This window comes from Vibrio injensis, assembly GCF_001895205.1.
GTDB lineage: Bacteria > Pseudomonadota > Gammaproteobacteria > Enterobacterales > Vibrionaceae > Vibrio > Vibrio injensis.
In genome coordinates this window covers 1-57,671 of sequence record NZ_BDJF01000032.1, presented here as the reverse complement: position 1 = coordinate 57,671, position 57,671 = coordinate 1, and the positions used below count along the sequence as shown (strand labels likewise).

General features: G+C 43.7%; 49 protein-coding genes and 1 other annotated feature (1 of these 50 running past the window's edge). Of the genes, 31 read left to right on the top strand and 18 right to left on the bottom strand.

All coding sequences use genetic code 11. The features are described from left to right. Positions 1-646 carry the 5' portion of a bifunctional diguanylate cyclase/phosphodiesterase gene (locus BSR11_RS16135; RefSeq protein ID WP_072671359.1) on the bottom strand. The gene continues 1,406 nt to the left of window position 1, outside the view, so 646 of the gene's 2,052 nt are visible here — the first part of the coding sequence; its start codon is at positions 644-646; its stop codon lies off the left edge, out of view. Positions 647-850: 204 nt separating this feature from the next. Here BSR11_RS16135 and ubiT point away from each other — a divergent pair, with 204 nt between their 5' ends. The 4 genes from ubiT (at position 851) to rimI (ending at position 2,820) form a co-directional block, all read left to right on the top strand. Next, positions 851-1,378 carry a ubiquinone anaerobic biosynthesis accessory factor UbiT gene (ubiT, locus tag BSR11_RS16130; RefSeq protein WP_072671358.1) on the top strand — a complete coding sequence of 176 codons (528 nt, stop codon included), beginning with the start codon at positions 851-853 and terminating at the stop codon, positions 1,376-1,378. Next, complete coding sequence (locus BSR11_RS16125; protein ID WP_072671357.1) at positions 1,362-1,883, top strand: GNAT family N-acetyltransferase; 522 nt, start codon at positions 1,362-1,364, stop codon at positions 1,881-1,883. The genes ubiT and BSR11_RS16125 overlap by 17 nt, the downstream gene beginning before the upstream one ends. Positions 1,884-1,968: 85 nt before the next feature. Further along, positions 1,969-2,370: a DNA polymerase III subunit psi gene (locus BSR11_RS16120; protein ID WP_072671356.1), complete on the top strand. Its 402-nt coding sequence runs from the start codon at positions 1,969-1,971 to the stop codon at positions 2,368-2,370. Between the two features lie 3 nt (positions 2,371-2,373). After that, positions 2,374-2,820 (top strand): ribosomal protein S18-alanine N-acetyltransferase, encoded by a 447-nt coding sequence (rimI, locus tag BSR11_RS16115; protein WP_072671355.1) that lies wholly within the window; start codon positions 2,374-2,376, stop codon positions 2,818-2,820. A 57-nt stretch (positions 2,821-2,877) separates the two neighbouring features. Here rimI and BSR11_RS16110 read toward each other — a convergent pair whose 3' ends face one another. Further along, on the bottom strand, positions 2,878-4,902 hold the full coding sequence (locus BSR11_RS16110; RefSeq protein WP_167363671.1) for a putative bifunctional diguanylate cyclase/phosphodiesterase: 2,025 nt from the start codon (positions 4,900-4,902) through the stop codon (positions 2,878-2,880). A gap of 193 nt (positions 4,903-5,095) precedes the next feature. Here BSR11_RS16110 and prfC point away from each other — a divergent pair, with 193 nt between their 5' ends. After that, entirely contained in the window at positions 5,096-6,685 is a 1,590-nt protein-coding gene (prfC, locus tag BSR11_RS16105) for a peptide chain release factor 3 (RefSeq protein WP_072671353.1), read from the top strand. A gap of 63 nt (positions 6,686-6,748) precedes the next feature. Here the strand turns inward: prfC and srmB are convergent, their stop codons facing one another. Together srmB and BSR11_RS16095 are read right to left on the bottom strand one after the other, a co-directional pair. Next, positions 6,749-7,984, bottom strand: a complete 1,236-nt coding sequence (srmB, locus tag BSR11_RS16100) for an ATP-dependent RNA helicase SrmB (RefSeq protein ID WP_072671352.1) — start codon at positions 7,982-7,984, stop codon at positions 6,749-6,751. Positions 7,985-8,073: 89 nt separating this feature from the next. Continuing rightward, positions 8,074-8,796: a tRNA1(Val) (adenine(37)-N6)-methyltransferase gene (locus BSR11_RS16095; RefSeq protein ID WP_072671351.1), complete on the bottom strand. Its 723-nt coding sequence runs from the start codon at positions 8,794-8,796 to the stop codon at positions 8,074-8,076. A gap of 307 nt (positions 8,797-9,103) precedes the next feature. On the opposite strand from BSR11_RS16095, the gene brnQ reads away from it, so the two are divergent. The 4 genes from brnQ to BSR11_RS16075 all read left to right on the top strand — a co-directional run bounded on the left by brnQ (position 9,104) and on the right by BSR11_RS16075 (position 15,045). After that, positions 9,104-10,417, top strand: a complete 1,314-nt coding sequence (gene brnQ / locus BSR11_RS16090; protein WP_072671350.1) for a branched-chain amino acid transport system II carrier protein — start codon at positions 9,104-9,106, stop codon at positions 10,415-10,417. A gap of 239 nt (positions 10,418-10,656) precedes the next feature. Beyond that, positions 10,657-11,755 (top strand): peptide chain release factor 2 gene (prfB, locus tag BSR11_RS16085; RefSeq protein WP_110167867.1). Its coding sequence is split into 2 segments (ribosomal slippage): positions 10,657-10,731 and positions 10,733-11,755, totalling 1,098 coding nucleotides; the frame shifts between segments, so codons are not numbered across the junction. Between the two features lie 32 nt (positions 11,756-11,787). Continuing rightward, a complete protein-coding gene (lysS, locus tag BSR11_RS16080; RefSeq protein WP_072671349.1) occupies positions 11,788-13,320 on the top strand; it encodes a lysine--tRNA ligase in 1,533 nt (510 codons plus the stop codon). Positions 13,321-13,716: 396 nt separating this feature from the next. After that, positions 13,717-15,045: a sigma-54-dependent transcriptional regulator gene (locus BSR11_RS16075; protein WP_072671348.1), complete on the top strand. Its 1,329-nt coding sequence runs from the start codon at positions 13,717-13,719 to the stop codon at positions 15,043-15,045. A gap of 57 nt (positions 15,046-15,102) precedes the next feature. On the opposite strand, the gene BSR11_RS16070 is transcribed toward BSR11_RS16075, so the two are convergent. Together BSR11_RS16070 and mutH are read right to left on the bottom strand one after the other, a co-directional pair. Then, positions 15,103-16,137 (bottom strand): NADP(H)-dependent aldo-keto reductase, encoded by a 1,035-nt coding sequence (locus BSR11_RS16070; RefSeq protein WP_072671347.1) that lies wholly within the window; start codon positions 16,135-16,137, stop codon positions 15,103-15,105. Between the two features lie 203 nt (positions 16,138-16,340). Then, on the bottom strand, positions 16,341-17,009 hold the full coding sequence (gene mutH, locus BSR11_RS16065; protein ID WP_072671346.1) for a DNA mismatch repair endonuclease MutH: 669 nt from the start codon (positions 17,007-17,009) through the stop codon (positions 16,341-16,343). Between the two features lie 622 nt (positions 17,010-17,631). On the opposite strand from mutH, the gene rppH reads away from it, so the two are divergent. The 5 genes from rppH to BSR11_RS16040 are packed head-to-tail and all read left to right on the top strand — an operon-like array spanning position 17,632 to position 22,919. Further along, positions 17,632-18,150, top strand: a complete 519-nt coding sequence (gene rppH / locus BSR11_RS16060; RefSeq protein WP_040903856.1) for an RNA pyrophosphohydrolase — start codon at positions 17,632-17,634, stop codon at positions 18,148-18,150. A 1-nt stretch (position 18,151) separates the two neighbouring features. After that, positions 18,152-20,398, top strand: coding sequence for a phosphoenolpyruvate--protein phosphotransferase (gene ptsP / locus BSR11_RS16055; RefSeq protein WP_072671345.1), 2,247 nt, complete (start codon positions 18,152-18,154; stop codon positions 20,396-20,398). A 17-nt stretch (positions 20,399-20,415) separates the two neighbouring features. Beyond that, positions 20,416-21,213: a sulfite exporter TauE/SafE family protein gene (locus tag BSR11_RS16050; RefSeq protein WP_072671344.1), complete on the top strand. Its 798-nt coding sequence runs from the start codon at positions 20,416-20,418 to the stop codon at positions 21,211-21,213. A 30-nt stretch (positions 21,214-21,243) separates the two neighbouring features. Next, the gene (gene lgt / locus BSR11_RS16045; RefSeq protein ID WP_072671343.1) at positions 21,244-22,071 is read left to right on the top strand and encodes a prolipoprotein diacylglyceryl transferase; all 828 of its coding nucleotides are present in this window, start codon (positions 21,244-21,246) and stop codon (positions 22,069-22,071) included. Continuing rightward, the gene (locus BSR11_RS16040) at positions 22,068-22,919 is read left to right on the top strand and encodes a thymidylate synthase (protein ID WP_072671342.1); all 852 of its coding nucleotides are present in this window, start codon (positions 22,068-22,070) and stop codon (positions 22,917-22,919) included. Before lgt ends, BSR11_RS16040 begins: the two co-directional genes overlap by 4 nt. Positions 22,920-23,107: 188 nt before the next feature. Here BSR11_RS16040 and BSR11_RS16035 read toward each other — a convergent pair whose 3' ends face one another. Continuing rightward, positions 23,108-24,256: a Na/Pi symporter gene (locus BSR11_RS16035; RefSeq protein ID WP_072671341.1), complete on the bottom strand. Its 1,149-nt coding sequence runs from the start codon at positions 24,254-24,256 to the stop codon at positions 23,108-23,110. Between the two features lie 360 nt (positions 24,257-24,616). On the opposite strand from BSR11_RS16035, the gene nhaR reads away from it, so the two are divergent. Then, positions 24,617-25,507, top strand: coding sequence for a transcriptional activator NhaR (nhaR, locus tag BSR11_RS16030; protein WP_072671340.1), 891 nt, complete (start codon positions 24,617-24,619; stop codon positions 25,505-25,507). 306 nt (positions 25,508-25,813) lie between these two features. Continuing rightward, positions 25,814-26,110 carry an ArsR/SmtB family transcription factor gene (locus BSR11_RS16025; protein WP_072671339.1) on the top strand — a complete coding sequence of 99 codons (297 nt, stop codon included), beginning with the start codon at positions 25,814-25,816 and terminating at the stop codon, positions 26,108-26,110. Positions 26,111-26,268: 158 nt separating this feature from the next. On the opposite strand, the gene rpsT is transcribed toward BSR11_RS16025, so the two are convergent. Further along, positions 26,269-26,529: a 30S ribosomal protein S20 gene (gene rpsT / locus BSR11_RS16020; RefSeq protein ID WP_004394128.1), complete on the bottom strand. Its 261-nt coding sequence runs from the start codon at positions 26,527-26,529 to the stop codon at positions 26,269-26,271. A gap of 356 nt (positions 26,530-26,885) precedes the next feature. Here rpsT and murJ point away from each other — a divergent pair, with 356 nt between their 5' ends. The 6 genes from murJ to ispH all read left to right on the top strand — a co-directional run bounded on the left by murJ (position 26,886) and on the right by ispH (position 34,652). Beyond that, entirely contained in the window at positions 26,886-28,448 is a 1,563-nt protein-coding gene (murJ, locus tag BSR11_RS16015; protein WP_072671338.1) for a murein biosynthesis integral membrane protein MurJ, read from the top strand. Between the two features lie 184 nt (positions 28,449-28,632). Next, positions 28,633-29,601, top strand: a complete 969-nt coding sequence (ribF, locus tag BSR11_RS16010) for a bifunctional riboflavin kinase/FAD synthetase (RefSeq protein ID WP_072671337.1) — start codon at positions 28,633-28,635, stop codon at positions 29,599-29,601. Between the two features lie 30 nt (positions 29,602-29,631). Beyond that, positions 29,632-32,478, top strand: coding sequence for an isoleucine--tRNA ligase (gene ileS, locus BSR11_RS16005; RefSeq protein ID WP_072671336.1), 2,847 nt, complete (start codon positions 29,632-29,634; stop codon positions 32,476-32,478). Positions 32,479-32,511: 33 nt separating this feature from the next. Continuing rightward, a complete protein-coding gene (gene lspA / locus BSR11_RS16000; RefSeq protein ID WP_072671335.1) occupies positions 32,512-33,009 on the top strand; it encodes a signal peptidase II in 498 nt (165 codons plus the stop codon). Positions 33,010-33,228: 219 nt separating this feature from the next. Continuing rightward, positions 33,229-33,660, top strand: coding sequence for an FKBP-type peptidyl-prolyl cis-trans isomerase (gene fkpB / locus BSR11_RS15995; protein WP_072671334.1), 432 nt, complete (start codon positions 33,229-33,231; stop codon positions 33,658-33,660). A gap of 29 nt (positions 33,661-33,689) precedes the next feature. Further along, positions 33,690-34,652 (top strand): 4-hydroxy-3-methylbut-2-enyl diphosphate reductase, encoded by a 963-nt coding sequence (gene ispH / locus BSR11_RS15990; RefSeq protein ID WP_072671333.1) that lies wholly within the window; start codon positions 33,690-33,692, stop codon positions 34,650-34,652. Between the two features lie 108 nt (positions 34,653-34,760). On the opposite strand, the gene BSR11_RS15985 is transcribed toward ispH, so the two are convergent. Then, positions 34,761-36,248, bottom strand: a complete 1,488-nt coding sequence (locus BSR11_RS15985; RefSeq protein ID WP_072671332.1) for a carbon starvation CstA family protein — start codon at positions 36,246-36,248, stop codon at positions 34,761-34,763. A gap of 225 nt (positions 36,249-36,473) precedes the next feature. Here BSR11_RS15985 and BSR11_RS15980 point away from each other — a divergent pair, with 225 nt between their 5' ends. After that, positions 36,474-36,815: a DUF2799 domain-containing protein gene (locus tag BSR11_RS15980; protein ID WP_072671331.1), complete on the top strand. Its 342-nt coding sequence runs from the start codon at positions 36,474-36,476 to the stop codon at positions 36,813-36,815. A gap of 21 nt (positions 36,816-36,836) precedes the next feature. Here the strand turns inward: BSR11_RS15980 and BSR11_RS15975 are convergent, their stop codons facing one another. Further along, entirely contained in the window at positions 36,837-37,946 is a 1,110-nt protein-coding gene (locus tag BSR11_RS15975; protein WP_072671330.1) for an anhydro-N-acetylmuramic acid kinase, read from the bottom strand. Positions 37,947-38,130: 184 nt separating this feature from the next. Here BSR11_RS15975 and nagZ point away from each other — a divergent pair, with 184 nt between their 5' ends. Beyond that, entirely contained in the window at positions 38,131-39,120 is a 990-nt protein-coding gene (nagZ, locus tag BSR11_RS15970; RefSeq protein WP_072671329.1) for a beta-N-acetylhexosaminidase, read from the top strand. Between the two features lie 41 nt (positions 39,121-39,161). On the opposite strand, the gene btsR is transcribed toward nagZ, so the two are convergent. Together btsR and BSR11_RS15960 are read right to left on the bottom strand one after the other, a co-directional pair. Beyond that, complete coding sequence (btsR, locus tag BSR11_RS15965) at positions 39,162-39,884, bottom strand: two-component system response regulator BtsR (protein ID WP_004394117.1); 723 nt, start codon at positions 39,882-39,884, stop codon at positions 39,162-39,164. Positions 39,885-39,887: 3 nt separating this feature from the next. Continuing rightward, complete coding sequence (locus BSR11_RS15960) at positions 39,888-41,567, bottom strand: sensor histidine kinase (protein ID WP_072671328.1); 1,680 nt, start codon at positions 41,565-41,567, stop codon at positions 39,888-39,890. Between the two features lie 246 nt (positions 41,568-41,813). On the opposite strand from BSR11_RS15960, the gene BSR11_RS15955 reads away from it, so the two are divergent. Together BSR11_RS15955 and tyrA are read left to right on the top strand one after the other, a co-directional pair. Then, positions 41,814-42,887: a 3-deoxy-7-phosphoheptulonate synthase gene (locus BSR11_RS15955; RefSeq protein WP_072671327.1), complete on the top strand. Its 1,074-nt coding sequence runs from the start codon at positions 41,814-41,816 to the stop codon at positions 42,885-42,887. A 14-nt stretch (positions 42,888-42,901) separates the two neighbouring features. Beyond that, positions 42,902-44,026: a bifunctional chorismate mutase/prephenate dehydrogenase gene (gene tyrA, locus BSR11_RS15950; protein WP_072671326.1), complete on the top strand. Its 1,125-nt coding sequence runs from the start codon at positions 42,902-42,904 to the stop codon at positions 44,024-44,026. 6 nt (positions 44,027-44,032) lie between these two features. On the opposite strand, the gene BSR11_RS15945 is transcribed toward tyrA, so the two are convergent. Both BSR11_RS15945 and ettA read right to left on the bottom strand, forming a co-directional pair. Continuing rightward, positions 44,033-44,398 carry a PilZ domain-containing protein gene (locus BSR11_RS15945; protein ID WP_072671325.1) on the bottom strand — a complete coding sequence of 122 codons (366 nt, stop codon included), beginning with the start codon at positions 44,396-44,398 and terminating at the stop codon, positions 44,033-44,035. A gap of 136 nt (positions 44,399-44,534) precedes the next feature. Next, entirely contained in the window at positions 44,535-46,202 is a 1,668-nt protein-coding gene (gene ettA, locus BSR11_RS15940; RefSeq protein WP_072671324.1) for an energy-dependent translational throttle protein EttA, read from the bottom strand. Between the two features lie 272 nt (positions 46,203-46,474). On the opposite strand from ettA, the gene BSR11_RS15935 reads away from it, so the two are divergent. Together BSR11_RS15935 and trpR are read left to right on the top strand one after the other, a co-directional pair. After that, a complete protein-coding gene (locus BSR11_RS15935) occupies positions 46,475-48,436 on the top strand; it encodes a transglycosylase SLT domain-containing protein (RefSeq protein ID WP_072671323.1) in 1,962 nt (653 codons plus the stop codon). Between the two features lie 55 nt (positions 48,437-48,491). Beyond that, on the top strand, positions 48,492-48,785 hold the full coding sequence (gene trpR / locus BSR11_RS15930) for a trp operon repressor (RefSeq protein WP_208604794.1): 294 nt from the start codon (positions 48,492-48,494) through the stop codon (positions 48,783-48,785). 126 nt (positions 48,786-48,911) lie between these two features. Here the strand turns inward: trpR and yjjX are convergent, their stop codons facing one another. The 4 genes from yjjX to BSR11_RS15910 form a co-directional block, all read right to left on the bottom strand. After that, positions 48,912-49,472, bottom strand: a complete 561-nt coding sequence (yjjX, locus tag BSR11_RS15925; RefSeq protein ID WP_072671321.1) for an inosine/xanthosine triphosphatase — start codon at positions 49,470-49,472, stop codon at positions 48,912-48,914. 156 nt (positions 49,473-49,628) lie between these two features. Continuing rightward, on the bottom strand, positions 49,629-50,810 hold the full coding sequence (pheA, locus tag BSR11_RS15920; protein ID WP_072671320.1) for a prephenate dehydratase: 1,182 nt from the start codon (positions 50,808-50,810) through the stop codon (positions 49,629-49,631). A gap of 11 nt (positions 50,811-50,821) precedes the next feature. Next, positions 50,822-50,946 (bottom strand) — a sequence feature (Phe leader region). Between the two features lie 111 nt (positions 50,947-51,057). Then, complete coding sequence (gene hpf, locus BSR11_RS15915; protein ID WP_072671319.1) at positions 51,058-51,384, bottom strand: ribosome hibernation-promoting factor, HPF/YfiA family; 327 nt, start codon at positions 51,382-51,384, stop codon at positions 51,058-51,060. 386 nt (positions 51,385-51,770) lie between these two features. Next, on the bottom strand, positions 51,771-52,499 hold the full coding sequence (locus tag BSR11_RS15910; RefSeq protein WP_072671318.1) for an outer membrane protein assembly factor BamD: 729 nt from the start codon (positions 52,497-52,499) through the stop codon (positions 51,771-51,773). 154 nt (positions 52,500-52,653) lie between these two features. Between BSR11_RS15910 and rluD the strand changes: the two genes are divergently transcribed. The 3 genes from rluD (at position 52,654) to clpB (ending at position 57,161) form a co-directional block, all read left to right on the top strand. Further along, on the top strand, positions 52,654-53,628 hold the full coding sequence (gene rluD / locus BSR11_RS15905) for a 23S rRNA pseudouridine(1911/1915/1917) synthase RluD (RefSeq protein ID WP_004394104.1): 975 nt from the start codon (positions 52,654-52,656) through the stop codon (positions 53,626-53,628). 3 nt (positions 53,629-53,631) lie between these two features. Then, on the top strand, positions 53,632-54,357 hold the full coding sequence (pgeF, locus tag BSR11_RS15900) for a peptidoglycan editing factor PgeF (protein ID WP_072671317.1): 726 nt from the start codon (positions 53,632-53,634) through the stop codon (positions 54,355-54,357). 230 nt (positions 54,358-54,587) lie between these two features. Then, positions 54,588-57,161, top strand: coding sequence for an ATP-dependent chaperone ClpB (gene clpB, locus BSR11_RS15895; RefSeq protein WP_072671316.1), 2,574 nt, complete (start codon positions 54,588-54,590; stop codon positions 57,159-57,161). Positions 57,162-57,671 lie beyond the last annotated feature (510 nt).

The following is a 57,671-nucleotide window of genomic DNA, read 5'->3' as shown; positions in this document are numbered from 1 at the left end:
TCGGCGGACCGTAATCAGCATGCGTCAAACAATGAATAGGGTTAATCAGCAACTGTTGCACCAAAGTATGATTAAAACTGCTTTGGTTGGTGCCATCGCTAAATAATGCGGAAAGCGACTCGCCTAATAAATCATGGCTTTCATCGAACCCAAATAAGCGAGCTGCAGAAGGATTAGCCGCCAGTATGCAATCCTCCTCAACTAATAAAACCCCTTCATTGAGTAGCGTGCTGAGTGCGTTGAACTTAAGTTCGGATTCTTGCAGTGACCGCAGGAGCCTTTGTTGCTCAGAGGTTTCTAAGGCATGAACAATAATATAATCAGGATGATCAGCCCGATGAATGAGAGGCGTTATGCTGATGTGCCATTGACTGGCAATATCAGACGGGGAATTGAGTGTTAGCGTCAGCTCTTGTGCTTGTCCTGCAAAGGCATTGATATAATAAGGTTTGATTTGCTGATAGAAAGCGTCTCCGAACGTATCATTATCATTCATGCCGATTAGCTCAAAGCAGGTTAAACCACTCAGTTCGGCATAACGTTCATTGATCAAAACATAGTGATGCTGGCGATCTAAAATAGCCACAAACGCTGGATTAGAAGCGGTAATATGGCCAAACCAATAAGATAAATCTTGAACGGCCATCAAAATATGACCAATGTTATACAGTATGTACTATTCACGGTAAGAATTACTCATCAAAGATCCATCAACTATAACCTTGATTCCATTGGCTGAAAAGCGTCATTGCCATCTTAATCGATAACCATTTTTTGATGCATAACAGGTATTGTGAGCTTAACATCCATTATGATAGTGCTCAGTCTCTTAAGGTAACGGATAATACGCGTGATAAACAAGATTCGTCGTCAACTCGTACAAAATGCCCCATCAATTTTGCGATCTCCAGTCCATTTATTGCCTCATCGAGTACAAAAAATAGCCTTGTTAGAGGGGCTGAAGTTGGTTTTTCAAGAAGCGCTCGCTGATGGCGATTTTGAGTTTCTGGAGGGAAAATGGCTTAAAATCGAAATACATGATATCGCATTACGTTGGTTTATTAGCTATCAACATCCGCAGTTAATCGTCGCCGATTGCCCTTGCCAAGAAGATGTCAGTTTTAGTGGATGTTTGAATGATTTTATTTTGATTGCTGGTCGCAAAGAAGATCCAGATACCTTGTTCTTTCAAAGGCGTTTGTCGATTGAAGGGGATACCGAACTAGGATTAGCCGTTAAAAACTTGATGGATAGTGTGGATCTTGAACAATTACCTCAGGGATTGCAAATTTTGCTTCACCAGTTGGCTGATTTTGTGCATAAAGGCATGCAGATGCCAAACACACAAAATGAGGTAATGAATGCTTATTCGAACTGAAGCTCCTGCGGATATTCTTGCTGTTGAGCGATTATTAAGCGCGGTATTTGCTACCGATAGCGAAGCCAATTTGGTCACAGCGCTACGTGAGAATGGGCGTCGAACACTATCGTTAGTGGCATGTGATGAGCAAGGCGAAATTATCGGCTACGCTCTGTTTAGCCCTGTCACTCTTAATGGTGAGGATCTTAATTGGCAAGGCTTAGCCCCCTTAGCGGTGGCGAAAGAGCATCGCAAGCAAGGTATCGGTGCAATGCTGGTGAATGAGGGATTAAGTTCGCTCGGTGAGCTGGGCTATCCTGCTTGTGTCGTATTGGGGGATCCTAATTATTATCAACGCTTTGGCTTTAACGATGCGCAACGGTATGGTTTCTCCTGCCCATGGCCTGAACTCGCTTCTGCTTTTCAAGTGGTGGCTTTATGGGAGGAGGCGTTTATTGAACGCCAAGGGCTGATTGAGTATTGCCCTGAGTTTACTGATGCCTTTAAGCATTTAGATACGTAACAGGATAGCTCTCAATACTTCCGCTATAGGCTTGATGGTCGATATTTGTTAGCATGTGCAGATAAATTTCGTGAAGTAGAACATCATGTTTGAGCAGCAACACTATTTACAGGCGATGGGTATTCAAGAGTGGCAGCTTATTCATCCACAACGATTGGCTGGCTACTCACCTCCGATAGAGTCTCTCGATAAACAGTGCCGATTATTGCTGGTTAGTTCGCTCTTGCCTTCTGGTGCACAATTGGTTTGGTTAGAACGAGTATTAAACAGCTTTCAGCTCAACTTATCACAAGCAAGGCATGTCTATCCTCACCAGCTGTGTCAATTGGAACTCAATGATCTGCAATGGATATGGTATGTCGATTGTCAAGTAAGTGCCGTCACAACGGCAAAAGCATTACACACGCCAGCATTAAGTGAAGTTGAAGGCAATACGCACCATCGACGAGAACTATGGCAACAAATCTGTTCTTACGGAGCGCAATAAACAATGAGTATTTACTTTGTTCCTCTCTCTGTTGAACATTTGCGCCAAGTTTGGTCGATAGAACAACAGGCTCATTCTCATCCTTGGTCAAAGAATATGATTGATGATTTAGCCAGCCGTGGCGCGTGTCATCGAGCAATGTTACTTAACGATCAGCTATTGGGTTACTATTATGCGCAGCATGTTGTCGGTGAAATCACCCTACTTAATCTAGCGATTGCGCCAAGTGAGCAGGGTAAAGGTTACGGTAAGCAATTAATTGAAGACTTTATTCAGCAAGGTGAGCGCTTGCAAGCACAAAGTGCTTGGTTAGAAGTGAGAGCGAGTAACCAACGCGCTTTTCGGCTGTATCAAGATGCAGGTTTTAATGAGATTGATCGACGTTTTAATTATTATCCGACCGAACAGGGTAAAGAAGATGCGATCATCATGAGTTATTTTTTCTTGTGATCCTCTCTAACTGACACTACGGCGTTATTGGTATCGCTGGTTCTCTTTTATCTGTAGCTAAGGCGTTTTTGAATAACAATGGTGAATAAACCGCTGTTCAAGTTCTTGGCTGGTTAAGGGTTTATCAAATAAGTACCCTTGGAACTGTGTGCACCCCATAGTTTTCAGTGCCTCTAGCTCGAATTTGTCTTCAACGCCCTCGGCAATCACTTGTAAATCAAGACGTTTGGCAATCAATAAAATAGTATCGACAATCGCCTGCGCGCTAGGATCTAAATGCAATTGGGTGACAAAAGAACGATCAATTTTTAATACGTCAACCGCGAGATCTTTTAAGTAGCGTAGCGATGAATACCCTGTACCAAAATCATCAATCGCCAAATGCAGCGACTGGCTTTTTAGCTGAGCAATTTTTTGAATGGCTTCATCGATATTCTCTAACAGTAAGCCTTCAGTGATTTCTAATTCAATATAGTGACCACTGATCCCACTTTGTTGAAGGGTGGCAACGATGTGTTCAACAAAAGAGGCCTGTGAAAACTGCAGCGGACTAATATTGATCGCTAAACGGCGAAAATGTTCAGGAAGCACGCCACGTTTTTGCCATTGAGAGAGTTGATAACAAGCTTGCTCGATGATCCAGCGGCCAATCGGTAAAATCTGTCCGGTCTCTTCAGCGACTGGCATAAAAATACCGGGCGGAAGTAGCCCTTTTTCTGGATGATGCCAACGGATTAATGCTTCAACACCAATCAATTGATGCTGCTCATTCACTTGTGGTTGGTAATAAAGCTCCAATTGATGGTATTGCAAAGCTTCGTGAAGCCCCTTCTCTATATCAAGAAACGTCTCTACTTGCGCCTGCATTTCCGGTTCATAAAATAAATATTTATTTCGTCCACAGGTTTTTGCGCGGTAAAGGGCAGTATCTGCTTGTCGAAAAACATCCAAACTGGTGATCCCTTCAGAGGGGAAAGTGGCAATACCAATACTGGCGGTACAATACAGCTGATGGCCATCAATCGAATGAGGGTTAGCCAATAAAGCCAATAACTGCTGAGCGATACTCGAAATTTGTTGATAAGGTAAACTGGGAATAATAATTGCGAATTCATCTCCGCCCACTCTGGCAGCAGTATAACTCTGATTGGCCCAAGCCTGTAAACGGTGCGCGATGGATTGAATTAAGGTATCGCCAATGGTGTGCCCTAAAGAATCATTAATGGTTTTAAAACGGTCTAAATCTAAGTAAAAAAGTGCACCTGTGTGTTGGCGTTGATGCGCATAAGCAATCGCTTGAGTCAGTGTTTGCAGCAATAATCCCCGATTAGCTAATCCGGTTAAACCATCGTAGTAGGCCAAGTGGTTCAGTTTGGCTTGCGCTTTTTCTTTGTCTTGCCATAAAGACTGAAAGCTAGAGGCAAGCTCACTTAATTCGTCTTTGGGGCGTAGTAAATTGGTCGGGATGGGGTGTTGAGCGGTAGGTAATGAACGTACCCAGTCAATTAACGTGGTGATTGGGCGGGAAAGTTTACGATAGAAAAAGGCCAATAAGATAATGGTTAATAGCGTATTACGCAGTAAATCAAACAGGATCACCCGAGTGGTTTTGACGATAAACGCATGAGCAATGCTATTGCCATCAATCATAAAGCTCAGTTTTCCGACCACAATTTGCGAATCGGGTTGATGTAATTCGCTGACAAAAACCGGACTTTCAGGTGTAAGGTAACTCACCAAACTGCTTGTCATTAACGAGGGATGACTGATAGGTCGCTGCTGCTTAGCTAAGACATCACCAAAATCATCAATCACTGCCGCGTTAATGATCGCTGGCTCTGCCATTAAAGAAGAGACCACTTGTTCTGCTAATAAATGATTAAGGTGGTAAGCCGCTTGGCTGGCATTAGTATAATTTTGCACGAGTTTGAATTGATAATACTCTTCAACTCGTTTTTGCTCATGATGCAAATCAACCAAAGTATGATACAAGCTAAAGCAGAGGCCAACCAACACGGAGACCCAAAATACGGTGTTCGCTTGTCGAAACGCAAGGGAGTTGATAGGCTTTAATGTCATCAGGACTGAATCTATTTTTAAGTATTTAGTATTTATAGTTCATAATGATAGATAAATTAACTTTTCTGATTAAATAATGCGATACGCCTTTAGTTGCTCCAAACCTTAAGATCAGCGAGAATATCCGACAATTTGAACCATAAGGTCGACACCCTCGCATTGAGTTAGCTGTCGGCCGAAAAAGAAGATACCTTGCATGTCAACGACTCCTTTTATCGGCGAAGTCTCAAAGCGCCGAACTTTTGCTATTATTTCGCACCCCGATGCGGGTAAAACCACCATTACCGAAAAAGTCTTATTATTTGGACGCGCGATTCAAACCGCTGGCACGGTAAAAGGCCGTGGTTCAGCACAGCATGCTAAATCTGACTGGATGGAGATGGAGAAAGAGCGTGGTATCTCTGTCACCACATCGGTAATGCAGTTCCCTTATCAAAATGCGTTGGTCAATCTGCTGGATACTCCGGGACACGAAGATTTCTCGGAAGATACCTATCGGACGCTAACAGCAGTCGACTCATGTCTGATGGTTATCGATGCGGCAAAAGGGGTTGAGGACCGAACTCGTAAGTTGATGGAAGTCACTCGTCTGCGCGATACGCCAATTATTACCTTTATGAATAAATTGGACCGCGAAATTAGAGATCCGATGGAGCTGCTCGATGAAGTGGAAGATGAGCTAAACATTGCTTGTGCACCGATCACATGGCCGATTGGTTGTGGTAAAGCGTTTAAAGGGGTGTACCACATTCATCGTGATGAAACCATTTTATACTCTTCTGGACAGGGACATACCATTCAAGAGCAACGAGTGATTAAAGGGTTAACAAACCCAGATCTTGATGCTCAAATCGGGGCTGATTTAGCTAATCAATTACGGGAAGAGCTAGAGTTGGTGTTGGGGGCCTCTCACGAGTTTGATCTTGAGCTATTTATGCAAGGTGCTTTGACACCAGTATTTTTTGGTACGGCACTCGGTAATTTTGGTGTTGACCATATGCTTGATGGACTTACCGAATGGGCTCCAGCGCCTTTAGCTCGTCAAGCGAATGAACGTGTGGTTGAAGCGACGGAAGAAAAATTCTCTGGTTTTGTGTTTAAAATTCAAGCCAATATGGATCCTAAACACCGAGATCGTATTGCCTTTATGCGCATTGTTTCTGGGACGTACAAACAGGGCATGAAGATGAATCATGTTCGCCTTGGTAAGCAAGTTAGTATTTCCGATGCGGTGACGTTCATGGCGGGCGATCGCTCACGTGCCGAAGAAGCTTTCGCTGGAGATATCATAGGGTTACATAACCACGGTACGATTCAAATTGGTGATACTTTTACCCAAGGTGAATCACTGAAATTCTCTGGGATCCCTAACTTTGCTCCAGAGCTGTTTCGCCGTATTCGTCTGCGTGATCCTCTCAAACAGAAACAGCTACTGAAAGGGCTAGTACAACTCTCTGAAGAGGGAGCCGTGCAAGTTTTCCGTCCACTACAAAATAACGATTTGATTGTTGGAGCGGTAGGTGTGCTGCAGTTTGACGTGGTCGTGGCACGTTTGAAATCGGAATATAATGTGGAAGCCATTTACGAAGGCGTTAATGTGGCAACCGCACGTTGGGTCGAGTGCGCTGATGCGAAGAAGTTCGAAGAGTTTAAGCGTAAAAACCAAAGTAATTTGGCTCTGGATGGTGGTGATAACTTAGCGTATATCGCTCCAACCATGGTTAACCTTAACTTAGCGCAAGAACGTGCTCCGGAGATTATTTTCCGAGCGACACGTGAGCATTAATGCGTCGTTAACTCATGAGTAATAAAAAAGCCGATGGATTGTTCATCGGCTTTTTTATTGGGTTTATTTCTTTTTCTTGGTCTTTTTCTTCACGCTTTTGGCGGCAACTTTCTTTTTACTGTCGTCTTTTTTCTTTTTCTTAAACACCGGCTTTTTATGCGTAGGGCGTAATCCATCAATAAAGCGTTCTTTAATCTCTTCTTTCACATAGCGAGCGACGCGATCCATCATCATTTGATCATGCGCTTCGACTAAAGAAATCGCATTGCCTTTTTTACCGGCTCGAGCGGTTCGACCAATACGATGGAGGTAAACATCCGCGCTACGTGGCATATCAAAGTTAATCACGTGACTGACATCAGGAATATCAATACCTCGTGCAGCGACATCGGTCGCCAGTAGGATATTGACATCCCCTTCACGAAAACGGCTAATGGCGTTGTTACGTCGATCTTGCGGCATTTCACCTTGGATCCAAGCACAAGGGATTTGGGCTCGTTCTAGTTCTCCTCGTAATTCGGCTAAGCGTTCACGGGTTTTGAGAAACACGATAGAACGCTCGGCTTGCTGAGTAAGAATCACTTTTAGCAGGTCGAGTTTATGTTGCATGCTGTCAGCACGATGATACCACTGCGCGATTTTTTTCCGTTCCCGACGAGGTGGTTCTGCGGTAATTTCTGCTGGGTTATTGAGAAGATCCGCGGTAAAGCCTTCGACGCCACGGCCTTCTAAGGTCGCAGAAAAGAGTAAGGTTTGTTTACGCCAGCGGCATTCGGCGGCTAAACGATCGACGACAGGACCAAATCCCATATCCAACATGCGGTCGGCTTCATCAAGGATCAACCATTCAATCGCCCGGCAATCGAAGCGCTCGGCGTTGATGTATTCAAGTAGGCGCCCCGGTGTCGCCACCACAATATCTTGCGTGGTAGCAAGAATATCTGCGTGTTCTTGATACTGCACTCCTCCGGTGATGGTAAAGATATTCAGCCGAGTATGTTTGGCGAGTTGACGAGCTTGCTCAGTGATCTGCATTGCCAATTCACGCGTTGGCGTCAGGATCAGCATTCGCGCAGGTCCCGGTTTTTTGCGTGGAAAATCTTGTAAATATTGCAGAGCTGGAATCACAAACGCTGCCGTTTTTCCAGTGCCTGTCGGAGCAGAGGCAAGAATATCTCTACCGTCCAGGGCGTGGGGAATCGCCTCCTCTTGCACTTGAGTTGGGCGTTCGAAGCCTAATTCTTTAATTGCATCAAGGAGATTGTCATCCAGTTCTAGGTCAGCAAAGGTTTTAGTCACAGTTTATTTACTCCGCAAGGCTCGGGCTGAATAGTCTAAAATAGAGGGCGCACATTATAGTTGGATCCACGTCTAGATCACATCTTTAATTACACCATCTTAAGATAAAAAGCACGGGTAAGCTGGATAAATGCGTCGCTATAGTTGCCGGACTCACGAATGATCAGCTCGCTTGATTGTAATTGTTGTTCGGTACGGCTCAGTTCAAATAATAGTCGTTGCACCGGTTTTTCTGCCGTAGATCTGACTTGACAGAGTCGGGTTAAATACCAACCTTGTTGTCGTGCTTGTTCAATCAATGCTTGTCCTTCTTGTTCGGGTAAAATTAGGCTAGCAGTACCTTGGTGAGTTAAATATTCTGTCAAACAGAGCAGTAATTGTTGATGAGAAAGCGTATCTGTATGACGCGCGATCGCTCGCGTTTTTTGTTGTGCTGGTTGCCCGCTATTAAAATAGGGGGGATTACAGATGATGGCATCAAACGGCTGAATAAAACGTAAAGCGGTAATATCATCATGGACCACTTCTATACGTGCCGACCATGCTGAGCGACGTACATTATTTGCCGTGGCCAAAAATGCTTGCTGATCAATATCGATAGCGTAAATGTGACTATCGGAAAAACGTTGAGCACACATTAAGCTCAGTAAGCCTGTACCACAACCAATGTCGAGTATACGTTCGGGGGGGCGGGTGAAAGCCCAGGCTCCCAATAGTACACCATCGGTGCTGACGGGCATGCCACTGTGCCCAGGTTCAATGGTAAATTGCTTAAAACGAAAGCCTTTTGTTATCGGTCGATCTGTCTTCATTAAATATCGCTATGGGGTTGTTTTTTAAAAGTTAATCTGCTGTTGGTTTTTTGTTTGGTGTTTTGTGCTGAAAAAACAACCGCAGTCATGGGTTGGTAACTGAAATATCATTCCATTAATGTTTTATAAATTAGTGTATTTAACTGCTATTGAACCTTCAGAATAAATTAATGTAGTGTTTTTCCCTTAGCTATTGCGAAATGCTGATAGGTTGTTCATTATTCGCCTTCACTAAAAACTAGATGGCTTGTACTGTCTAGAGATGCACACACAACATTCATTAAATAAGTAAATATAAGGGTTATCTGTGAAACAGACGTTAAAATTAACAGATATTGCCGCATTAGGCTTTATGCTATTTGCCTTCTTTTTAGGCGCAGGCAACATTATCTTTCCGCCATTAGCGGGTCAACAAGCTGGGATAAACTTGATGTCTGCCATGGGGGGCTTTTTATTGACGGCGGTGGGACTGCCTTTAGTGACGATCATTGCGGTGGCGATTGCTGGAGGTAGCTGGAATCACCTTACGAAAGATCTGCCAATCAAAGTCGCGACACTGATTGCCGTATTGATCTTCATTATTATCGGTCCGGCTTTTGCTGCGCCACGAACCGGACTGGTTGCTTATGAAATGGCGGTTAGTCCACTCTTTGCTGATAGCTCGCAAGCTCACCTAACTATTTTCTCGATCCTTTTCTTTTTGGTAGCAATGTTTTTCTCTTGGTCGCAAGGACGTTTAATTGACCTCATCGGTAAAGTATTAACTCCCGCGCTCTTTATCGGTCTAGTCGTGTTGGCGATTGGTGTGTTCTTAGACCCTCAAGGCGATTGGATGCCGGCCACTGGGCCTTATGCCACTCAACCTTTCACTAAAGGTTTCTTGGAAGGTTACAACACCATGGATACCTTAGCGGCTTTGATGTTTGGAATGTTAATCGTCGATGCTTTGCGTGCTAAGGGGATTACCGAGCAGCGTGCGACGACGAAATATCTTATCAGTTCAGCCTTTATTGCTGCCTTCGGTCTTGCTTCGGTGTACATCTCTCTGTTTTATCTTGGTGCAACCAGTTCAGCTATTGCCGCTGGCGCAGATAATGGTGGCTTTATTTTAAGCCAATATGTACAAGCTTTATTTGGTCCTTATGGGCAGTTAGTTTTATCGACCATCGTCCTTTTAGCCTGTTTGACGACGGCGATCGGTCTTATTTCTGCGTGTTCAGATTACTTCTGCTCCTTGACGCCTCTTCCATACCGCGCTTGGGTAGTGATTAATGGCGTTGCTTGTGCAGTGGTTGCTAATGTTGGTTTATCTCAGCTGATTGCTTTGTCGATTCCAGTTTTGGTTGCGCTTTATCCTGTCGCGATAGCGCTAGTGGTTCTCGCCTTTGTGCGCCACAAAATGCCGAATCCTAAAGTGGCTTTTCGGGTTGTGACTTTAGTTGCGTTCTTGTTTGCTTTAATTGATGCCGCTCAAGTCGTTGGGCTAGATATGTCAATGTTCGACATGTTGCCACTGTTTGATGTCGGTATGGGTTGGGTTTTACCGTCGTTAGCGGCGCTAATATGCATGTTCTTTATGGCTCGTTCAGTGGTAGAACAATCCTCTAATGATGTTGCTTAGTGACGTTTTAGGTTGCAATAGAGCAGCGTGTTGATGGCGTGACGTTAATCTGCATACTGTTAACCATTTATTGTGATTAGGTGTTGTGATGGTGAATCACGTCATGTCGCTAAAATCCAATATCCCCTAAAGCGGAGCCGTATGGCTCCGCTTTTTTTCTAGGCAATTTTTCCTGTATCTTCGTCACATTTTTCAGTAGAATTCTGCGGTTAAATTCTATTCATAAAGTCAAAATAACTATGTTTGAAATCAATCCGATTAAAACCCGTATTCAGGACGTGTCGCAGCGCACATCGATCCTCAGGGGGTATCTTTGACTATGACGCTAAGCAAGAGCGTCTAGAAGAAGTCAACGCTGAACTAGAACAACCCGATGTGTGGAATGAACCTGAGCGTGCACAAGCGTTAGGCAAAGAGCGATCTTCGTTACAAGCGGTAGTGGAAACCATTAACCAGCTGGAACAAGGGGTCGATGATGTTGAAGGTTTACTTGAACTGGCGATTGAAGCTCAGGATCAAGAAACGTTTGACGAAATCCTGCCTGAGCTCGAAGAACTTGAAGAGAAACTAGCACAGCTAGAGTTTCGTCGCATGTTCTCTGGTGATCATGATGCTTCGCATTGCTACATTGATTTACAAGCTGGTTCTGGTGGTACAGAAGCTCAAGACTGGACGTCGATGCTATTGCGGATGTATTTGCGTTGGGCGGATGACAAAGGCTTTAAGACCGAAGTGATTGAGGTTTCCGAGGGTGATGTTGCTGGACTTAAATCCGCGACTGTGCGTATTATCGGGGACTACGCTTATGGCTGGCTAAGAACCGAAACGGGAGTGCATCGTTTAGTTCGTAAATCCCCGTTTGATTCCGGCGGCCGTCGTCATACTTCTTTTGCTTCAGCATTTGTTTACCCAGAAATTGACGAAAATATTGCCGTAGATATTAACCCAGCAGATTTACGTATCGACGTATATCGTGCATCGGGTGCTGGTGGTCAGCACGTTAACACCACAGAATCGGCGGTACGTATTACCCACGTTCCGACTAATACCGTGGTGCAGTGCCAAAACGATCGTTCTCAGCATAAAAACAAAGACCAAGCGATGAAGCAACTACGCGCCAAATTGTTTGAGTTGGAATTACAAAAACAAAATGCTGAAAAACAAGCCAATGAAGATGCTAAATCGGACATTGGTTGGGGAAGCCAAATTCGCTCTTACGTATTAGATGATTCACGGATCAAAGATTTGCGTACTGGAGTTGAAAACCGTAATACACAAGCGGTTCTCGATGGTGATTTAGATAAATTTATTGAAGCTAGCCTGAAATCAGGTCTGTAAGCTTTTTACCGACAAAACAAGGTACATGCAAAATGACTGATGCTGTTCAAAACGAAACGAATCAAGAGCAAATCGCGCAAGAAGAAAACAAACTAATTGCAGAGCGTCGTAGTAAGTTAGAGCACATCCGTAAAAGTTGTAAGGCGAACGGTCACCCGAATGACTTTCGTCGTGATAGCTTAGCGGGTGATCTACAAGCAGAGTTCGGTGAGAAGAGCAAAGAAGAACTGGAAGCACTCAATCATATTGTTTCCATCGCGGGTCGAGTGATGGCTAAGCGTGGTCCTTTTTTGGTGATTCAAGAGACGTCCGGTCGAATTCAAGCTTATGCCGACAAAACGGTACAGGCTGAGCTAAAAGAAAAATATCAAGGGCTTGATATTGGTGACATTATTGGCGTGAAAGGTGCTTTGCATAAGTCAGGTAAAGGCGATCTTTACGTAAATATTGAGCAGTATGAACTGCTGACTAAAGCGCTACGTCCATTACCTGAAAAGTTTCATGGTTTAACCGATCAAGAAATGCGTTATCGTCAACGTTACGTTGATTTGATTGTCAATGAAGATTCTCGTCAAGCTTTTGTCATCCGCTCTAAAGTGATGTCAGCCATTCGTAATTTCATGACTTCAAAACAATTTATGGAAGTCGAAACGCCGATGATGCACGTCATCCCTGGTGGAGCGAGTGCGCGTCCATTCATCACTCATCATAACGCGCTTGATATGCCAATGTATTTGCGTATTGCTCCAGAGCTTTACTTAAAACGTTTGGTTGTCGGTGGTTTTGATCGCGTTTTTGAAATCAACCGTAACTTCCGTAATGAAGGCTTATCACCTCGCCATAACCCAGAATTCACCATGATGGAATTCTATATGGCGTATGCAGATTACAAAGATTTGATGGATTTCACTGAAGAGCTACTAAGTACGGTTGCACTTGAAGTGCTAGGCTCAACGTCGATGCCTTATGGTGATGAAACCGTAGAGTTTGGTGGTAAATACGCTCGCATGAGCATGTTTGAAGCCATCAAGCACTACAATCCTCAACACGAGCAAATTCAAGCATTAACTGAAGATGACCTACAAAATCGTGATCTTATGGTGTCGATTGCGAAATCGGTGCATGTTGATGTCGAGCCTTTCTGGACTTGTGGTCAGCTTCTTGAAGAGATCTTTGGTGAAACGGCAGAGCCGAAATTGATGCAGCCGACATTCATTACTGGCTATCCAGCGGATATCTCGCCGTTAGCTCGCCGTAGTGATGATAATCCATTCTTCACCGATCGCTTTGAATTCTTCATTGGCGGTCGTGAAGTGGCGAATGGCTTCTCAGAACTGAATGATGCCGAAGACCAAGATGCACGTTTCAAATCGCAAGTTGAAGCCAAAGAGTCTGGTGATGATGAAGCGATGTTCTACGACGCAGATTACATTACTGCCCTTGAGCATGGTTTGCCACCGACGGCTGGTCAAGGGATTGGTATTGACCGTTTAGTGATGTTATTGACTAATACACATACGATTCGTGACGTTATTTTGTTCCCAGCGATGCGTCCGCAGCAATAATGGTTAGTGATAACTTAGAAACCGCCCACGAGGCGGTTTTTTTTGCTTGATACTTGGTGAGATGCCTTGATAGCGATCTTAGCCTGTCATTAATTAGGACAATAAAGGATGTGCGATCAAAAAAAACAGTATTATCCCTTCGTTTATGGATGATATTGCCTATAGTCTTACTCGTGAGATAGATTCTATTTTAGAGTACCGCTAAGTTAGCGACAATGATCGTTACTTTTGGCCAATCACTGCGTTAACTCGATTGGCTAAGCGGGGGCATTTTTGTCATCGTGAGCGACATTGAGAGATGGAGCAAGTCCACCTTGCCATCTGTATCTCCAAAGCTGTATGGGTATCAATCAATTCAGCGCTGTATAACAATAATACTCATAAGGAAACCTGTTGATGGGCACTCAATTTCGGATGAATTGCGTTCCCGGTTCGCTGATTGTCGTTGGAGGCAGCTATGAACCGTGGTTAACCGTTTTAGAAAAGGCCGGATGGCGTTGTATGCAATGCGCAGATTTGCGTAAAGTAGATCAACAATTTACAGAAATTGGACCATGTATTGGTATTGTTGATCTCAGCAATGATGAATTTAGCTTGAATGGTATTGCTAATTTGGTCAGTAGCCATAAGCAGGTTCGTTGGTTGGCATTTGTTCGCGAGTCTCAGCTCAGCTCCGATACGATTTGCCAGTTTATCGTCAATTTCTGTATCGACTTTTTTACCGCACCAATCCCTGATGCTCAATTACTGAGTACTATTGGCCATCAACTGGGTATGCTGCAATTAGAAAAAAAAGTGTGGCCGAATTACGGTATTAATAATCAAATGGATTTATTAGGTGAATCGCTGCCAATTAAGCGACTACGTGATCAAATTAAACGCGTTGCACCAACCGATGTCAGTATTCTTATCTCTGGTGAAAGTGGAGTGGGTAAAGAAAGAGTTGCTAGAGCTATTCACAACACATCATCTCGTGCTCATAAACCTTTTGTCAGTGTTAATTGCCAAGCGATACCAGAACATCAACTTGAAGCCGAGTTATTCGGTATCGGGCATCCCGATTCAATCCCCCCTTTGTTAGCGAAAGCTCATCAGGGAACATTATTACTTAATGATATTTTGGCGTTACCGAAACGACAACAGCTCAACTTGTTGCATTTTTTCCAACAAGGGACTTTACCGGCGTCGATTGGTGCAAAGGCGGTGGATGTAAGAATCTTAGCTACCCATACGACTGATATTGAAAAGGCGTTGATTGATGGTGAATTCAATGAAGAGCTCTATCATTACATTAATGTATTGCGGATTAATGTCCCCAGTTTGCGAGAACGATCAAGCGATATTGCACTGTTTGCTGGGCATTTTTTAAAGGAGTACTCCAAAGAGTACAACGCGCAAGCGCGGAGTTTCTCTGAACAGGCACTACAAACGATGGAGCGATATGATTGGCCGGGCAATGTTCGTGAGTTAATGAATCAAATTAAGCGAATGGTCTTAATGTCTGATTCGATCATGCTTGATGAAACGCAGCTTGATCTACCTAAACGAGAAAGTAAAAGAACGTTAAAAAGCATTAAAGAGCGTTCAGAGCGAGAGGCACTCGTACAGGCATTAGAAGCGCATCGCGGACAAATCACTCATGCAGCCAGAGAGTTAGCCATATCCCGAGCGACCATGTATCGCCTTTTGAATAAGCATGGCTTACTCTCTGACTCGATTTTTTAGTCGTATTTTTTTCAATCGTTAGGCTCTTAAAAAGGGCCTAACGTCGTCACACTAAGCTTAAGGGCAAGGATTCGAGTATTGGATCGCAATCTGATTGATTCTGCCGAGCAGCTCTTCACTCAATACCAGATCTAGACTATCAATATTGGTTTTTAACTGTTCGATAGTTGTCGCACCAATAATATTGGCGGCGACAAACGGTCTCTGATTAACAAAAGCCAACGCCATTTGTGCGGGATCCAAGGAAAATTCATGCGCTAAATCGACATACGCTTGTGTTGCCGCTAACCCTTGTGGTGTGAAATAACGCTGAAAACGTTCGTATAAAGAGCAGCGTGCACCGCTAGGACGTGCACCATGTAAATATTTACCACTCAATGTGCCAAATGCTAATGGGGAGTAAGCGAGTAATTTAACGCCTTCATAATGGCTTATCTCTGATAGCCCAACTTCAAAACTACGATTCAGTAAGTTATAAGGGTTTTGGATAGAGACCATGCGTGGTAAATCGTGTTTCTCCGCTAGACGAAGATACGTCATTAATCCCCAAGGTGTTTCATTTGAAACGCCAATATAACGAACCTTTCCCATCCGTACTAAATCGTTCATTGCTTCCAAGGTTTCGATCAAGGTGATCTCTTCTTGAGTTTCCGGATAAGGGTAGTTGAGTAGGCCAAAGGTGTTGGTTTGACGTTGTGGCCAGTGCAATTGGTAGAGATCGACATAATCGGTTTTTAGGCGGCGTAAACTATCATCGATCGCTTGATGGATATTGCGATGATCCAGAGCCATTTTATCGCGAATATAACTGACACTTCGTGGACCGGCTACTTTAGTGGCCAGTACAACTTTTTCACGTTTCGCTGATTTCTCTAACCAACGACCAATGTACTCTTCTGTTAAACCTTGGGTTTTGGCGCTGGGTGGGACAGGATACATCTCTGCAGTGTCGATAAAGTTGACGCCACGTTCAAGAGCATAATCGAGTTGCTGAAAGGCCTGCGCTTGATCATTTTGTTCACCAAACGTCATGGTACCTAAGCAAATCTTACTGATTTCTAATGTTGAATGCGGTAATTTTGTATATTGCATTGTACTTCCTTGTTACCGTGAAGCTCCCTACTTTTGATGGGTGATCAATAAAACGATAGCGAGCGAAAATCGCCGTTGTCTTTAAACACCAAGGAGTTAGGGAGAGAGACATTGAATCGAATTATTCCACTATAATCTAAGCGACAGGGTAAAGTCACTGCTCGTTTTATCTTAAATTCGTTGCTTAATGGCTGAGCATGAGATTAGTACAGATAATGCTGCTGGAGTATTTGCGCGGTAAACTGAGTCCGTAAATAAAAACCTCGCGGCAAGGTTCGGATCGGACGACCATTGACGCCATAAGCTTCGGTTAACGCTCGGCTGTTAGCGGCTTTTGGTCTCAGTTGCAATACTTCACCATGTCTTGCGGTAATCTCAGCAATCCTACCGAGTACAATAAACTCCATCAATTCTTCCCAATCGGCTTTTAATTGCGCTTCTTCTGTGGCTGAAGGGCTCCAAATCAGTGGCGAGCCGACTCGACGTTCTGCTAAAGGGATTTCTCGCTCTCCCTGAACAGGGATCCATAACACCCGCGACAATTTTTGCCGGACATGGCTATTTTCCCATGTCAGTCCTTGGACACCCGTTAACGGTGCGACGCAAACAAAGGTGGTTTCAAGAGGCTTACCAGTATAACCAATCGGAATGCTTTTTAGCTCGATACCTAAATTGGCAAAGTCTTGCTGTGGTTTACTGCCGGCACTTGCGCCTAAATGCCATTCTAATAGCTGACCAACCCAGCCCTTATCTTTTTTGAGATCGGCAGGAACAGCAATCTGTGCATGTTCAGCTAATTCGGCAAAACTAAGTCCGGCAATGTGTTGGGCTCGATGAAGAAGCTCTTGTTCACTTTTAGGTTCTGATAGCATAGCGAAGATACTGAGGTAAAAAACCTAGTGTAACAAAAACTCGCCTTGGGGAGTAACAGACTCTTCACTAGTCCAGTAATGAAAAGATCATTATCAGAAGTTATCCACAGATGTTCATAAGTCATCTGTCGATAGTTAGGGTTTTTCTCATTCATGTATGGATAAACAGGGTTTTTAAACGCTATATGAAGGATAGAAAAGTAATGTTAGGTCGATAAATTCATTCAAGTGTGGATAACCATACATTTGATGGATCTTTGAACGATACAGTTATACTTTTGATCTTTTTAACAACTTGGTAGATGTTGTTTTTGTTTTAAGTTATATCTAATTGTTTTTTATTGATTATTTTTATTTTTAGTCATGATATCTAACCAATGATAAGATTAAATATAGAATTTTTAGTCTACTCCTTCGGCTTCTTCACATGGTTATTCACAGAAAACGTGAATAAATGTGCTCTGTCTCTCATTCTTTTGTTGATAACTATAGCGATGAGTGAAAGTTATGCAGTTTCTTCTCGATCGTTAATAAATCTCGCCTGAATCACACGAGTTCGTTTGCTCCTGCTGGGGATATGTGGAAAAATCAACATCATTAAGATTTTATGAGAGGTTTGCCAGTGATCGATGGCGATGGTTACCGACTCAATGTAGGTATTGTGATTTGTAACAACCATGGTCAGGTATTCTGGGCGAAACGATATGGACAACACTCATGGCAGTTTCCTCAAGGGGGGATTGATGAGGGTGAATCTCCCGAACAAGCGATGTTTAGGGAGCTTTACGAAGAGGTTGGGTTAACAAAGAAAGATGTTAAAGTCATTGCCACTAGTCGTCATTGGTTAAGGTACAAACTACCAAAGCGCTTAGTGCGATGGGATTCTCAACCGGTCTGTATTGGACAAAAACAGAAATGGTTCTTACTGCGTCTTGAATGTGATGAATCAAAAATCAACATGCAACGTGGTAGCACCCCTGAATTTGATGGTTGGCGCTGGGTAAGCTACTGGTATCCAGTTAGGCAAGTTGTGTCTTTTAAGCGTGATGTATATCGGCGAGCAATGAAAGAGTTTGTCTCTTTAGCCATGCCATTTAAAGAACGTAAAATAAAAGGTAAGCGCAAAAACCGTAGGGGATAAGATGCTCTCTCAGCTAAGGGATATTGTTGAACAAGTATCAAAAGTGGAAGATGTTTATCAAGCATTGGATATTTTTGTAAAACAGACGTGTACAGCGATGAACACGGAATGTTGCACGGTCTACTTAGCGAATGAAGAGATGTCTCGCCTTGAGTTAATGGCGACACAAGGGTTAACTTTCAAAGGCGATAAAATTCATATTGGTTTTGATGAAGGCTTAGTGGGCTTAGTTAAACGTACTGCTGAGCCGATTAACCTTGCTAAAGCCTCACAACATCCTAATTTTAAATATTTTAAACAACTGGGAGAGGAGGTTTATCACTCTTTTCTTGGTACCCCCATCATTTACCGCAAACAAGTGTTGGGGGTTTTGGTGGTACAGCAAAAATCGCCTCGCTTATTCAGCGAGATGGAAGTCTCTTTCTTGGTGACGCTGGCGGCTCAGTTAGCGGTGATCATTGCTCATTCCCAAACGCAAGGACATTGGCTGTTATCTAAAAAGCAACAGTCTGTCAGTGGCATTGCCGCCTCAACTGGGGTTGCGATTGGCGAGTTGTGGTGGGATGACTCTCAACCACAATTGACGGACGTTTCTCCCGCTTCGACCTTAGATAAAGAAAGAGAACAAGCTTGGTTAACCCGGGCAATTGAAAATGCTCTGAACGATTTTCGTAAGTTACGCAAAAAGCTTGATAACGATATCAATAAAGAAGCATTGGCGATTTTTGACTTATTTACCCATTTACTCAATGATCCTATGTTGCGCAATGATCTGAAGGCGCAAGTTCTGAAAGGCGATCGCGCTGACTGGGCGGTACGCCAAGTTGTCGAAAGCTATTCTAACCGTTTTGCTCGTATGTCCGATGCTTATTTGCGGGAGCGTTCACAAGACATACGTGAGCTTGGTCAGCGGCTGCTCTATTTTCTCTACAACACGGAGCATGAACAGCAACAATTAGACAAACCGATTATCTTAGTGGTGCGAGAGCTAACCGCATCGATATTGGCTGGTTTACCGAAAGATAAGTTATTAGCTGTGGTCTCTCTTGAGGGCGCGGCCAATTCACATGCCGCCATTTTATCTCGCGCGTTGGGTATTCCAGCGGTGATGGGCGTGTCACTGAACTTAAAGCAAGTGAATGGCAAAAAAGGCATTGTTGATGGCTACAGTGGTAAATTATACATTTCCCCTAGTAAGCCTATTCTTGCTGAATATCGTGCGTTGGCCTACGAAGAGCGACAATTGGCACAAATGGTCAATGAGGCAATTTTAGAGCCCGCATTAACCGAAGATGGTGTGCAGATAGAGTTACTGTTAAACGCTGGATTAAGCGCAGATACGAATATCGCTATTAATCAAGGCATTGATGGCATAGGACTTTATCGCACCGAGATTTCTTTTTTACTTCAACAACGTTTACCCTCTGAAGAAGAGCAAATTCAGCAATATCGAGCGGTCCTTGAAGGTTATCCTGATCAGCCTGTCGTGATGCGTACCTTAGATATCGGTGGTGATAAACCGCTCCCTTATTTACCCATTGATGAAGATAATCCCTTTTTAGGTTGGCGTGGCATTCGTTTTACGCTGGATCATCCAGACATTTTCTTAATTCAATTACGAGCCATGCTGCGAGCCAGTAGTGGCCATGATAATTTGCGTATTTTGTTGCCGATGATTTCTGGGGTAAAAGAGCTTGATGATGCTCGGCGATTTATCGATCAAGCCTATCAAGAATCGATCAAAGTTGATGCCAGCATCGTCAGGCCTAAAATCGGTATTATGCTTGAAGTGCCTTCCATGCTCTATCTATTGCCATTGATTGCCAAAAAAGTCGATTTTATTTCAGTGGGAACTAACGATTTAACGCAGTATCTTTTGGCGGTTGATCGGAACAATACCCATGTTTCGGATGTCTATGATTCGATGCACCCTGCAGTGATTATGGCATTGAAACAAATTTCGCAAACCTGTCAGCAGTATTCGTTGCCAGTATGTGTCTGTGGTGAGCTGGCTGGTGACCCTTTTGGTGCTTTATTACTCATCGGCTTAGGCTATTCCACTTTGAGTATGAATGCGTCAAACGTAGCCAAAGTAAAATATTTGGTTCGTCATTCGGCAAGGCGTGAATTACAGTTATTGGCTGATAAAGCCTTGATGCAATCGTATGGTCATGACATTTATAATATGATGCTTACCCATTTTGAAACGAAAGGCTTCGCTGGATTTGTGCGGGCAGGTAAAAAATAAACAAATAGGACGCCACTGTGGGTATTGAGTTCATTCTTCTGCTAATTATATTAGGTTCTGTCGTTGGATTATTGGCCGGTTTATTAGGCATTGGTGGTGGGCTATTAGTGGTTCCTGCCCTGCTGTTTTTGTTACCGCAAATGGGCATTCATCCAGAGATCGTTATGCATATTGCTCTGGCGACCTCTTTAGCGACGATCATCATCACCTCTATTTCCTCTGCGTTGAATCATCTTAAATTGGGTAATATCGATTTATTTGTTGTTAAATGGCTGCTGCCGGGCGTGCTTACTGGCGGTTTTTTAGGCTCTGTGGTTGCCGAGTGGATCCCTAGTGATTATTTACCTAAAGTATTTGGGGTTATCGTTTTGGCTCTTGCACTGCAGATGGTACGTTCTTCCATGCAAGCTCGTTCAACAAGGCCGATGCCGGGAGCGATAGTGACGTTATTATCAGGAAATGGGATCGGAATTATTTCTACGTTAGCGGGAATTGGCGGTGGCTCATTAACGGTTCCTTTTTTAAATCACCATGGTGTTGAGATGCGTAAAGCAGTTGGTTCATCGGCCGTGTGTGGTTTAGTGATTGCCATTTCTGGTATGTTAGGCTTTATTTTGCATGGTTATCGAGTAGAAAATCTACCGGAATATAGCCTAGGTTATGTGTATCTTCCTGCATTATTAGCCATTGCTTCCACCTCAATCTTGACTACTCGGATCGGCGCTAAATTAGCGTCACGATTGCCGACGGTAACGCTAAAACGTTTTTTTGCTTTTTTCCTGATGTTCGTAGCAATAACAATGTTGTTGCAATAACTTTTTATCTAAGACAGAGAACGCTATTTTATGTCTCAAGGCTATCTTACTTTTCCTAATATTGACCCGGTGTTATTTTCTATCGGCCCGCTTTCTGTGCGTTGGTACGGAATGATGTACTTATTTGGCTTCCTATTTGCTATGTGGTTAGCTAATCGCCGAGCTGATAAGCCCGGCAGTGGATGGACACGAGAACAGGTTTCAGATTTGCTTTTTGCTGGCTTTTTAGGCGTTGTGATTGGTGGACGGGTTGGCTATGTTCTTTTTTATAACTTTGAGCTTTTCTTAGCCGATCCCTTGTATCTGTTTAAAGTATGGACTGGTGGAATGTCTTTTCACGGTGGTTTACTGGGCGTGATAACGGCGATGTACTGGTACGCTCGTCGTCAGCAACGTACTTTTTTTGGCGTTGCTGATTTTGTCGCTCCTTTAGTGCCGTTCGGTTTAGGCATGGGTAGGCTCGGTAACTTCATGAACTCTGAACTGTGGGGACGAGTGACCGATGTTCCTTGGGCGTTTGTTTTCCCGAATGGTGGGCCATTACCGCGCCATCCATCACAACTTTATGAATTGGTACTAGAAGGGATCGTACTGTTTTTTATTTTAAATTGGTTTATCAAAAAGCCGCGTCCTCTAGGCGCCGTTTCTGGGCTATTTTTGATCGGATATGGTACATTCCGTTTCCTTGTCGAGTTTGTTCGCGAACCGGATGTGCAACTCGGTTTGTTTGGTGATGTGATCTCCATGGGACAAATTCTATCTACGCCGATGATTATCTTCGGAATAATATTAATGGTATGGGCGTATCAACGCCAAATGTATCAAGATAGTCCGCAAAAAAGTAAGGTTGTAAAGTGAAACAGTATTTAGACCTTTGCCAGAGAATTGTTGACCAAGGCATCTGGGTTGAGAACGAACGAACCGGTAAGCGCTGTTTGACCGTGATTAATGCCGATCTCACTTATGATGTGGCAAATAATCAGTTTCCCTTAGTCACGACACGAAAGAGTTTTTGGAAATCAGCGGTTGCTGAATTGCTGGGCTATATTCGTGGCTATGACAGTGCCGCAGATTTTCGTCAGCTAGGCACCAAAACATGGGATGCGAATGCGAATATGAACGCGGCTTGGCTGACTAATCCTTATCGTAAAGGTGAGGATGATATGGGACGAGTTTATGGCGTTCAAGGACGAGCATGGGCTAAGCCTGATGGTGGCCATATTGATCAACTGAAAAAAATTGTTGATGACTTAACGCGCGGTATTGACGATAGAGGAGAAATTCTCAATTTTTACAATCCGGGTGAGTTTCATATGGGCTGTTTACGGCCGTGTATGTATAGTCATCACTTTTCTTTGTTGGGCGATACGCTCTATCTAAACAGCACTCAACGATCGTGTGATGTCCCGCTTGGGCTGAATTTTAACATGGTTCAAGTGTATGTTTTTTTGGCAATTATGGCACAAATTACCGGTAAAAAACCGGGCTCGGCTTACCATAAAATTGTCAACGCACACATTTATGAAGACCAACTGGAATTAATGCGTGATGTTCAATTAAAGCGGCAACCACTGCCTGCGGCACAGTTTCACATTAATCCAGAGATTCGTTCACTGGAAGATTTAGAAACATGGGTAACCCTTGATGATTTCTCGGTGACGGATTATCAGCATCATGAGCCGATTCAATATCCTTTTTCCGTCTAATCATGACGTTTATCTTTATGCGTAGTGTGAGATAAGATCCAACGCAAAGAAAGACGATGACGATAGATAAGCGTTATCAATCTCGGTGAAGTGTTGATTGGAGCATGAGTCGACTAGTAATAATAACGCCGCCAAGCACTATGCTTTGGCGGCGTTGTTATTTGGGTTCAGTTGATAAGTGTTATGAATCAGGTTGTCAGCGTCAACACTGAGCCCGGAAGAAGAACGAAGACCGTAAATAAATAGAGTGCCACTGAAGCCTTATTTTTTACCGCGCGGTCCGAAATCCAGTCAGCGCCTTTAAGGGGGAGTTCACGTAAAAATGGAATCCCAAAAATCAACAGCGTTGCACTGATATTAAACACCAAATGCACCAGAGCAATTTGCAGTGCAAAGACAGCAAATTCACCAGAGACGGCGGTCGCTGCTAGAAGAGCGGTAATACAGGTTCCAATGTTCGCCCCAAGGGTGAAAGGATAAACATCACGAACTTTTAACACTCCTGATCCAACCAAAGGCACGATCAAGGTAGTGGTGGTGGTGGACGATTGGACTAAAACCGTAACCACTGTACCTGAAGCGATACCATGTAAAGGGCCTTTACCTATTGCGCTTTTCAATATATCGCGAGCGGGACCGACCATCAGTTTCTTCATTAATTTGCCCATCATCAGTATCGCGACAAAAATAATACTGATCCCAAGTACGATCATGCTAACCCCACCCCAGACATGACCAAAAACACTAAGCTGATCTTGCAGTCCAGTAATGATAGGTTTAGTTACAGGGCCAATAAAATCAAGACCTTTAACGCTCATATCACCTGTGGACATAAGAGGGGAAACTAACCAATAAGAGATTTTTTCAAAAATCCCAAACATCATCTCTAAAGGTAAGAAAATGAGTACGGCGAGCAAATTAAAGAAATCATGGATGGTTGCGCTAGCAAATGCTCGTTTAAACTCATGCTTACAGTGAACATGACCTAGGCTAACCAGTGTATTGGTGACCGTTGTGCCAATGTTGGCCCCCATAACCATTGGAATCGCAATTTCAACAGGTAAACCTCCTGCGACTAAACCAACAATAATTGAGGTAACGGTACTGGACGATTGAATTAAGGCCGTCGCAACTAAGCCGATCATCAAACCGGCGATAGGGTGAGCGGCAAAGGCAAAGAGCGCTTTGGCATGTTCTCCTGTTGACCACTTAAATCCGCTGCCGACCATTGCTACGGCCAGTAGCAATAAGTAGAGCATCAGTGCCAAGTTAATCCAGCGTAGCCAACGTGTCATTGCTAAGCTTGGCACCGCTGTGGATGTCGCTTGGTTTATCATGGGGTTCTCCATTGACCTGATAAATATTTGAGGTCTGTTGTTGAATCTGCCCGCGATGTTAGATGACAAATATTTCAGTAATATTACAGAGGGGGCGGTAAGTCAGTGCTTGATTAAAATGATGGGTGTTAACGTCCTGTTTGCTTATTAACTCTATAATATTATTGATGTTTTGAATTTGTATCTGGATGTGTTTTCATCGATAAAATAATGTTTTTTATGTCTGAATGATGACGGTTTGCTTTTTTTGATTCGCTAAAACAAGGAATGTTTTAGTAAATGTTTCGGTTAAACCGAAGTGTTTGTCGGTAAGCTCTGAGTTTGTTATAAAAGACGAACTGTGTATTGATTGAGTACGCCATGTCACATCTTAATTATAATCACCTCTACTATTTCTGGATGGTCTGTAAGCAAGGCTCGGTGACTAAAGCCGCTGATGCCCTTTTTCTTACTCCTCAAACCGTTACTGGGCAAATTAAAGCACTAGAGGATAGGTTAGCTGGGAAGTTAACAAAACGTAATGGTCGCAGTATCGAGCCAACCGAGCTCGGGCAGTTGGTGTTTAAATACGCTGACCGGATGTTTGGATTGAGTTACGAGATGCTCGATATTGTTAATTATAGTCAGCGCTCGAATGTGCTCTTCGATGTTGGGGTTGCCGATGCGCTTTCTAAACGTTTAGTCAGTAAAATTTTGATGAGCACCGTACCGGAAGATAATCGGATTCATTTACGTTGCTTTGAATCTACCCACGAGTTATTGCTTGAACAATTATCTCAACATAAATTGGACATGATTCTCTCGGATTGTCCGGTGGATTCAAGCCAAAGTCCGGGATTATTCAGTAAAAAATTGGGCGAAAGCCATATGGGATTTTTCTCTAGTGGTGCGGTAGAGTGTGGGCAATATCCTGCAGTACTCACCCAGCGTAAACTTCTGCTTCCTGGAGGGCGTACGGCGATGGGCCGTAAAGTTAGACAGTGGTTTGATCGCCAAGGTATGCAGCCAAATATTCTGGGAGAGTTTGATGATGCGGCTTTAATGAAGGCGTTTGCTTTATATCATCCGGATGTGATTTTTATGGCTCCTTTATTATTACGTTCAGAAATGGAACAAGAGGGGTCGTTACATTTACTCAGCCGTTTAGACGAAATTAAAGAAGAATATTATGTTATTTTTGCGGAAAGAATGATCCAGCATCCGGCAGTGAAAAATGTCTGTGATACTGATTTTAGTCATTTTTTTGAATGATCTCGCCTTAATGGAACGCCTGTCTCAATTCACTGCGTTGTGCTTTTTCCGTTTGCTTTGGTGTATATTATTGTTAACAAATAGATTACTATCTGTCGAATTGGTCAATCCATAGAAGGTTCGCTCTGATCTTGGATGCGCCGATATATTTAAACAAACTGCAGTGTTGATTTGCCTTTTAAAAGTTATAACTCATCGTCAAAATAATAAGTTGTTGAGCGTAGGCTAAATAGCTTCACTTTTACTGTGGCGTGTTGCACGTTAAGGTTGGTTTGTTTAAGTTTTTGTTTTTAAAAGGGCTTACACATGAACCTAGCACAAATGGAACAAAATTCCGCTCAAGCAGTGGTGTTATTAAAAGCCATGGCCAATGAGAGGCGGCTGCAAATTCTTTGCTTGTTACACAATCAAGAACTTTCCGTTGGTGAGTTATGTAGCAAGTTAGAGTTGAGCCAGTCTGCATTGTCACAACACTTGGCTTGGCTAAGGCGGGATGGTTTAGTCGAGACGCGCAAAGAGGCGCAAACGGTATTTTATACCTTGAGCAGCAATGAGGTGAAGGCGATGATTGAGCTTTTACATGGTTTATATTGCGCTAATTGATAGGATGTCATCGGACTTTGATTGAATGGAAATAGGAAACGATGTGCTATGGCAAATGAAAGTTTATCATAGTAGACAAATCGGAAAATCAAAGTTCTCAGATAAATAAAAAACCGGCTTTAGCCGGTTTTTTTATCACTGATGGATATCAAGTTCTATTACAGAGCTTTGATCGCAGCAGAGAAACGAGACTTATGACGAGCTGCTTTATTCTTGTGAATAAGGCCTTTAGTCGCCATGCGGTCAAGGATTGGTGTAACTACAGCAAACGCAGCAGTTGCAGCTTCTTTGTCGCCAGCAGCAATTGCAGCAACTGTTTTCTTCATATAAGTGCGCATCATTGAACGACGGCTAGCATTGTGCTGACGACGTTTTTCAGATTGGATAGCGCGCTTCTTAGCAGATTTGTTATTTGCCAAGGGTCTAACTCCCAAAAACTTTAGTTCGGTGACAATTTAAGGGCCGGAAATATCCCTTATTTGCACTTGAATGTCAAATGATTTGTGCAAAAACCCGTCTAAACCAAACAAGTTTGGTATCACAAGGTTTTCACGGTTAAGATGGCGTGGATTCTAACAGTATTTTTTGGGCAATGCTAATACTTATCTGATCTCATTCTGACATTCTTATCCAAGATTAGGCGATATTATCTTCCGGCAGGTGGTGACCCTAGCTTGAAGGACGTTATCGATCAGCTAAATTGGCGATAAGGGTGGTTTTGGCCCCCGAATCATTGTTGATATTTATATTTTTGTTTTTTCTTTTCGAGGTTACTGTGAGTAAACGTTTACTCAAGTCTGGTATTGTCGTCAGTACCATGACCTTTATTTCTCGCGTCTTGGGGTTGGTTCGGGATGTTGTCGTGGCCAATTTAATGGGAGCGGGAGCGAGTGCGGATGTGTTTTTCTTTGCCAATCGTATTCCCAACTTTTTACGTCGTCTATTTGCTGAAGGGGCTTTCTCGCAAGCTTTTGTTCCGGTATTAACGGAATATCATGCCGCGGGTGATAAGCAGAAAACGCGAGAGTTGATCGCTAAAGTCTCAGGGACACTTGGCTTACTAGTCACTATCGTGACTTTAATCGGTGTGCTGTTTTCTGGTGCCGTTACGGCGCTATTCGGCGCTGGTTGGTTTTTGGATTGGTTATCCGGAGGTCCGGCTGCTGAAAAGTTTGAATTGGCCAGCTTATTGCTCAAAATTACTTTCCCCTATTTATGGTTTATTACTTTTGTTGCGCTTTCTGGTGCTGTACTTAATACGTTAGGAAAATTTGCCGTCTCCTCTTTTACTCCGGTATTTCTTAACGTAATGATGATTTTGTCTGCTTGGTATATTTCGCCTAATCTCGCTAAACCTGAAATCGGTTTGGCAATAGGGGTATTTTTAGGTGGTTTAGTCCAGTTTCTATTCCAACTGCCATTTTTGATCCAAGCTGGTATGTTAGTTAGGCCAAAATGGGCTTGGAAAGATCCGGGTGTGGTTAAAATTCGCACATTGATGATTCCGGCACTTTTTGGGGTATCTGTTAGCCAAATTAACCTGCTATTTGACTCTTTTATTGCCAGTTTTTTACAAACAGGATCGATCAGTTGGCTCTATTATTCTGACCGTTTACTTGAGTTTCCACTGGGTTTATTTGGAATCGCTATTGCAACCGTTATTTTACCTGCTTTATCTCGTAAACATGTCGATGCTCATCAAGCTGGTTTTGCGCAGACCATGGATTGGGGAGTTCGAATGGTGATTCTGCTGGGTATTCCAGCGATGCTTGGATTAATGGTGCTAGCTAAACCGATGTTGATGGTACTTTTTATGCGTGGTGAGTTTTCTGCTCACGACGTTCATCAGGCTTCACTCTCTTTGTTTGCTTATGCATCTGGTTTATTAAATTTTATGTTAATCAAGGTATTAGCGCCTGGCTATTACTCACGACAAGACATAAAAACGCCTGTTCGCTATGGCATTATTGCCATGCTGAGTAATATTGTGTTTAACGCGATTTTTGCTTGGCCTTTTGGCTATGTCGGTTTAGCCGCGGCAACAGCCTTATCAGCCTTGATCAATATGGCTTTACTTTATCGCGGACTACATCAACAAGGGGTGTACAAAGTGACTGGTCAAACGCTAGGATTTATTGCTCGTTTAGTCGTAGCGGGTGCTGTGATGGTTATGGCTATCTCTTGGCAGTTGGATTCCATGGCTGATTGGCTCAAGTGGAGTTTAACTGAGCGAGCTTTGACGTTATGTGGGTTGATTGTGTTTGGTGCTATCGCTTATTCGTTGACCGCCTTATTGTTGGGGATACGTTTAAAAGATTTAAAAGCGGCGACAGATTAATGACAATTAAGGTATAATCCGTCGGTTTTACATCCATATTAGCGATGTCCTGCTGATTGTCAGATCTTGTAGTACTGGTGGTGTGTGCTTCTTGCCGTTGATAATGGTAAAGATTAACGTGCCCAGTCTTGCTTGCGATCGGTTGTCGGTACCATTAAGAATAATAGGTTTTAAGTTTATCCCAATGGAATTGATCCGCGGAATTCACAATATTAAGCCTCATCATCGTGGTTGTGTACTAACCATCGGTAATTTTGATGGCGTGCATCTTGGTCATCAGCAAGTATTAAGCCAAGTTTCTCAAAGAGCTCAACAACTGAATTTGCCTTCAGTGGTGATGACTTTTGAACCGCAGCCAATGGAGCTGTTTTTAAAAGCGAAAGCTCCTGCAAGGCTTACTCGTTTAAGAGATAAGTTTGTTCAGTTGGGGAAATTAGGGATTGATCGCCTACTGTGTGTTAACTTTAACCACCATTTTGCCAATTTAGACGCGCAGGCATTTATCCGTGACTTGTTGGTGAGGCAATTGGGTGTTAAGTTTCTGGTTGTTGGTGATGATTTCTGTTTTGGCCAAGGCCGAAAAGGTGATTTCGCGATGCTTCGTCAAGCTGGTGAGCAATACGGTTTTGAGGTAGTCAGCACACAAAGTTTTTGTGTTCAGCAATCACGAGTCAGTAGCACTTTAATCAGAGAAGCTTTGGCCAACGATCAATTAGCAATGGCTGACAGTATGTTGGGAAGAGCCTACAGTATTAGTGGTCGCGTTTCTCACGGTCGTAAACTGGGGCGAACGATTGGTTTTCCAACGGCAAATATTCCTCTTAAACGATGTGTATCACCCGTTTCTGGTGTTTATGTTGTGAAAGTTTATGGGCTTTCAACATTGCCTTTGGGAGGTGTTGCGAATATTGGCCAACGTCCGACGGTCAATGGTGTACGACAACAACTGGAAGTTCATCTTTTTGACTTCCAAGGTAATTTATACGGCAAGCAACTTGAAGTGGCTTTGTTGCATAAGCTGCGTGATGAGCAAAAATTTGCATCTTTTGATGCACTGAAACAACAAATTGAATTGGATGCTGAAGCAGCAAGGGTGTGGCTGCAGCAGCTTTACAGTGAATCGGTTGATTCCACCGATACGCATAATGTCTAACGTCGCCCAATACAACGGAATTAAGAATCGATGAGTGAATATAAAGATACCCTGAACTTACCTGAAACAGGGTTTCCAATGCGTGGCGATCTGGCTAAACGTGAGCCAGAAATGCTAGAACGTTGGTACAAAGAAGATTTGTACGGAGCAATCCGTCAAGCGAAACAAGGCAAAAAATCTTTCGTCCTGCACGATGGCCCTCCTTATGCCAATGGTGACATTCATATTGGTCACGCACTCAATAAGATTCTTAAAGACATTATTATTAAATCCAAAACCTTATCAGGCTTTGATGCGCCTTACATCCCCGGTTGGGACTGCCATGGTTTACCGATTGAATTAATGGTCGAGAAAAAAGTCGGTAAACCGGGTCAAAAAGTGACGGCAGCTGAGTTTCGTGAGAAATGTCGTGATTATGCTGCTGGTCAGGTTGAAGGACAAAAAGAGAGTTTTAAACGATTAGGTATTCTTGGTGAGTGGGATAAACCTTATCGTACGATGGATTTTACTACTGAAGCTAATATTATTCGCGCGTTAGGTAAAATTGCTGATAATGGTCATCTTCTTAAGGGCTTTAAACCAGTTCATTGGTGTACCGATTGTGGCTCGGCGCTGGCTGAAGCAGAAGTTGAGTATAAGAACAAAGTATCACCGTCGATTGATGTCCGTTTTCGTGCCACTGATGAAGCCAGCTTACTAGCAAAATTTGGCTTATCAGAGGGCCATCAAGGTCATGGTCCCGTTTCGATTGTGATTTGGACGACCACGCCATGGACACTGCCTGCTAACCGCGCGGTTTGTTTACGTAACGATTTAGAATATGTTCTTATCCAAGTTGAAGGTGAACAACCAGAGCGAATCATTGTTGCCTCTGAATTGGCAAAGCAAGTCATGGATCGCGCTGGTATTGAGCATTTCCATAATCTAGGCTTTGCTAGCGGCGCAGAGCTTGAGCTGACTCAGTTTAACCATCCATTCTATGATTTTACAGTTCCCGCTATTTTGGGCGATCATGTGACGACCGAATCAGGGACGGGCGTGGTGCATACTGCGCCAGGACACGGTCAAGAAGACTTTGCCGTTGGTCAAAAATACGGACTTGAAGTGGCTAATCCGGTCGGCTCAAACGGGGTTTACTTGTCAGATACCGAATTGTTTGCAGGACAACATGTCTTTAAAGCCAACGATGCGGTGGTTGAAGTATTGAAAGAAAAAGGTGCGTTGTTGCACCACCATGCTTATGAGCACAGCTATCCACATTGCTGGCGTCATAAAACGCCGATCATTTTCCGTGCGACGCCTCAATGGTTTATCTCTATGGACCAAGCGGGGCTGCGTGAACAAGCCTTAAGTGAAATCAAAGGCGTAAAATGGATGCCAGATTGGGGCCAAAGTCGTATCGAAGGTATGATTGAAGGCCGTCCTGAATGGTGTATTTCTCGTCAACGCACTTGGGGCGTGCCGATTGCTCTATTTGTGCATAAAGAGACGGCAGAATTGCATCCTAACTCACTTGAGTTAATTGAAAAAGTCGCGCAGTTGGTCGAGCAAAAAGGCATTCAAGCGTGGTGGGATGTCGATGCTGCTGAGCTATTAGGTGCTGACGCCGATCAGTATGAAAAAGTCCTTGATACATTAGATGTTTGGTTCGATTCAGGCGTAACCCACTACGCGGTTGTTGATACTCGTCCTGAGTTTAACGGAGCGCAAGCTGACATGTACCTTGAAGGTTCGGATCAGCATCGCGGTTGGTTCCAATCGTCATTGATCTCATCGGTCGCAATGAAAGGTAAAGCACCTTATAAAGAGGTGTTAACCCATGGATTTGTGGTTGATGGTCAAGGACGTAAAATGTCTAAATCGATTGGTAACGTGGTTGCACCGAAAGATGTCACCAATAAATTAGGTGCGGATATCTTACGTCTGTGGGTGGCTTCGACCGATTATACTGGTGAAGTGGCGGTGTCTGATGAAATCTTAAAACGCAGCGCCGATGCTTATCGCCGAATCCGCAATACGGCTCGTTTCTTCCTCGCTAACCTTAATGGCTTTAATCCTGCGACGGATATGATCCCTGTTGAGGAAATGGTGGCATTGGATCGTTGGGCTGTCGGTCGTGCATTGGCTGCGCAGCAAGAGATCATCAAAGCGTATGATGAATACAACACCCATGCGGTCGTACAGCGTTTAATGCATTTCTGTTCAATTGAAATGGGTTCATTCTATTTAGATGTGATCAAAGATCGCCAATACACAGCAAAACGCGGTAGCCATGCGCAGCGTAGCTGCCAAACGGCCTTGTATTATATCGTGGAAGCGTTAGTACGTTGGATGGCACCGATCATGTCCTTCACCGCCGATGAGATTTGGCATGCTATGCCAACGAAACAGGCTGATGGTCAAGCTCGTGGTCAATTCGTCTTTACCAGCGAATGGTACCAAGGTTTGCTTGGTTTAGACGAAAACGAAACGTTTAATAATGCATTTTGGACCGATATCCAACACGTTCGTGGAGCGGTGAATAAGCTACTCGAAAATGCTCGAAATGAAAAAGTGATTGGTGGATCGTTACAAGCTCAGGTGACGTTGTTTGTTGATGATTCATTAGCCGCGAAGTTAAAGCTGCTGGATAACGAGTTGCGTTTTGTTCTATTAACGTCTAAAGCTGCCGTCAAACCGTTAAGTGAAAAAAGCACCGCCGCTCAAGCGACCGAGATTAATGGTTTATGGGTTGAGGTCAGTAAAGTAGACGCCGAGAAGTGCGAGCGCTGTTGGCATCATACCGATGATGTGGGTACGATTGCTGGCCATGAAACCATTTGTGGTCGTTGCGTGTCTAACATTGACGGCGATGGTGAACAACGTCAGTTCGCGTAATCGTATTGGTTTCTTTAATTACCAAGGTTATTTATGACTCAACAGGCATTAACGTTAAAACAATCCGGTGTGCGTTGGCTATGGCTAGCGCTACTGATTTTCCTCGCTGACATCGGCATCAAGTCAGTAGTGATGAACAACATGGGTTATGGATGGCATAATCGGATAGAAGTACTGCCATTTTTTAATTTATTGTATGTTCATAACTACGGCGCAGCATTCAGTTTTCTCAGTGAGCAGGCGGGATGGCAACGTTGGTTGTTTACCGGCATTGCCTTTGCTGTCACGGCGTTATTGGTGTATTGGATGCGCCGCTTACCTGCCACAGAGAAATGGAATAACATTGCTTATGCCTTGATCATTGGTGGTGCGGTTGGTAATGTTTTTGACCGTGTTGTGCACGGGTTTGTGGTTGATTATCTGGATTTTTATTGGAAAACTTACCACTGGCCAGCTTTTAATTTAGCGGATAGCGCGATCTGTATTGGAGCTGCGATGGTTATTTTAGATGGCTTTCGCAATAAAAAATAACAGTTTGAAGTCTCGTCTGATTGAATAACCTTAAGCGTCGTCCGTTGATTCGGTCGGCGCTTTTTGTTAGAACGTGTCGGGAGTATTGCAACAACGCTAACGTGTTTATCACTCAGCGCGAGATATCGAATAATGAGTGCCCTGTGCATCATTTCTGTTACTGATCATAATAAGTCGCTCGATGAGAAGCGATTGACCATTTTAAGGAAGCCTAATAACGTGAGTATCATTGTTGATAATTCTGCTGTGACGTTACATTTTACTATTAAACTCAAGGATGGATCGGTAGCGGATAGTACCCATAATATTGGCAAACCCGCCAAATTGATCATGGGTGATGGTAGCCTCAGTGATAATTTTGAGTATCACTTGTATGGTATGCAAGCGGGAGAGAAAAAAGTGATAGAACTGGCCGCTGAAGATGCTTTTGGATTACCGAACCCTGATCATATTCACTACATGGATCGTGGTAAATTTGTCGGTGAGAATGACGTTGATGTCGGGACCATTATGGCATTTAGTGGTCCTGATGGGATGGAAATTCCGGGGATTATTACTGCAATAGCCGGAGATTCTGTGACCGTTGATTTTAATCACCCCCTCGCTGGTCAAGAAGTTATTTTCGATGTGGAAATTGTCTCCGTTGATTAATTTATTTTACAATAGTCCGATTTGAATCCATGAGCCATAACATGAAAATATTGTTAGCCAATCCGCGCGGTTTTTGCGCTGGTGTTGATCGTGCGATCAGCATTGTTGAACGTGCATTAGAGCTGTATCAGCCGCCGATCTATGTACGCCATGAAGTGGTTCATAACCGTTTTGTGGTTGAAGGGCTAAAACAGCGTGGCGCTGTTTTTGTTGAAGAGCTCAGTGAGGTTCCTGACGATAGTATCGTCATTTTCTCTGCTCATGGCGTGTCTCAAGCGGTTCGTCAAGAAGCCAAAGCTCGAGCTTTGACCGTGTTTGATGCCACTTGTCCTTTGGTTACTAAAGTCCATATGGAAGTGGCGCGTGCGAGTCGTCGCCATATGGAAGTAGTTTTGATTGGTCATGCGGGGCATCCTGAAGTGGAAGGCACCATGGGGCAATACGCCAGTCAAAAAGGCAAGATGTATTTGGTGGAAAAGCCGGAAGATGTCGATGCTTTAAAAGCTCAAGTAAAAGATCCAACTCATTTGCACTATGTCAGTCAAACCACGCTATCAGTAGATGAAACGGCTGATGTGATTGAAAAGCTGCGTGAGGTTTTTCCTGAGATCCAAGGGCCGCGTAAAGATGATATCTGCTACGCGACACAAAATCGCCAAGACGCGGTGCGTATTTTGGCCGAGCAAGTGGATGTGATGGTTGTTGTCGGATCGAAAAATTCGTCCAACTCAACGCGGTTGAAAGAACTGGCAGAAAAATTAGGTACGCCTAGTTATTTGATTGATTGTATCGAAGATATCTCACCAGATTGGTTCAATGGTGTCACTATGATCGGGGTAACCGCTGGTGCTTCTGCTCCTGAAGCGCTGGTTAATCAAATTTTGCAGCAAATTAAAGATTTTGGGGCTACGGACGTTGAAGAGGTATTAGGCCGAGAAGAAAATATGTTCTTTGAGGTACCTAAAGAGCTACAAATTAAGCAAATCAATTGATCAACGGTTGAGCGGAGTTTTACCGTTAAAAATTAAAAAGGGGCTAATGTATTTAGCCCCTTTTTTACGCCGGTCTTAATACGAGTTGCTTAACGATGACGTATTTCACTAAGCGGTTTCGACTGAGTTTTTCTCAATTTCTTGTTGTTCAGCCAAATCGATCTCGCCTTTGCCTTTGGAAATACGCATGACATAGATCATCGCGATTAATGATGTGCTTATTCCAATAATGGTCGAGAGTGTCATGGCTAAGCCAAAGCCCAGTGCACTATTATTAAGGATAAAGGTCACACAAACCGTGGTCATAAACAGCGCTGGGACGGTTGTGATCCAATGCAACTTATTGTGACGCAGTAGATAAGCGGATGCTGTCCACAACATCATCACTGCCGTAACTTGGTTAGCAAATCCAAAGTAGCGCCAAATGATAGCAAAGTCGACTTGGGTTAAAATCCCACCCAGAACAAATAATGGTAGTGCCATCATGAGTCGATTGCGCAGCGTTTTTTGCTCCATATTAAAATATTCGGCAAGAATCAAACGGCTGGAACGAAAAGCCGTATCACCAGAGGTAATCGGTAAAATTACCACACCGAGAAAAGCCAATATCCCGCCAAATACGCCAAGTAAACCAAAGGAAGCGCTATAAACGACATTACCTGGTCCACCATTTGCTACCGCCGCTGAAAGTGAATCGAGTGAACCGAAGAAAGACAGGGCAATCGTACACCAAATTAGAGCAATGATCCCTTCACCGATCATCGCGCCAAAGAACACGAAGCGGCCATTTTTTTCATTTTCCATACAGCGTGCCATGAGCGGCGATTGCGTAGCATGAAAACCAGAGATAGCACCGCAAGCGATGGTGATAAACAGTGCTGGCCACAGTGGCATATCATTAGGGTTGAGATTACTGAACATATCTCGCATCTCAAAGCCACCAAGAACTTGATGATCGCTCGACCAAGCGATAGCGCTCATGAGACCGACCGACATAAAAATCAGCAGCGCGCCAAACAGTGGGTAAAAACGGCCAATGATTTTATCCACCGGGACAATGGTGGCGATAATGTAGTAAGCAAAAATGATCACCACCATGCTGGTCATGGTGACGGTGAAATGGGTTTGTGAGTTGATAAGGTTGGTTATCATCCCAGCAGGCGCTGACACGAAGACGACACCGACCAGCAGTAGCAGTACAATGGCAAAAATGTTCATAAAATGTTTGGCGCCATTGCCTAAGTAACGTCCGGTAATCGCGGGTACCGATGCACCACCGTTACGAATCGATAGCATGCCGGAGAAATAATCGTGAACCGCGCCAGCAAAAATACAGCCGACAACAATCCATAGCATCGCTGCTGGACCGTAAAGTGCGCCCATGATTGGACCAAAAATAGGTCCTACACCAGCAATGTTAAGTAACTGAACTAAGTAGACTTTAGGTGTCGACATCGGTACATAATCGACCCCATCGGTTTTGGTGTACGCAGGAGTTTTACGTTGTTCATTGATGCCAAAGATTTTTTCAACGGCGAAACCATAGAGAAAATAACCACCAATCAGCGCGGCAACGCAGGTGAGAAACCACAACATAGTCAGTATCCTTTATCAGGTTGTATTGTACCTAGCTCACTTTTCGTTGAGTGGCTTAGGTGTAGGATGTGTAGGGGTAAAATCGATAGAAGAATAAGTGAACCATTGATGATGAGCACGGCGTTTTGTCATCAGTGGTCGTATAATTTATTAAGCGGCATTTAAGCTTGGTAAGTGGTTTTTAATAAAACGTTACAATGGTTAACGAAGGTGGATAGGTGACTTATGAAAAAATGGATAATGGCTTTACTATTGTTAACAATGTTTGGTTGTGCCAGCAGCGATGATCAACTCGCCGCGAAAGGAGATTGGTATCAAATCGGTTATAACGATGGCATTGCTGGAAATTTACAACGCTCTTATCAAACGCTATCTCAATTAGGTAATGCCAAGCATGCTGATTATGAACGTGGTTATCTAGACGGTGTTCAAGAATACTGCAACCCTAACTTTGCCTATCAGATGGGGCTTAGTGGGCAATATTACGAAGGCGTTTGCGAGGGGACTGAGCAAGCCCATAAGTTTCGCATGGAATGGCAGCGCGGTTGGCGAGAATACAACCGCTGATGTTCTGCCATGTTCGTTTGTTTAAGGTAAGTAAATTACGCCTAACGAAGTGCTTCGTTTAGCGCCGGTGACTTCCGGTAAGTTGCTCGGTAAATCATGGATCCGTCGCTGGGCTAACCAAGCAAAAGCCATGGCTTCCATATAATCACCATCGACGCCTTTCGCTTGAGTAGGAGCCACCAACCAAGTGGGTAAATTGGTTTGTAAGCGCTCCATTAACAAGGGGTTTTGTGCCCCTCCACCGCAGACTAATAACTGTGGTGTAGCTCCTTGAGCATACTGATTCACTTGTTCACTAATGGTTTGTGCGGTGAGTTCGCATAATGTACGTTGAACATCTTGCTGGTTTACGCTTAATCCCGCCAATTTGCTTTCAAGCCAAGCGAGATTAAACCATTCCCTACCGGTACTTTTGGGCGCAGGTTGTGAAAAGTAAGTATCTTGTTTTAATCGCTGCAAGAGGGGGAAATCTACCTTCCCTTGTCGAGCCCATTGACCATTTTCGTCATAAGCTCGACCAGTGTGCTGCGCGCACCAATAATCCATTAGCACATTGCCAGGCCCTGTATCGTAGCCGATGACACGCTTATCAGTGGTGAGTACTGAGATATTAGCAATGCCACCAATGTTAAGAACGACGAGAGTTGAATCGGTGGCATTAAAAATGGTTTGGTGAAAAGCCGGGACCAGCGGAGCTCCTTGACCACCCAATGCGATATCTTTACGTCGAAAATCGGCTACGGTGGTGATCCCAGTACGGGTAGCAAGAATGTTCGCATCGCCCAACTGAATGGTAAATGGTGTTTCTCCCGTAGGTTGATGAAAGACGGTTTGCCCATGATTACCAATCGCCGTGATTTGCTCTGGGCGATAACCACTGCGCGCCAGTAATTGTTCTACTGCGTGTGCGTATAGATGACCCAGTTGATGATCCAATTGACCAATCTCGTGTAAGTTGGTGGGCTGGCCTAAGCAAATATTCAACAAGCGCTGCTTGATAGATTCTGGCATCGGTAAACTATCGTGTGCTAATAGTTTGATGGTATTACCAGTAAGGGAGACTAACGCACTGTCGACGCCATCCATACTGGTGCCAGACATGATGCCAATATACAGTTCAGTATTATCCACAAGCGACTCCGATCGTTATACGATTTGCCAAGTGATTGATAAGATAAACGACATTGTAATTGAAAAACTACCTGAATAACTTTACTCGCTATGCTAATTTGCATTTTTATTGCTCGTATCACGCTAACGACACGAGCATGGCGTCGATAATACTCTCAACTTTCTCATTGTATAAGGAGCCAACATGGGACCGCTATGGCTTGATGTCGCTGGTTATGAATTGACAGCGGAAGACCGTGAAATTCTCGCTCACCCTACGGTAGGAGGCGTCATACTGTTTGCTCGTAACTATCATGATAACCAACAGTTAATTGCTCTTAATCACGCTATTCGTCAAGCGGCTAAACGGCCAATATTGATTGGAGTTGATCAAGAAGGGGGACGAGTGCAGCGTTTTCGTGATGGTTTTAGTCCAATTCCTGCAGCGCAATACTACGCACAATCGGCTGATGGTGAAGCGTTGGCGTACCGTGGTGGTTGGTTAATGGCTGCTGAACTGATTGCCCATGATATTGATCTCAGCTTCGCCCCAGTATTAGACAAAGGTTTTGATTGCCGAGCGATTGGTAATCGAGCTTTTGGTGATGATGTGCAGAGTGTACTGACCTATAGCGGAGCTTACCTGCGTGGCATGAAAGCGGTCGGGATGGCTACCACAGGGAAGCATTTTCCTGGGCATGGTGCGGTGCTGGCAGACTCACACCTTGAAACGCCACTCGATGAACGTGACTCGATTGCTGATGATATGGCCATTTTCAGTGCTCATATCGAGCAAGGTCTTTTGGATGCGATGATGCCTGCCCATGTGATTTATCCTCATTATGATCCACAACCAGCCAGTGGCTCGGCTTATTGGTTAAAGCAAGTACTGCGTCAACAGCTCGGTTTTCAAGGGATTGTCTTTTCTGATGATTTAAGTATGGAAGGGGCGGCAGTGATGGGCGGTCCAACACAACGTGCACAGCAGTCTTTAGCGGCGGGATGCGACATGATTTTGATGTGTAATCGACGCGAATCGGCGGTTGAGGTGCTGGATAATCTACCGATCAGTGAAGTACCACAAGCATTATCCTTATTGAAAAAGCAGAGTTTTACTTATCGTGAGCTACAGTCTTCATCAGAGTGGCAGCAAGCGTCTTTGGCAATGCGCCGTTTGGTTGAGGCTTCTGCTTAACTTTAGCGTGGCAATAGGATTCTCTCATCAATAAATTGGGGCTAATAAAACCCCAATTTCTCTTTGAGTTCTTTTAAAAAACGGCGGCTTACTGGGACGATGTAGCCTGAACGGGTGATGATCTCGGCAAGACCGTTGTCTAATAATTTGATCTCTTTGATGGCTTTGAGATTGATCAGATATTGACGATGACAACGTAGCAGCGGCGTTTTTTCTTCTAGGACTTTTAACGTCAATTGACTACTGGCTCGCTGCTGCGCGGTTTGCACGTGCACTCCGGCAATATCACTACAAGCAAATTCGATCTCTCCCGTTGGGATGATCATGATTCGATTGAGGCCGATACACGGAACTTGATCAAGCTGATTAGGGGCGAGAATCGAGTAATCTGGTGTTTTCACTACGCTACGTTGTAAACGTTGGATGGTTTTTTCAAGCCGCGTTGGATCGACCGGTTTAAGTAAATAATCAAAGGCGTTATCTTCAAAGGCTTGCAGTGCATATTGATCATAGGCAGTCACGAAAACCACCTTGGGCATGGTGTCAGGATCGAGCATCGCGAGCAGATCTATTCCAGTAATTTGAGGCATTTGAATATCTAAGAAAACCACATCTGGTTTGTGTTGATTGATTTTTTTCAGTCCCTCAATCGCATTATTCGCTTCACCAATTACCTGCATGTTGCCATTTTCATTCAGTAATTCAATGAGTTCCTCTCGGGCCAAACACTCATCATCAATGACTAAAGCTGATAACGTTACCATCCCTTAAGTTCCTCTTGGTTGATTGGGAATAAGAAAGCTCATTCGCGTGCAATGGTTCGGCTCAACGTCAATTTTAAGCGTTGCTGAGTGGCCAAACTGATGGATTAAGCGTTTATCGACAATGTGCATTCCTAAACCATCGTGATCGTGTTGTGGCGTTTGATAACTACCGGCATTATCTTCCACCACTATGCGCTGACCCGCAGGTTCGGCGAGATTATAGATGCGTATTTTACCGCCTTCGAGCAGATTAGATACCCCATGTTTAATCGCATTTTCCACTAAGGGCTGCAAAGTAAAACTCGGTAATTGACGGCTCAATAGCGGTTCGTCGATCGTAATCTCAACTTCTAAACGATCGCTAAAACGTGCTTTTTCAATGGTTAAATAGGCATTCACGTGCGCGAGCTCATCTTGCAAGGTGACCGTTTCAACATTTTGTTTGAGATTGCTGCGGAAAAACTGCGAAAGATGCTGAATAAGATCGCGAGCTTTAGCTGGATCACGTCGGATCACGGCACTAATCGTATTGAGTGCATTGAATAAAAAATGTGGGTTGACTTGAGCTTGCAGTAACTTGATTTCAGCTCGTGAGAGAAGAATTTGTTTCGCTTGATATTCCCCATACAGAATTTGGCTTGAGAGTAATTGAGCAATACCTTGGCCCATTGATACATTAATGGTTGAAAACAATTTACGTTTCGGTTCGTAGAGTTTGATGGTGCCGATCACTCGATCGCCAGCTCGTAGTGGAATAATCAATGCTGAGCCCAATTTACAGCTTGCTGATAATGAGCATTGATAGGGATGCTCTTTACCATCAAGATAAATGATCGCATTACGATTTATGGCGTCTAAAGTGCTTTGTGAAGATATCGCGGTATTCGGTCGATGATGATCATCGCCAACGCCGACAAAAGCGAGGATCTTGTCGCAATCGGTAATTGAAACGGCACCGACATTGGTTTGTTCATAAACAATACGAGCAATTTTATGGGCATTTTCAGGGGTAAAACCTGCCGCTAAAATTCCAACCGAACGTTCGGCGATGTTTAATGCTCGGCGAGAAAAAGTCGCGGAATACTCATCAAAAATAGTTTTCCTATCTTGCAAAATACTCATAAACAATGCCGCTCCTACTGAGTTGGCAATGATCATCGGAGCAGCAATCGCAGACACGAGGTGATAAGCCTCACTAAATGGCTTAGCAATCAGTAAGATCAAGGCCATCTGCACAATTTCAGCGACAAAGGTAATGCCAAACACCACACTGGGGCTAAACAGTAAATGGCGTTTGCCTCGTTTGAGTAAATAGGCATGAAACACGCCGCCAATCACTCCTTCAGCGGTGGTCGAAATAGCGCAAGCAAGATCGGTAAACCCACCAAGAGAATAACGGTGCAGACCTCCTGTTAACCCGACAGCAAAACCAATCAGCGGCCCACCAAATAATCCGCCCATGACCGCACCAATCGCTCGCGTGTTGGCTATCGCATCATCAATGTGTAACCCGAAGTAGGTGCCCATAATGCAAAATAGTGAAAACAACACATAAACGGTCATTTTATGACTAAAATGCCCAGAAATGTTGAGTAACGGTAGAAAGATTGGGGTTTTACTTAGCATATAAGCCAAGACTAAGTAGACACACATTTGTTGTAGTAGTGAGAGGATCAGTTCCATCAAGGTTTGCGCCTAGTCATCGATAGCCAAAACCGCTATTTTAAGTAACTTGAAGGCAATAAAATACGTTTGTTGAGTCCATTACTTTTCCAACGCTATTTTTCATTTGGTGTGTATCTTTAAGTTTACATTATTTGTTTTTTTAAATTTACACTTGCAATGTTTTTTTAGCCTGTTATTTTGTGTTTAGTTGAGTTTTGTTAGCCAAATACATTTTGGTGTAAATTAAAGATTACAGGTGTAGCAATGAAAAAAAGTGATTTAAGTGACATTAATATTGTTGATGAACAGGTCTTAATCACCCCTGATGCATTAAAAGCTAAACTACCATTAAGTGAAAAAGCCAGACTGTCGATTCGACAATCTCGGCAAACCATCGCCGATATTATCCATAAACGTGATCACCGTTTATTGGTGGTTTGTGGCCCTTGTTCTATTCATGATATTCAAGCCGCAAAAGAGTATGCTAAACGTCTACAGGTATTGGCGACTGAGCTGAGCGATCAACTGTATATTGTGATGCGAGTTTACTTTGAGAAGCCACGCACCACGGTTGGCTGGAAAGGTCTGATTAATGACCCGCATCTTGATGGATCGTTTGATATTGAGCATGGCTTACATGTTGGCCGTCAATTATTGGTAGATTTAGCGGAGATGGGCATGCCACTTGCGACAGAAGCGCTGGATCCGATCAGTCCGCAATATTTAGCTGATACCTTCAGCTGGGCTGCGATTGGCGCTCGGACGACGGAATCACAAACTCACCGTGAGATGGCCAGTGGTCTTTCTATGCCGATTGGCTTTAAAAATGGTACCGATGGTAGCTTATCGACGGCGATCAACGCGATGCAAGCAGCGTCATCAAGCCACCGTTTCATGGGCATTAATCGTGAAGGGCAAGTGGCTCTTTTAACCACACAAGGCAATATGAATGGCCATGTGATTCTACGTGGTGGCAAACAAACCAATTACGATTCCGTTTCGGTCGCTGAGTGTGAACAACAATTAACTGGTTTTGGATTGGAGGCGGCATTGATGGTTGATTGCAGTCATGCCAACTCGCGTAAAGATTATCGTCGTCAGCCATTGGTGGCAGAAGATGTGATTCATCAAATTCGCGAAGGAAACCGTTCAATCATCGGTGTGATGATTGAAAGTCACTTAAACGAAGGGAATCAATCAGCGGAGCTACCTAAATCGCAAATGCAATACGGAGTGTCGATCACTGATGCATGCATTGATTGGCAAACGACAGAACAATTATTGCGTCATGCTCACCAGGCGCTGGTGCCTTTTTTAGCAGACCGCTGTAAATCGTAGATAAAGGAACAACGATGGCTGAAGAGTTGAATGCATTACGAGAACAAATCGACGCATTGGATAAACAGATGATTGATTTACTGGCTCGCCGTTTAGCGTTAGTTGAGCAAGTCGGAGAAGTCAAAAGCCGTTACGGATTACCGATTTATGTCCCAGAACGGGAAGCGAGTATGCTGGCGTCGCGCCGTACTGAAGCTGAAGCGCAAGGTGTGCCACCACAATTAATCGAAGATATTTTACGCCGAACAATGCGCGAGTCTTACGCCAGTGAGAAAGACTCAGGTTTTAAATGTTTAAAGCCTGAATTACGCTCAGTGGTGATCATCGGTGGTCATGGCCAACTTGGCCGCCTGTTCGCTCGTATGTTTGAGTTATCCGGTTATCAGATCAAAGTGCTGGGTAGCCAAGATTGGCATCGCGCCGATGAACTCTTACATGATGCGGGTTTAGTCGTGGTAACGGTACCGATAGATTTGACTGTTGGTGTGATTGAGAAACTCAATCAACTCCCTTCCGATTGTATTTTATGTGATTTAACGTCAATTAAATCGAAGCCGCTGGCGGCCATGTTGAAGGTTCATTCTGGTCCTGTCGTTGGCTTGCACCCGATGTTTGGCCCCGATGTCCCAAGCTTAGCAAAGCAAGTCATCGTGTATTGTGATGGCCGAGGAGTGGAGCAGTATCAATGGCTGCTGGACCAATTTGCGATTTGGGGAGCAAGTTTATGTGCCATTGATGCCCAAGAGCACGACCAAGGCATGACCTTAATTCAAGCATTACGCCATTTCACTTCATTTGTTTACGGTGTGCATTTAAGTAAAGTCAATCCCAATATTGAGCAATTGCTTAAATTAAGCTCACCGATTTACCGCCTCGAATTGGCGATGGTCGGGCGTTTGTTTGGACAAGATCCTAACTTGTATGCGGATATTATTTTATCTTCACAAGAGAATATTGAAATGATTGGCCGTTTTCAGGATAGTTTGGAACAAGCGGTCAGCTTGCTTAAACAAGGTGATAAACCAAGTTTTGTTAGCCAATTTAATCAAGTGAGCGATTGGTTTGGCGACTATTCTCAGCAGTTTATGCAAGAGAGTCAGCACTTACTTAAACATGCCAGTGATGCATGGCAACGTTGAGAAACGCTATGGAGCCTCAGTCACTAAATGTTCTAAATCGCGGTGCAAAAGTTCGTCATCACCGATATTGAGTTCTACTAAGCGTTTTAAATGGGCGATACTCTCTAAATCAATATGAACCATCTTGATATGTAGAATACGCTCATTTTGCCGCACCAATTGTCCGCTTAAACGAATCGTGATCTCGCTTTCCGGCAGGGTAAACGCCACGTCTACTAACTGATCGCTATCTAAATTGGGTTCATCGACGGCCCACAAGAGTAAACCTCGTAAAGAGAGATCGTGGATACAAGTACTGAGCAGCAGATCGCCTTGTTGTAATGTTGCTGGTGCTTGGTAAAGAATGCGTGAAAACTGTCGACGTTCGATCATAAGTCCTACAATTGCGTAATGAGTACGCATTAAGCATAGCAGAGTACAGGTGTCTTAACTCGAATTTGGCGCACGAAATAAGGTTTTGTGCAGAGTAAAAAAGCTACCCGAAGGTAGCTTTAATCTAAGCAACGGATTATTTACTGATCCGTTTGTACTTAATACGGTGTGGTTCAGCCGCTTGAGCGCCAAGCGTGCGTTTTAGCCATTCCATATATTCAGTATAGTTACCTTCATAGAAGTTCACTTTGCCCTCATCTCGATAGTCAAGGATATGAGTGGCAATACGGTCAAGGAACCAACGGTCATGGGAGATAACCATGGCACAGCCAGGGAACTCTAATAAGGCTTCTTCTAGTGCGCGTAGGGTTTCAACATCTAAGTCGTTGGTTGGTTCATCGAGGAGTAGGACGTTGCCGCCAGCTTTCAATAACTTAGCCAAATGGACGCGGTTACGCTCCCCCCCAGACAGCTCACCAATGATTTTTTGCTGATCATTACCTTTAAAGTTGAAGCGAGAGCAGTACGCTCGTGCTGGGATTTCAAAGTTATTGATCTTGATGATATCCGCGCCTTCAGAGATCTCTTGGAAGACGGTTTTTTTGTCATCCATGCTGTCACGGAACTGATCGACCGAAGCCAATTTAACCGTTTCACCTAACTCAATGGTCCCTGAATCGGGCTGCTCTACGCCACTGAGCATTTTAAATAAGGTTGATTTACCGGCACCGTTAGCACCGACAATACCGACGATCGCACCTTTCGGCATACTGAACGACAGATTATCAATCAGCACGCGATCACCAAACGATTTGGTTAGGTTGTTAACCTCCAGCACTTTATCACCAAGACGCTCACCAGGTGGGATGAACAATTCATTGGTTTCGTTACGTTTTTGGTATTGACCGGTGGTCATCTCTTCAAAGCGAGCCATCCGCGCTTTAGACTTAGCTTGACGACCTTTTGGATTTTGGCGAACCCATTCTAGCTCTTTCTCAATGGTTTTCTGACGGGCGCTTTCCCCGGCTTTTTCTTGTTTCAAACGTTCATCTTTTTGTTCTAGCCAAGAAGTGTAGTTACCTTGCCACGGAATACCTTCACCACGGTCCAGTTCTAAAATCCAACCAGCAGCGTTGTCGAGGAAGTAACGGTCGTGAGTAATCGCGACTACGGTTCCGCTATAGTCCACCAAGAAGTGCTCAAGCCAAGCTACGGATTCTGCGTCTAAGTGGTTGGTTGGCTCATCGAGCAGTAGCATATCAGGCTTTTCAAGCAGCAAACGACAAATTGCCACACGGCGGCGCTCACCTCCTGATAGAGTGGCGATTTTGGCATCCCATTCAGGCAGACGTAAAGCGTCAGCCGCGCGCTCAAGAGCGGCTTCTAAATTATGACCATCTTTGGCTTGGATCAGGGCTTCTAATTCGCCTTGTTCTTTGGCTAGGGCATCGAAGTCTGCGTCTGGTTCAGCATAAGCGGCGTAGACTTCATCAAGCCGTTTGAGCGCATGGGCGACATCGGCTACGGCCTCTTCAACCACTTCACGGACGGTTTTATTTTCATCCAACACCGGCTCTTGGGGAAGGTACCCCACATTTAAGCCTGGTTGCGGACGAGCTTCGCCGTCAAAATCTTGATCAATCCCCGCCATAATGCGTAGCAGGGTTGATTTACCGGAGCCATTGAGGCCAAGCACGCCGATCTTAGCACCAGGAAAAAAGCTTAATGAAATATCTTTGAGGATTTGACGCTTAGGAGGCACAACTTTGCTCACCCGCGACATGGTATAGACGTATTCAGCCATTGCCGATCATTCCTAATCTTTCAAACAGAACAAAGCTATCATTCTATATCAAAGCGGATACTTTTGTTACTCGTCGGCCAGTTATTTTGCTTGGTTTACCTTTTGTTATGAATGAACCAAACCGCAATATTTTGAATAAAGTCAAGTGCAATAAGTTGATTACTATTTTTTCTTACTATTGACTTCAAGTTTACATCTTACACCTTTACATTTAGCTATGGAGTCTGCGTAATAAAGTGAATTGGGAAAGTGAAATAGAAGGGATCATCGCAATGGGGTATAGGGTTTTATTGCAACGACATAAACCGATGTCGTCAACGCTGCTCGGCTGTGCTTTGATCGGTGCTATAAGTTTTAGTGGCTCAGGGGTGGGCAAAACCTTAGATTTAGAAGCGCAACGGGAATTGTATGAACAAGCACACCAATGGTTAGATAATAAAGATGTTGCACGTTTCAAAAAAGCGCGTAGACAGATAGCCGATTATCCATTGACGCCGTATCTCGATTATCGGAGCTTTTTGATTGATTTAGGTGATAAATCTCCGATTGTAGTGCGTAATTTTATCGATAGTCATAAAACTTTTCCTTTTTCAAATCGGATCAGTGCACCTTATTTTGATGCTTTAGCGAGTCAGGGAAAGTGGGCTGAGATATTGAAGTTTTCTCCGAATGAACCTAATGGAGAAACGTATCGCTGTCATTATTATCATGCCAAATTAAAAACCGGGCGCTACAAAGAAGCTTTCATTGGTGCTAAAGCGCTGTGGCAAAGTGGCGCAAGTGTTTCTTCGGCTTGCGATCCGCTCTTCACGGTGTGGGAGCAGCAAGGTGGCTTGACGGATAGTCTAGTTTTACAACGTATGCTATTGGCTTTTGAAGGGCGAAATCGGCCATTAATGCGTCATTTAGCCAGTAAGCTGAATGGTAAACCGACACATGCAGAAGCATTGGCAATGATCGGTTTATACGATAAACCTGAAACGGTGGTGAGTTTTATTTCACAGTATCGAGATAAAACCTTGTTGTATCGTCAGGTGGAGCTGGCGTTAGAAAAAGCAGCGAGAGCCGATGCTATTCAAGCTCAACGGTTATGGGTATTTGTAGATAAACAGCTCGATTGGTCTGATTCGTTACGTGCTCGGACTGGGCAATATATCGCTTTGCGTATGATGAATGTCGAACCACCAGAGCTTCAACAATGGCGCGACAGCATGATTATGGCTAGCGATAATACCCATTTAATTGAAACTCGAATACGTTTAGCGTTGCGCAGTATGGATTGGAAGGGAATAGCTAAGTGGATAGAGCAATTACCCGCAGAAGATAAAGCCTCAACACGTTGGCAATATTGGTTGGCACGTAGCGAATTACAAGCAGGGCAAATGGAACAGGGATTAAAAAGAATGCGTAGCTTACTCGGGCAACGTAATTTCTATAGTGTTGCTGCGGCGGAAGTATTGCAGCAATCGATTCAATATCCAAGTTCGACCCTTTCTTTAAATCGCCAGTTGATTAAACCTTATCAAACGGAGCTTATTCGTATTGGTGAGCTGATTGAGCGCGATAAAATCGCCGCAGCGAAGAGTGAATGGAATTGGCTATTACAGCGAGTGGAACAGCCCAGCAAAGAAATGCTCGCTGTGTATGCTGCCACACAACATTGGTATCATTTAACGGTCCGCGCGACGATATCGGCTAATTTATGGGATAACACTCAGTTACGTTTTCCTCTCGCTCATCAATGGTGGTTCAATTTTTATGGAGAGAAACATGGTATTGATCCGATTACCTTGATGTCGTTGGCGAGGCAAGAAAGTGCGATGGATATCGAAGCGCGTTCTCCTGTTGGTGCTCGGGGCATTATGCAAGTCATGCCGACAACAGCTCGCTATACCGCGCAAAAATATCGCTTAAGTTATCAACATGAAGATGAGCTTTTCCAAGTCGGTAAAAATATCGAAATTGGCAGTCATTATCTGAATGATTTGTTGGCGAGATACAATAACAATCGTATTTTGGCTTTTGCTGCTTACAATGCAGGCCCTAGTCGAGTGGATCGTTGGCGAGAGCAGACTCAAGGACAGTTAGATGCCTATGCCTTTATTGAAGCCATTCCGTTTCGTGAAACCAGAGGTTACATTCAAAACGTATTGATGTTTGAAACTTACTATCGCGATGTTATGGGAGTGAGTGGCCGGTTTTTAACGGAGAATGAGTTGCAGACTATGTATTGATTCCCGCTCAGTCTGCTCTACAATACGGAGTATGTATCACTTAACGAGTACAAGCATGTCCACACAACCTGAGTACAGCGACTGGAGCGAATTATTAACCTTAGTACAACAAGCAGTTTCACGTGATCAGCATGAGATGTTGTTGACCATGTTGATGACGCCTGATGAACGAGAGGCATTAGTTGCACGAGTTAATATTCTCTGTGAGTTACTGAAAGGGGAGTTATCTCAACGACAAATGAGCCAACTTTTAGGAGTGGGCGTTGCGACCATTACTCGTGGGTCCAATGAGCTTAAATCACGTTCATTAACAGAGCGTGAAGCTTTGGCGGCGTTACTACTGAAGTAGTACGATTTATTACTTACCGTGATATTAATCATTTTGTAGTAAACCAGAAGAAAAGCATTTTATTCCGTTAAGCTCGTACTTATTTGTTTATACCGCATAAGTACAAGCTTAGCCTTAACCTATCAACTACTTTTTCAGATTGTTATCCGCAGATAAAAACAAATCAGGGTTCAAAAATGGTACTAGTGCTAGGATAAGTGCCTGATGATAAACTGAACTGCGAGTTAAGTGATGCTGAGTAAGCAAACTTATCGCTCCTCCTTTTTGTTTGATGTTATCAGTACCAAATACTTCATCCATAATCTCACCAAGTTCGTTGTTGGCGTGTAAACGTTGGTTAATGGCAGGAGGTAACATTAAGCTGGCAGAACGAGACTCTCCATATTGTTCGCCTGATTTGACGATCATCCAGGCAAACGTCATCCCCTGCTCAATGCCTGCTTCTAATCCCACATAAAAATCGGCTCCTGGATAAGCTTGCTCTGCATGGTGTACTCGATTCAGGGCGCCTTGCTTTGTTTCTTTATCGCTCATTGGTTGGGCGGCTACACCACTATCTACAGTCACGCCTTGTAAGTGCAGCGTATACTTAGGAAATAATTGCTCAAAAGCGCTTTTGACGGCGTTAATTTTGGCAGGATTAAGTGAGGCAACAATGATATGAATAACGGTTTGATTGGATGACATGTCGTGGTTCTCTTTGTTTCTTAGTCGATATACTCTAGCTAACTGAAGTTGCTCTGGTTTGCTTGCTCCAATCACCGCGTTACTCGTGTTTATTGGAGTTCACCTTTATCTACTGCAACTTCAAGCCGTTTAGCTATCGATTGATCTGCGATGTTTTTAGGCTTGGGTCAATTTAACCTGAGTAGGTTTAATATTTTCAATAGGATAACAACCAAGGACCTTTAAATGTTTGGTCAGCTTGGTCAACTCACCGAGTGCTTTTTGCATCTCGTCTGAATCCAGATGAGCTTGCAAGTCGACATAGAACATCTCTTCCCACGGATTACCCATGATCGGTCTGGATTCTAGTTTAGTCATGTTGATCCCATAACGCTGGAGTACCAACAGTGTTGCGACCAACGAGCCTGCTTCTTGTGCCGTAGACATGATCAAGGTGGTTTTTGCTGGAATTTGAGTTGAAACTTCAATTGGTTTACGGGCCACAACAATAAACCGAGTATGGTTTTCTGTTTGGTTCGCGATATTGGTTTGAATCGATTGCAAACCATACAATTTGCCACTTGTCGCATTGCCAATAGCCGCTACATCATTACGTTGCATTTGTTGCACTTTTTTCATCGCATCAGCAGTACTGGCGCAGGTTTCTAGTTTTACGCCTTTTAAGCGACTTAAAAACTCACTGCATTGTTGATGTGGCTGTGGATGAGAATAAAGAATTTTTAGCTCTTCCAAGCGAATATCTTGTGTCGCGACCAAGCAGTGTTCTATCGGTTGAGTGATTTCTCCAACGATGTAAAGGGTAGTATGTTGAAGTAAGTCATACACTTCATTAATCGAGCCGGAGCTGGTATTTTCAATCGGTAAAACACCATAATCAGCATGGCCAGATTCAACGGTTTTGGTAATGTCTCTAAACTGTTCGCAATTGAGCTCAATAAGTTCAGTATTTTTGCGGCTGAAATATTCTCGAGTTGCAAGATGTGAGTAAGAGCCTTTCGCTCCAAGGAAAGCAACTCTAGCCAATGGCTTGCGGTTTTGTGGGTTGGCTAGGTTCTGTAAGTAAGCTTGCTGTAGTAATACGGAGTCTTCGATAATCGTATGAAACAGTTTGGTAATATATGGGGCATCTAATTGATAATCCTGTTTACCGATTTGAATTAACTTAACCAATAGTTGCTGCTCTCGAACGGGGTCGCGTACGGGCTTTGATGTTTGTACTTTACTTTTGGCGACGTCGATACTGAGTTGACGACGTTCGGAAAACAACTTCAACAATTGATTATCAATAGTATTTAATCGGTCACGAATCTCTTCTAGTGACAATTCGGGGGTGGTCATAACTAAATCCTTATAAAAAAACCTCCCGATGGGAGGCTTTCTGTCTGTTCGTTTTTGACTTATTTTCTTTAAACGAGCAAGCCTCCAAGGTTATTGGAGAAAAAAGAAGTCAAAAATAAACAGCCTATGAGAGTTTAACATCGGTGATGATTACCTTAACGATTGAATGGACACAATAAGCAAGCCAGTAAACAGCGTCAAGCAAAAAAATAGCGCCCTAAGGCGCTAAATGGATAAGAGGGGAAGACTACTCTTCAACTTCTACAATTTCAGGTTTCTCGGTGCGCCGAGCATCAGGTTTATGACGCAATTTATTGAGCTGTCTCTCTAATTTTTGTTCAACTTCATTGATAGCGGCGTAGAGATCCTCGTGAATCGCAGAGGCGACTAATTGACCTTTGGGGATAGTGACCGTCGCTTCAAATTTTTTCTGTTTATTGGGGTGTTCACTAAAGCTTGCTTGGCAACCAGTGATATCGACTTGCCATTTTTCGAGCTTTTTAAATTTACTCTCAATGTAGCTACGGATTGCAGAGGTGATTTCAATGTTTTTACCAGTGATGTTCATTTGCATAGTGTTTTTCCTCTGTTGCATCCCTTATGGGTTAACTTCAGATTACAGGTTTGCAGATAAAATAATGTGATATTGATCACTATTTTGTTGGGTGTTGAGATGCTTGAGAGTAAACGTGATCTTTCGCAAAGAGTAGTAGGAATAGTCGATAAAAAAACTTGTCATTATTAGAGAAAACGCTAAATTGATAAGCGGAGTCACTAAATATCATCGCTGTTTTAGTGCTTTGTTACGGCCTGAAAAAAGACCGTTCTCCTTTTCTCAACACCTCGTCTTTTCATTACTGAAATTTGTATAAATTTTCTATTTCTAGCCATAGTTTCCCCACTCACATTATCGATTAATGTTCATGGGGATGGTTTATTCAGATAGTTTAATCATGCTGCTTAAGGGCGGGCGTTCAATTGCATGAGCTGTTTCGTTCGTTCGGCTGCATCCGTCAATCCCAACTGTTGATAGGCTTTTAGCTGAATGGATAAAGATTTACGTGCTGCTTCAGTACCAGGATAGGTTTTCTGTAGTTCTTGAGCTCGATTAATCGCAGCGATCCAAGCTTCACGACGTAAATAGAAATCAGCCGTCGCTAGGTCATATTCAGCTAAACGATTTTTCAAAGCTATCATGCGTTGTTGTGCATCATTTGCGTACAAACTGTTTGGGTAACGCTCAAGTAGGCGCTTAAAGTCTGCAAAAGCGGCTTTTACTGGTTCTGGATCACGATCACTACGGTCAATATTGAATAGATCGTGCATGAAGTTTCGATCTTGGGCCATATGGGTTAAGCCGCGCATGTACAGAACCCAGTCCATTTTTTCGTGAGTGGGATTGAGTCGAATAAAGCGTTCGATGGTGGCAAGCCCTAAAGCGAGATCATCATTTTTATAGTAAGCGTAAATCAAGTCCAGTTGAACCTGCTCCGAATATGCGCCGAATGGATAACGAGAGTCTAGCGCTTCTAACTTACCAATAGCGGTTAACCAGTTACCGCTTTGCAACGAGCTTCGAGCATCGCTGTACAACTCCGCGGGTGGAACGTCAGGGACAATCTCTTCTTTACTTGAACAGCCAACTAATAAAGATAATGCGAGTAAGCCTGATAAAGTTTGGTATTTCATGTCAGGGTTAGGTTCCTTGCAATAAAGCTTCTATACTTGGAGCGAGCTTGCTCCGTAAATCGTTTCGTTACTTTCCGATCAGTAACAGATACAATGAAAACATATTTTTCCACACTCGTGGCTATTAGTCTCACGGTTTTTAAAAAAGTTCGATATGGCTCAGCAGATTGAATTAACTCAAACAGTAAAAGAAAGCCAGCTTGGTCAGCGTTTAGATCAAGCGGTAGCAGAATTATTTGTCGATTTTTCCCGCTCTCGTCTTAAAGAGTGGCTATTAGATGGCAAAATTACAGTCAATGGAACGGTGGTCACTAAACCACGGACCAAAGTGATGGGAGGAGAGTGCATTACCGTTCTGGCCGAGCTAGAAGATGAACAACGCTGGGAAGCGCAAGATATTCCATTGAATATCGTTTATGAAGATGACGATATTCTGGTGATCAATAAACCCAGAGATTTTGTCGTTCATCCGGGGGCGGGAACGCCAGATCGTACTGTATTAAATGCTTTACTCTTTCATTATCCACCGATTGCCGAAGTGCCACGTGCAGGTATTGTGCATCGTCTTGATAAAGATACGACGGGTTTAATGGTGGTCGCGAAGACAGTACCAGCACAAACGCGTTTGGTCAGAGATTTACAAAAACGCAATATTACTCGTGAATATGAAGCGATTGCGATCGGTAAAATGACCGCAGGTGGCATGATCGATAAACCAATCGGTCGTCACTCAACAAAGCGTACCTTGATGGCAGTGAATCAAATGGGCAAGCCAGCGGTCACGCATTATCGTGTCGCAGAACATTTTCGTGAACACACCAGAATTCGTTTGCGTTTAGAAACTGGCCGAACTCACCAAATTCGAGTGCATATGGCTTACCTGCAACATCCATTGTTAGGCGACAGTGCTTACGGTGGTCGAGCTCGTATTCCTAAAGGAGCAACCCCTGAACTTACGGAAATGATCCGAGCTTTTGATAGACAAGCATTGCACGCCGTAATGTTAAAGTTTGAACATCCGATCACTGGCGAAGAGCTTGAGTTTCATGCTCCTGTGCCCGACGATATGGTTATTATGACTGAAGCGCTACGTGAAGATGCTAAACTAAATTATTCGCAAGAGTATTAAACTATGTCGGTGATCATTCCTAATTGGCCAGCGCCTAACAATGTGAAAGCATTTTGTTCAACCCGTGATGGTGGATTTTCTCTTCCGCCTTACGATGGTTTGAATGTTGGCATGCATGTTGGGGATGATCCCGCGACTGTGGCAAAAAATCGCGATTGGCTGCAACAATATTGTCAGATGCCATCAGCGCCTATCTGGCTTAATCAAACACATTCAACTCGAGTGATTGCAGTTAACCAGCCTAGTGATGATGTATTAGATGCTGATGGTATTGTCACATCGACTCCGCATGTTGTTTGTTCTGCCATGACTGCTGATTGTTTACCTGTATTGATTACTAATACGCAAGGCAGCCAAGTTGCCGCAGTTCATGCTGGGTGGCGAGGATTAGCGGGAGGGATTGTAGAACAGGCACTAGACAAATTCTCTGATGATGTTGTGGTCTGGCTTGGCCCAGCCATCGGCCCTGAAGTTTTTGAGGTTGGTGACGAAGTTAGGCAGGCTTTTTGCGATTATGATAGTGATGCGCAAAGGGCTTTTTTAGCAACATCAAATGATGGTAAGTGGCTAGCTGACATCGCCCAGCTCGCGCGATTGCGTTTAGCTAAAATCGGTGTTGAACAGGTAGTTAATAGTCATTTATGTACTTATCAACATGATCAGCAATTTTATTCGTACCGCCGCGATGGCGTAACAGGCCGACAGGCTTGCTTCATCTGGATTGAATAGTCGATATAACATAGTGTTGGATCGTCATTAAAGCTTCACATTTAACTTAGCTATCTTTTCTATTGCTGGAAAAATGGTTGCTTATCAGTTTTTAAACTCTTCGTTTTACAGCCTTATCTTTAGGATGTTTTTTGCTCATAAAGTTCTCTCTTATGACTTGAAATCTCCCCTCTATGTAACCATGTTCTTTATGTGATTAGTTTCTCTTGAACGAGATTAGGAAGGTGGTTATGCGTCTTGATAGATTTACCAGTAAATTTCAAATAGCCATTTCTGATGCGCAGTCTTTGGCTCTAGGCCGTGATCATCAGTATATCGAGCCAGTTCATCTAATGGTGGCACTGCTCGACCAAAATGGCAGTCCTATTCGTCCTTTATTAACCATGTTGAATGTTGACGTGGCACAACTACGCTCAAAGTTAGGCGAAATGCTCGATAAGCTCCCTAAAGTGAGTGGGATTGGTGGTGATGTTCAGCTCTCTGGTGCTTTGGGTACGCTATTTAATCTCTGTGATAAAGTGGCGCAAAAACGTCAAGATGCGTACATCTCTTCTGAAATATTTTTGCTAGCAGCAATCGAAGATAAAGGCCCTCTTGGTCAATTATTAAAAGAAATCGGGCTAAGTGAGAAAAAACTCTCAGCGGCGATTGAAACAATCCGTGGTGGACAAAAAGTTAACGATCCTAATGCCGAAGAGCTTCGTCAAGCTTTGGAGAAATTTACTATTGATCTGACTGAGCGAGCCGAGCAAGGTAAATTGGACCCGGTAATAGGTCGTGACGATGAAATTCGCCGTACCATTCAAGTATTGCAACGGCGCACGAAAAATAACCCAGTGATCATTGGTGAACCTGGTGTTGGTAAAACCGCCATTGTCGAAGGTTTAGCGCAGCGAATTATTAATAATGAGGTCCCAGAAGGTTTGCGTGGTCGACGGGTACTTTCTCTCGATATGGGCGCTTTAGTCGCAGGAGCTAAATATCGCGGTGAATTTGAAGAGCGTTTAAAATCTGTACTGAACGAGCTGGCTAAAGAAGAAGGTAATGTCATCTTATTTATTGATGAATTGCATACTATGGTCGGTGCGGGTAAAGGCGAAGGCTCGATGGATGCTGGGAATATGCTCAAACCAGCTCTAGCGCGTGGAGAGTTACATTGCGTTGGCGCAACAACACTCGATGAGTATCGCCAGTATATTGAAAAAGATCCGGCATTGGAGCGTCGTTTCCAAAAAGTCTTAGTGGATGAACCGAGCGTTGAAGATACGGTGGCGATTCTGCGAGGGTTAAAAGAGCGCTATGAGTTGCATCATCATGTTGAGATTACCGATCCTGCGATTGTTGCTGCGGCAACACTGTCACATCGTTATATCTCCGATCGTCAATTACCGGATAAAGCGATCGATTTAATTGATGAAGCCGCTTCGAGTATTCGTATCCAAATGGATTCAAAACCGGAAGTGCTTGATAAATTGGAACGAAAAATTATCCAATTGAAGATTGAACAGCAAGCATTAAGCAATGAACACGATGATGCGAGCGAAAAGCGTTTAGCCATTATTAATGATGAGTTAAAAGAAAAAGAGCGTGAGTACTCGGAGTTAGAAGAGGTTTGGAATACGGAAAAAGCGGCGCTGTCGGGAACGCAACACATTAAATCTGCATTGGAACAGGCGCGTTTAGATTTAGAAGTGGCAAGACGTGCTGGTGATTTAAACCGCATGTCTGAGTTGCAATATGGACGAATTCCAGAGTTAGAAAAGCAACTGGATTTAGCGACTCAAGCAGAGATGCAAGAAATGACGTTGTTGCGTAATAAAGTCACTGACGAAGAAATTGCGGAAGTATTATCAAAGCAGACGGGTATTCCTGTTGCGAAAATGCTGGAGGCTGAAAAAGAGAAACTGTTGCAGATGGAAACGTTTTTACACCAACGTGTCATCGGACAGTCAGAAGCGGTTGAGGTGGTTGCTGATGCAATTCGTCGTAGTCGAGCTGGATTATCGGATCCTAATCGCCCAATAGGTTCTTTTTTATTCTTAGGTCCAACGGGCGTAGGGAAAACCGAGCTTTGTAAAACGCTGGCTAATTTCATGTTCGATAGTGAAGATGCCATGGTGCGGATTGATATGTCTGAATTTATGGAAAAACACTCAGTGGCTCGTCTCGTTGGTGCGCCTCCTGGTTATGTGGGCTACGAAGAGGGCGGGTACTTGACCGAAGCGGTGCGGCGTAAACCTTATTCAGTATTGTTATTGGACGAGGTTGAGAAAGCGCATCCGGATGTGTTCAATATTTTATTGCAAGTGCTCGATGATGGTCGATTAACCGATGGTCAAGGTCGAACCGTTGATTTTCGTAACACAGTAGTGATCATGACCTCGAATTTGGGGTCATCTCGCATCCAAGAAAACTTTGCTCATTTGGACTATCAGACAATGAAAGAGCAAGTTATGGAAGTAGTGAGCAAACATTTTCGTCCCGAGTTTTTAAACCGGATTGATGAAAGTGTGGTGTTCCATCCATTAGCTCAAGAGCAAATTAAATCTATTGCCTTTATTCAGTTAGAGCGTTTACGTCAACGTTTAGCGGATAAAGATTACGGATTAATTGTTAGTGATGAGGCGTTAGAACTTGTTGCTCACATTGGATTTGATCCCGTGTATGGTGCAAGACCGTTAAAACGTGCTATTCAGCAAACAATAGAGAATCCGTTAGCAAAATCGATGTTATCAGGGCAATTTATTCCTGGTGCACCCATCTATCTCGATGTTAAAGAGGGTGATATCGTCGCGCATCAATAGCTCCTTGCCCATGAAGGCTATGTCAAAGGCTATGTCACAGGCATAGCCTTCTTTGTTTATTGTCCAAGGTCGAAATCAATCAATTAGTAGGATGAATTCGGCTTTTTGATGGTTTATTGAGCGCTTAATTCGCTGGTGTGCATTTTTATTGTTTTTACTATTGCCAACCTGAATTTAACCCCTATAATGCGCCCTCACTGACACGGCAGACGCCGCAAGGCTTCAGGCAGTGTTAGTTGAGGGAAAGCTTCTAAAAAAGAAAATTTGAAAAAATGTTTGACTCTTCAAATTAACTCGCTAGAATTCACCTCCGCTTCGAAGCTCAATGAAGTTTCCAAGCCAAGCTCTTTAACAATTTAAACCAATCAATCTGTGTGGGCACTCGTTGATGATAATCAAAATGCTTAGCAATAAGTACTTCGGTATCAATGAACTGAGTGACCAATTGATAGCGCTTTTAGCTCTATCGGCACAGTCAATTCATTATCGTTCTGTTGGAACGATAATAGC

What these genes read in the sequence shown, in the direction of transcription:
- BSR11_RS16025 (WP_072671339.1), top strand. Translation starts at nt 25,814, where the DNA reads ATGAACCTAGCACAAATGGAACAAAATTCCGCTCAAGCAGTGGTGTTA.
- pgeF (WP_072671317.1), top strand. Translation starts at nt 53,632, where the DNA reads ATGTCGGTGATCATTCCTAATTGGCCAGCGCCTAACAATGTGAAAGCA.
- trpR (WP_208604794.1), top strand. Translation starts at nt 48,492, where the DNA reads ATGTCCACACAACCTGAGTACAGCGACTGGAGCGAATTATTAACCTTA.
- BSR11_RS15935 (WP_072671323.1), top strand. Translation starts at nt 46,475, where the DNA reads ATGGGGTATAGGGTTTTATTGCAACGACATAAACCGATGTCGTCAACG.
- clpB (WP_072671316.1), top strand. Translation starts at nt 54,588, where the DNA reads ATGCGTCTTGATAGATTTACCAGTAAATTTCAAATAGCCATTTCTGAT.
- ribF (WP_072671337.1), top strand. Translation starts at nt 28,633, where the DNA reads ATGGAATTGATCCGCGGAATTCACAATATTAAGCCTCATCATCGTGGT.
- lysS (WP_072671349.1), top strand. Translation starts at nt 11,788, where the DNA reads ATGACTGATGCTGTTCAAAACGAAACGAATCAAGAGCAAATCGCGCAA.
- hpf (WP_072671319.1), bottom strand. Translation starts at nt 51,384, where the DNA reads ATGCAAATGAACATCACTGGTAAAAACATTGAAATCACCTCTGCAATC.
- nagZ (WP_072671329.1), top strand. Translation starts at nt 38,131, where the DNA reads ATGGGACCGCTATGGCTTGATGTCGCTGGTTATGAATTGACAGCGGAA.
- BSR11_RS16120 (WP_072671356.1), top strand. Translation starts at nt 1,969, where the DNA reads ATGTTTGAGCAGCAACACTATTTACAGGCGATGGGTATTCAAGAGTGG.
- BSR11_RS16075 (WP_072671348.1), top strand. Translation starts at nt 13,717, where the DNA reads ATGGGCACTCAATTTCGGATGAATTGCGTTCCCGGTTCGCTGATTGTC.
- prfC (WP_072671353.1), top strand. Translation starts at nt 5,096, where the DNA reads ATGTCAACGACTCCTTTTATCGGCGAAGTCTCAAAGCGCCGAACTTTT.
- tyrA (WP_072671326.1), top strand. Translation starts at nt 42,902, where the DNA reads ATGGCTGAAGAGTTGAATGCATTACGAGAACAAATCGACGCATTGGAT.
- BSR11_RS15945 (WP_072671325.1), bottom strand. Translation starts at nt 44,398, where the DNA reads ATGATCGAACGTCGACAGTTTTCACGCATTCTTTACCAAGCACCAGCA.
- lgt (WP_072671343.1), top strand. Translation starts at nt 21,244, where the DNA reads ATGTCTCAAGGCTATCTTACTTTTCCTAATATTGACCCGGTGTTATTT.
- BSR11_RS15955 (WP_072671327.1), top strand. Translation starts at nt 41,814, where the DNA reads ATGAAAAAAAGTGATTTAAGTGACATTAATATTGTTGATGAACAGGTC.
- ispH (WP_072671333.1), top strand. Translation starts at nt 33,690, where the DNA reads ATGAGCCATAACATGAAAATATTGTTAGCCAATCCGCGCGGTTTTTGC.
- ptsP (WP_072671345.1), top strand. Translation starts at nt 18,152, where the DNA reads ATGCTCTCTCAGCTAAGGGATATTGTTGAACAAGTATCAAAAGTGGAA.
- nhaR (WP_072671340.1), top strand. Translation starts at nt 24,617, where the DNA reads ATGTCACATCTTAATTATAATCACCTCTACTATTTCTGGATGGTCTGT.
- ileS (WP_072671336.1), top strand. Translation starts at nt 29,632, where the DNA reads ATGAGTGAATATAAAGATACCCTGAACTTACCTGAAACAGGGTTTCCA.
- BSR11_RS16095 (WP_072671351.1), bottom strand. Translation starts at nt 8,796, where the DNA reads ATGAAGACAGATCGACCGATAACAAAAGGCTTTCGTTTTAAGCAATTT.
- mutH (WP_072671346.1), bottom strand. Translation starts at nt 17,009, where the DNA reads ATGCTATCAGAACCTAAAAGTGAACAAGAGCTTCTTCATCGAGCCCAA.
- BSR11_RS16125 (WP_072671357.1), top strand. Translation starts at nt 1,362, where the DNA reads ATGCTTATTCGAACTGAAGCTCCTGCGGATATTCTTGCTGTTGAGCGA.
- BSR11_RS15980 (WP_072671331.1), top strand. Translation starts at nt 36,474, where the DNA reads ATGAAAAAATGGATAATGGCTTTACTATTGTTAACAATGTTTGGTTGT.
- BSR11_RS15985 (WP_072671332.1), bottom strand. Translation starts at nt 36,248, where the DNA reads ATGTTGTGGTTTCTCACCTGCGTTGCCGCGCTGATTGGTGGTTATTTT.
- rimI (WP_072671355.1), top strand. Translation starts at nt 2,374, where the DNA reads ATGAGTATTTACTTTGTTCCTCTCTCTGTTGAACATTTGCGCCAAGTT.
- btsR (WP_004394117.1), bottom strand. Translation starts at nt 39,884, where the DNA reads ATGGTAACGTTATCAGCTTTAGTCATTGATGATGAGTGTTTGGCCCGA.
- rluD (WP_004394104.1), top strand. Translation starts at nt 52,654, where the DNA reads ATGGCTCAGCAGATTGAATTAACTCAAACAGTAAAAGAAAGCCAGCTT.
- BSR11_RS15910 (WP_072671318.1), bottom strand. Translation starts at nt 52,499, where the DNA reads ATGAAATACCAAACTTTATCAGGCTTACTCGCATTATCTTTATTAGTT.
- ettA (WP_072671324.1), bottom strand. Translation starts at nt 46,202, where the DNA reads ATGGCTGAATACGTCTATACCATGTCGCGGGTGAGCAAAGTTGTGCCT.
- BSR11_RS16035 (WP_072671341.1), bottom strand. Translation starts at nt 24,256, where the DNA reads ATGATAAACCAAGCGACATCCACAGCGGTGCCAAGCTTAGCAATGACA.
- BSR11_RS16070 (WP_072671347.1), bottom strand. Translation starts at nt 16,137, where the DNA reads ATGCAATATACAAAATTACCGCATTCAACATTAGAAATCAGTAAGATT.
- yjjX (WP_072671321.1), bottom strand. Translation starts at nt 49,472, where the DNA reads ATGTCATCCAATCAAACCGTTATTCATATCATTGTTGCCTCACTTAAT.
- lspA (WP_072671335.1), top strand. Translation starts at nt 32,512, where the DNA reads ATGACTCAACAGGCATTAACGTTAAAACAATCCGGTGTGCGTTGGCTA.
- pheA (WP_072671320.1), bottom strand. Translation starts at nt 50,810, where the DNA reads ATGACCACCCCCGAATTGTCACTAGAAGAGATTCGTGACCGATTAAAT.
- BSR11_RS15960 (WP_072671328.1), bottom strand. Translation starts at nt 41,567, where the DNA reads ATGGAACTGATCCTCTCACTACTACAACAAATGTGTGTCTACTTAGTC.